Genomic DNA, 57,671 nt, shown 5'->3' with positions numbered 1-57,671 from the left:
TGGTAGAACTGAGCATCCATTTTAAACCCTTTGTAATCATTCCTGGAGCAGCCAAAGAAACGATATGGCTGGGAGTAATAATACCTGCATTAGTAAATGAAGCTCCTGATGAAAAATCTGATTTTTCAATAACAGTTACTTTGTGTCCTTCTTTTTGAAGGTAATATGCGGAACTTAAACCTATAATTCCACCACCGATAATGATAATTTCTTTATTCATAAAAGAATCTCCCGACTATGCTCGAGATGGCATGTTGTTGATTATATAATATTAAATAACTTGAAAGCCATGGGCATAAGGATCATCTTCATCATCGATAAAAATAGTATTGTGTCCGTATACTTTTGCCCATCCTTGAATACTTGGAATAATGGCTAGTTTACCATCTAAAGTAGTTTCTTTTTCTACTCGACCAATAAATTTACTTCCAATAAAACTTTCATGAATAAATTCTTTTCCAAGTTGTAGTTTTCCTTTAGCGTATAATTGTGCTAAACGAGCCGAGGTTCCAGTACCACATGGACTTCTATCTATCGCTTTGTCACCATAAAAAACGGCATTTCTTCCAGAAGAACTAGGATCAATAGGGTTGCCTGTCCATAACATATGAGTTACATCTCTAATAGTATCATTTTCTGGATGAATAAATTGATTAGGATATTTTTCATTGATTCGCTCTCTAACTACTTGTGAGTATTGAATAATTTTAGAAGCAGTAAAATCGTGAATTCCTGAAAAGTTTTTTTGAGGATCTACAATTGCATAATAATTTCCGCCGTAGGCAACATCAAAAGTAATTTCTCCTAATTCAGGACAATCTATTGTTAAACCTTCAGAAGCTAAATAGCTTTTTACATTAGTTAACCGAACCCAGTCTACCTTTTTACCAGTTTGCTGATATTCAATTTCAACCAATCCAGCTGGTGCTTCCATTTTAATTTTCCCAGGAACTTTAGGAGTTACTAAACCTTCTTCAATAGCAATAGTAATGGTTCCAATAGTTCCATGTCCACACATAGGCAAACACCCAGAGGTTTCAATAAATAAAATAGCAAAATCATTTTCTGGATTATGAGGAGGAAATAAGATGCTACCACTCATCATATCATGACCACGAGGTTCAAACATCAGCCCTTTTCGAATCCAATCGTATTCTTTTAGAAAGTGTTGACGTTTTTCACTCATGTTGGCACCTACTAAGTTTGGACCGCCACCAGTAACTACCCTAACAGGGTTTCCACAAGTATGTGCATCAACGCAAAAAAAAGTTTTTTTCATCTTAAATTGAATGGCCAGCTTGTATTCTGTAGTAGAAAAAACCCTTCAAATTTTTCTATTTTGGAAAGACGAAGCTGGCTTTATTTCAATTTCTTTAGATGCACCAAAAGTAAGACTTTGTACTCAGAGATTTTCTAAAGAAATTATTAAATTTTGTTATATTATTTCTTCTTTTGTTAGTGTACCGTTAACAGAACGTAAAATATGCAAAGGGTTTTCATTTTTCAGTTCCTCAGGTAATATATGGTTAGGCCAATCTTGATAACTGAAAGGGCGTACCCAACGTTTAATTGAATTAACTCCTACTGCTGTAAATCGACTATCTGTTGATGCAGGATAAGGACCTCCATGAACCATTGAAGGACAAACTTCTACTCCAGTAGGCACACCGTTAAAAATAATTCTTCCAACTCTGTTTTGTATGGCAGCAATTACAGTTGGATAGTTTGCGACTTCATTAGTATCAGAAATTACTGTTCCAGTAAGTTGTCCTTCTAAGGTTGAAATAATTTCTTCTAATTGCTCTTCGTTTTCACATTGAACAATTATAGAGTACGGTCCAAAAACTTCTTGATGTAAGGTTGGATTATTTAAAAATGTTTTTCCTTCAACAGTTGTAACTACTTGCGAAGCATAGTTAGTTTGCGTTTTTTCTTCATATTTAGCCACTATAGTTAAACCTTCTTGAGTTAGAGCTTTGGTTTTATTGCTCTCATAAGCTCCAACAATATTTGGATGTAGCATACAAGTAGGGTTGATTTCTACAATTTTATGTGCTAGTGAATTGATGAAGCTTGTTAAGTTTTCTCCTTTTAAACCTAAAATTAAACCAGGATTTGTACAAAATTGCCCTGTACCTAATGTAATAGAACTAGCATAAGTAGTGGCTAAGCTTTCTGCTCTGTTTTTTAATGCTTGAGGGAGCATAATTACCGGATTAATACTTCCCATTTCAGCAAACACTGGAATTGGTTCTTCGCGTTTTGCAGCCAAGTCTAACAAAGCTCTACCACCGCGAATACTTCCTGTAAATCCAACTGCCTTCACCTTTGGATGCACAACTAACTGTTGTCCTACTTCAATACCACTGGAATTTAAGTTAGAAAAAACACCATTAGGCATTCCTGTTTTCTCAGCGGCTTTACTAATTACTGAAGCTATAAGTTCACCTGTACCTGCATGCATTGGATGCGACTTTACTATTACAGGGCAACCAGCAGCTAATGCAGAAGCAGTGTCTCCGCCAGCTGTAGAATAGGCAAGAGGAAAATTACTAGCACCAAAAACAACTACAGGGCCTAATGGAATATTCATTTTACGCAGGTCAGATTTTGGATTTGGTTCTCTATCTGGAATAGCGGTGTCAATAGTAGCTTCTACCCATGAGCCCTCTTCTACTAAATCGGCAAAAGAGCGCAATTGAAATATGGTTCTTCCTCGTTCTCCTTTTGCACGTCCTTCTGGTAATCCGGATTCTAAACAATACGTTTGTATTAACTCTTCGTCTAAGGCTAAAATTTCATCAGCAATAGCGTTTAAAAATTCAGATTTTCTCTTGCCAGAAATTGTTCTATACTCTTTAAATGCTTTTGAAGCTAAATTGACAGCTTTATTTATTTCTTCTTGAGTTGCTTCAGTAAAAACGTGTTTATTTTCCTGATTCAATTCAGGGTTGAATGTTTTATACGTTTTATTTCCTGATGCGATTAATTGACGTCCTATATAATTTTTTCCTGTAATCATATTCAATGAATTAATGAGTAAATGATGAAATTTTAAATAGCTAACAATTTATAATCAGGTAGTGTTGGTCTGTTTTTTAAACCAGTTTCTATTACGTTTAAAACATGTTTACGCTCTTCACCAATTAAAGGTAATCTAGGAGCTCGTACGTTTTCAGTACCAATACCTGTAGCTACTTCTGCTAGTTTAATATTTTGTACTAATTTAGGGTTTATATCTAACTCTAACAACGGTAAAAACCAACGGTAAATCTCTAAAGCTTCTTGTATGCGACCTGCTTTTTGTAACTCGTAAATAGCAACTGTTTCTTTAGGAAAAGCACAAACTAAACCAGCAATCCACCCATCAGCTCCCATTAATAAGCTTTCTAAAGCTAACGTATCAACACCAGTCATTATTTTTAATCGGTCACCAAAACGGTTTTTAATTCTTGTAACGTTAGAGATATTTCTAGTAGATTCTTTAACTGCTTCAATATTGTCACATTTTAATAATTCGTTAAACATGTCTAGCGTAACCTCAATTTTATAATCAACAGGATTATTATAGACCATAATTGGAAGTGAAGTATTGTTTGCAACTGCTTTGAAGTATTCAACGGTTTCTCTATCTCCAGATTTATAACGCATAGGTGGCAGCATCATTAATCCTTTTGCTCCATCCTCTTCAGCTTTTTGAGCTGCTTCAATAGCTCCTTTAGTGGTTTGTTCTGCTATATTTATTAGAACAGGAACCTGATTATTTACAAGATTGACAGTAGTTTTTGTCAATGTTCTTTTTTCTTCATCACATAGTGTACTGGCTTCTCCTAAAGTACCACCTAATACTATTCCATGAACGCCAGCATCAAGCTGTGCTTTTATATTTACTTCAAACATGTTTAAGTCTAAAGTATCATCGTTTGTAAACTTTGTAGTTACTGCAGGCATTACACCTTTCCAATTTATACTCATTGTAATACTATTTTTTGTTGCAAAGTTATAGGGAAGAGAGCGTGGGCTTTAACTTCAAATTATCATATAACAATACTATATTACCATATATAATCTTTTTATGGCTTTATATTAATAGTATTTGCATATTTTTGAATTAGAATAGTAGTTTTACCAATGAAAGTTTTACCTTTTAAAATACCAAAAACTCAAAATATTGGATTGATTTATCAGGAAGATAAAGAGCAATATTTTTATGATAAACTTCATCAGCACGAAGAAATACAGTTATGCGTGATAGTTAAAGGTGAGGGAACATTAGTTGTGGGTGATACTATTAATAAATATTCGTCTGGAGATGTTTTAGTTATAGGAAGTAACCTGCCACATGTTTTTAAAAGTGACGCTTCTGTTATTAAAAAGTCTTTTATGATTTCATTATTTTTTACAAGAGGTTCTTTCGGAAAGGACTTTTTTTTACTGGATGATTTTAAAGAGTTAATTCCTTTTTTTGAAAAATCAACATCAGGATTTAAACTCATTGAAAATAAAGATAAAGTGATGAAGATTTTTTTAGATTTACAAAAATCAAACAATCTTAATCGCTTTATCGGACTACTTCAAGTTTTAAAAATAGTAGTAAACTCAAAAACAGTTGAGCTGGCGAATTTTGTTTATCCGAAGAGGTATACAGATAACGAAGGAAAGAGGATGCGTAATGTAATGGATTTTACAATGAATAACTTTGAGAAGAGTATAGATTTATATAAAATAGCAGAAAAAGCGAACATGACACCTAATGCTTTTTGTAGGTATTTTAAACAGCGAACTAATAAGACGTACTTTACCTTTTTAAATGAACTACGTATTGAAAATGCGTGTAAGTTATTAAACTCAGGAAATACATTATCGATAAGTGAGATAGCTTACCAATGCGGTTTTAATAACCTATCTAATTTTAATCGAAAATTTAAAGAAATTAAAGCAATTAGTCCATCAAAATATAGAAAAAATTCGGGTTTTAAGTAGTTAGCTTGTTGTATTATAGTAAGAAAACATATATATTCTTAAAATATATAAAAACTGTTGATTATATTTGGTGGGGCTATTTATTTACTTAAACTTAATGGGAAAAAAAATTACGTATTTATTATTTTTAGTATTATCAATCATTACTGAACTATCTGCACAAGAAACATTACCAATTTATGCAGATTATCTGTCAGACAATGTATATTTATTACATCCAGCTGCTGCAGGTATAGGCGATTGTGGAAAAATACGATTGACAGCACGCCAACAATGGCTAGGGGTGGATGATGCTCCAGCTTTACAAACAGCGAGTTTTCATACAAAACTAGGAGAGTATTCTAATACAGGATTAGGGGTAATTCTTTTTAATGATAAAAACGGGTATCATTCTCAAAAAGGTGTTCAAGGTACCTATGCATATCACATCGATATGGGAAATGAAAATCTTTTTAATCAATTATCTTTTGGATTGTCTTTTTCTGTGGTTCAGAATGAAAGAGACCAACGAAATTTTGTGAATGATCCTACTGTTAGCCAAATAATAGAAAGTGATTTTTATTTTAATGCTGATTTTGGTATGGCATATCATAAAAATGGATTATCGTCTTATTTTACAGTAAAAAACATCTTTTTATCAGCAAAGAACAATTTAAACCCTGATTTTGAATCATATAATCTTAGAAATTATATTTTAGGAGGAGGGTATTTTTTTGGAGATAAAGAAAAACTACAGTTTGAACCATCTTTCATGTTTCAATATAAAGAACAAACTGAAGAAAAAATAGCAGATATAAACTTTAAAGTCTACAAGACATTAAATGAAACTCAATTTTGGGCGGCGTTATCTTACAGAAGAAGTTTTGGAGGTAATGTTTTTGGAGATTCTCAATATATAACGCCTATAGTAGGGGTTAACTATAAAAAATGGATGTTTGCTTACACTTATACACAACAAACGGGTGATGTAGTTTTTTCAAATGGAGGATTTCATCAATTATCTTTAGGAGTAAACTTGTTTTGTAGAAAAAGAAGAGCAGCTGCTTGCCCTAATATAAATGGTAGTTTTACGTATTAAAAATTTAAGAAGCTAATTTTACTGTTTTCATAGTCTTTAAGCATAGTTTCTAAAACACTTGTATCTTTATTGATGTAAAACGTATTATTAGTCAGCTCATACTTATCAGTATTAAGAAGATTTTGTTGTAATAAAATGCTTTTAACTTGTTTAGCAACAGCTTCACCAGAATCTATGATTTTTACTTTGTCTCCAGTTATTTTTTGTATTTGAGGGAGTAGGTAAGGATAATGTGTGCATCCTAAAACAATATAATCACACTTTTGTTCTAGCATAGGGTTTATATATTTTTCTAATAAAAAAGTCATTTCTTCAGAGTGAATCTTACCATTTTCTATTAATTCAACTAAACCTTCTCCAATTTGTTCTATGATGTTAATTTCATCGTTTAAACTAGAAGTAGTTTTTTCAAACAAAATACTATTTAAGGTACCTTTTGTTGCAAGTATGCCAATTGTACCCGTTTTGGTATTTAACGATGCTGGTTTAATAGCAGGTTCTATTCCAATAAAAGGAATATTATAATTACGTCTTAAATATTGGATTGCATTAGTCGTAGCTGTATTACAAGCAACAACGATAATTTTAGCTCTATTATTAATTAAAAACTCGGTGTTTTTAATCGATAAATCAACTATTTCTTGTGTTGATTTTTGACCATATGGAGCATTTTTACTATCGGATAAGTAAATAGTATTTTCTTTTGGTAATAATTGATGAATTTCTTTCCAAATAGAAGTACCACCAATACCAGAATCAAATATACCAATAGGTTGTTGTGCAATAGTTTTCATACGTTATAGCAAAAATAAAAATCCTGCTGTTTAAACAGCAGGATTTTTATATAAAATATATGTATTCTTTTTTTAGAATCCTAATTTAGCTTTTACAGCATTGTAAATGTCTTCTCCTTTGTCATAAACGATTAAACCTTTACCTGGAGCAGCATCAAAAACATAAATAATTCCTTTTTCAGCGGCAACGGCTTTAATAGCATCTTCAGCTTTCTTTAAAATAGGAATAGTTTTTTCTTGATATTTTTTCTGCATATCTTTACCAGCAGCTTGTTCAGCTTGAGCTATTCTTTGTCTTTCTTGTTGAACTTCAATAGCTCTTTTTTGATTTACTTCTTGTGTTTGACTTTTACCTTCAGCTTCATATTTTTTCATTTTAGCCTCTAGCTTTTTATACATTGTCTCAATGTCGTCACGGTATGTTTTGTTTAGTTTTTCTAATTCTGATTTCATAGCTTTTGTAGCAGGCATTTCAGCTAATAATTTATCAGTGTTAATATGTGCAGTTTTTTGTGCATTTGCCACACCACCTAATCCAATCGTAAAAATTGCAACTAATAATAACGTTTTTAAATGTTTCATCTTTGTTTAATTTAATTAATCTATTTTATTCTTGATTTATTTGTTCTCTTTTGTTTCTTCTCCTTTTTTCTTTCTAGCCTCTTCTTGAGCTTTTATTAAGGCCTTTCTTTTTTCTTGTAAAAGCTTTTTTTTATCAGCTCTTTCTTTTAAACGCTGTTTTCTTTTTTCTTCAATTTGTTTAATCTTAGCAAGCCTATCAGCTTCCTTTTTCTTTTTTAATTCAGCTCTTTTAGCTATTTTTTCTTTTTGTTCATCACTTAAATTATCATTTTTAAGTAATGACTTTTTAGCTTCAATTTTATCTTTTTTTGCTTGTCTTCTTTGGTCGATATTAATCATTTGTACAACAAGGTCGCTAATATCGTGTTTTTTGTTTGAATATAACATAACTAAATCGCCAGATTTGTCGAAAACAAAATCGTACTTTTTTCTAGATGCAATTGTTTGTACAGCGTTGTATACTTGGTCTTGTACAGGTTTTACTAATCGTTTTCTTAAGTTATACATATCACCATTTGGTCCAAAATATAAAGACTCTAACCTTCGTAAAGATTCTTGTTTTATACTAATATCTTCTTCACGTTCTTCGATTAAATCCTTAGTCAAAATGGCTTTTTCGTTAGTCAAATCTGTTTTTAAAACTTCAATAGCACGAGCTTCTTTGTCTAATTTAGTTTTCCATTTTTCAACTTTGGCATCTAAAGAGTTTTGTGCTTCTAAGTATGCAGGGATACTTTGAAGAATGTACTCCATATCAATATAAGCGATACGTTGATTTTTTTGTGCAACGGTTATACTTGTTATAAGTAAAAGAACGATTAATAAAATATTTTTTTTCATCTTGTATAATGTGTTTAGAAAAAACCGTGCCAAAACCTAGACGCATTATAAATGCATGATTTTAGAACTGTCTTCCAATTATAAAATGCGTTTGCCAACCTGATTTTTCAGTTAAACCTGGTAATGAATCGAAACCATGTGCGAAATCGATACCTAATAATCCAAATGCAGGCATAAATATACGAACACCTACTCCAGCTGAACGTTTTAATTTAAACGGATTAAACTCGCTAAAATTGTCATAAGAATTACCTGCCTCTAAAAACCCTACTGTGTAAATAGATGCAGACGGTTTATCTGTAATAGAGTAACGTAGTTCTAATTGAAATTTGTTGTAAATAGCTCCACCATCAAGAGAAGAAATACGATTATTCTCATAGCCTCTCAAACCTATTGTTTCACGTCCATCTAATTGTCCTTGAGCAATACCATCTCCTCCAACAAAATACCTTTCAACAGGAGTTAACCCTAATTCATCATTATAAGAACCTAAGTAACCCATCTCAAAATTAGACATTAATACTAATTTGTTAGCTAGAGATGTGTACCATTTACCTTTTGCAGAGATTTTGTAATATTCTAACCATTTGTACTTATCAGCTAAGTAGGCTTGACGCTCATCGGGTGTTGGATTTGTAGGCTCTGTATAATCTTTTCCGTTAACTAGTGAATAAGGGAAAGTAGCTTTAGCTTTTATTGTAAACTCAGAACCGTACGTAGGGAAAATTAAACTAGGACCAGCAGAGTTACGACTTAACGCAAATGTATAAGCTAAGTTGTTTAAATCTCCTTGACTAAGAATATTATTAGAAGAACCTACTCGGTATCCATAATCTTGTAGTTCAATTCTTTGGTAACTTATGTTTTGAGAAAGCGTAAAATAGTCATCAGGCCACTTTAAACGTTTTCCTAGTCCAATAGAGGCACCAATAATACTTAAGCTCTCATCCTTGTTTACGTCATAAGTTGTGTAATCAAAACGATACTGATTTGATAAGTATACAGAGAAAGATAGTGATTGTGGTGTTTTACCTCCTAACCACGGTTCTGTAAAAGAGAAACTATAAGTGTTATATGTTCTACTGGCTTGTAAACGCAGAGATAGCTTTTGTCCGTCTCCCATAGGAAGTGGTTTGTAAGCTTCTTTGTTGAAAATATTTCTAAAAGAGAAATTATTAAAAGATAAACCTAGAGTACCAATGAAAGAACCTCCACCATAACCACCTTGTAGTTCAATTTGACTTCCTCCTTTTTCAACAACAGAAAAATCAATATCTGCTGTTTTATTTTGATAATTAGGCTTAACATCAGGAGTTACATTGGTATCAAAGAAACCTAATTGTCCTATTTCACGAATAGATCGAATAATGTTTTGACGACTAAATAAATCTCCAGGCTTAACACGTAATTCTCTATAGATTACATGGTCGTTTGTTTTGTCGTTTCCACTAACTGTAACTTTCTTTATAGTTGCAGGTTCATCTTCTCTTATACGAACTTCAACAGTAATAGAGTCATTTTTTACTTTCGTTTCTACAGCATTTATTTGAGAAAATAAGAAACCATTATTATGATATAATGTTTGAATGTCTTGAGAGTTAGGAGTACCATCACCAGAAATTCTTTCTTTTAAAACTTTTCCGTTATAAATATCTCCTTTATCAATTCGTAAGATGTTACTTAAGAATTCATCTGTATATTCTTTGTTTCCAATAAAAACTATTTCATCAAAACGGTATTGACGCCCTTCTTCAACCTCTATTTCAAGGTTTATAGTGTTGTCATCATTCCAAACAACATTATCCGATAAAATTCTAGCATCACGGTACCCGTTTTCGCTATATTTTTCAAGAATACTTTTTAAATCATCTTTATAATCATCTAGAATATACTTTGAAGCCTTCCAGAAACGACCAAAAATTTTACGTTTGGTATTTTTCATTGCCCCTCGTAAAGAAGCATCAGACATAGCTTTGTTACCAGTAAAGTTAATGTCTTTAATTTTTATACGACTACCTCTGTCAATAAAAATAGCCATACTAACGGTGTTAACATCAGTAGTGTCTTTTTTTGTGTCTAATGTTACTTTTGTTTTTAAGAAACCTTTATCAGTATACTTCTTCTTAATAAAGTTACGTGTGGTTACAATGAGGTTGTCTGTAACCATGGCCCCTTTTTTTAATTCAGTTTCTTTTTTTATCTCTTTAATTTGTGATTTTTTTACTCCAGAAATAGTAACATTAGTTAATTGAGGTAACTCAGTTACATCAAATTGTAGGTATACAGTTTCTCCATCACGTTTAGATAAATATACATCTACTTCACTAAACTGTTTACTTTCGTATAGTTTTTTAATAGCACTTGTAAGTTTATCTCCAGGTAATTTAATTGGTTGTCCATCAACTAAACCAGTATATATTCTTACCGTTTGTTCGCTAAATTTTTGTAAGCCAGTTACAGTTATACCTCCAAGAAAGTATTCTTTTCCTTTTTCGTAGGAAATAATATTTGTGACAGTACTGTCTTTAGGAGTTGTGTCTTGTGCTTGAGTACTCACCGTAAATAAGGTGATAAAAAATACTAGTAAATACGAATATTTATTCATTGGTTTCAATCTGTTCGCTGGTTTTTCCAAATCTTCTTTCTCTGTTTTGATAATCAATTATTGCATCGTAAAGATGTTCTTTTCTGTAGTCAGGCCATAATACATCTGTAAAATACAACTCAGCATATGCCATTTGCCAAAGTAAATAATTGCTTATTCTTTGTTCTCCACTTGTACGTATCATTAAATCAACGTCGGGCAAATTAAACGTATATAAATGATTATTTATAATTTTCTCGTTAATTTTTTCAATTTCTATCTCGTTATTAACAACTTTTTTTGAAATGTTTTTGATTGCATTAACAATTTCTTCTCTTGAACCGTAGCTTAAAGCAAAGGTTAAAGTGATTTTAGTGTTGTTTTTAGTTGCATCAATAACTTTGTTCAACACTTTTTGGGCATTGCTTGGTAAATTTGCTAAGTTACCAATAGCATTGACCTTTACATTTTTACGTTGAAATTCGGGGAGTTCTTTTTTAAGGGTGGTTACTAGTAAGCTCATTAAAGCATCTACTTCTAACTTTGGACGGTTCCAGTTTTCGGTAGAAAAAGCATATAAGGTTAAAAATTTCACGCCTAGTTCAGAAGCTGTGTCTGCTGTTTCTCTTATGGCTGTTAGAGCATTTCTATGCCCAAAAACACGCTGCATTCCTTTACCTTTTGCCCATCTACCATTACCATCCATAATAATAGCAATGTGGTTTGGTACGTTTTGTAAATCAATGCGCTGTAGTTTTTCTTCCATAGTTTATTCTGCTATTCCACCAAAACAAGGTGGTCTTCCAAAGGTATACACAATGGAAACCCCTGAGAATACATACCAGTCGTTTCCGTTACCTCCAAAGTCTAATGAGTTTATTTTGTCTGTTGTAAAATCTATATCGTCCACAAATGTAAATCGCACACCTGTTTCAAATGCAATGGCTAAATTATCTGCTAATCTTCCTTTAAGCCCTATGCCTACGGGTATGGTATAAGAAAATTTGTTTTTTAAAAGTATTGTATTACTAGAGGAGGTTGGTTCAGGGCTTTTGTAATTAAAAGCGGCAACTTCAGCTAAAATATAAGGCGTAAATGTAGTGCTGTAATTATTAATATTATAGTCAAAGAAATTAAATTCTACCCCAGCAGCAAATTCATGTATGGTGTTAGAAAAGCTCGTTCCTCTGTTTTGACGAAAAGTATTATCAGCATCTTTGTCATTACCAGATACAGGTATATATGTGTAAGTTCCTCTTAAAGCAATTCTAGGATTTAGATTGTATTTATATACAAGCCCACCTGAAAACTCGTTAGGATGTATGTAGTTTGTACTACCTATGTCACCAACATAGTTAGAGCCACCGGCAAAGAAACCAATTTCGTGTGTTTGTGATTGTGATGGTGTTACTACACAAGCCAATAATATTAATAAAATAAGTCCTCTCATTGTAAAATAGCGTGCAAATATAGGGAATTGAATTTGCTTTAAAAAGTTAATAATCCGTCTTTTTGATTAACTTTTTTTTTACGGTTTTATTGTAATTACTATCGTTATAACGATTCATTTCGTATATCTTCTCCCCATAAAAGTTTTCCTCGCAAGGTATTTAAATAAGATTGATTTTTGGGTAAAATACTTTTTATGGTAAATGGCGCTTTCTGTATTTTGATCTCAGTTCCTAAGGGAACAGTGGTGATACGTGAGTCTAGAGAGATTAAAAAATCTTTTTCTCTAGCACTAACTTCCAAAAGAATATTTGTGTCATCAGGAATTACCATTGGCCGTGCATTTAAATTGTGTGGCGCAATAGGAGTAATAACAAAACTTTTTGAATCTGGTAAAATTACGGGGCCGTCACAACTAAGTGAATATCCTGTAGATCCCGTTGGTGTTGCTATAATTAGCCCATCAGCCCAATAATTAGTCAAATATTCGGTATTTAATGAGGTTTTAATGCCAATCATAGACGTTGTATTCCTTCGGGCAATGGTAACTTCATTAAGTGCAAAGTTAAGTTCAGAAAAATCTTCTGTAGCAGGAGATGTTTTTATTTGTAATAAAGATCGCTCTTGAAGTGTATATTCTTTTTTTAACATTAAATTAATTGCCTCTTCAATTTGATCTTTTTGAATTGTAGCTAAAAAACCTAAGCGTCCAGTGTTTATTCCCATAATAGGAATATCTAAATTTCGAATATAGGTTACAGCTCTTAAAATAGTGCCATCTCCACCTATGGTAAACATCACATCAAAGGTGTCTGATAAATCATTAAAATGTGCGTAGGTAGGGTATTTTTTATTTAATGAATTATTTTCAACAAATAAATTATAGAATTGTTGTTCAAAAAAAACAACAATATTTTTTTTTTCTAAAACAGTTAAAAGAATTTTTACTTCTCTTTCTGCTAGTGTAGTATAAGCTTGTCCGTAAATAGCGACTTTTTTCACTTTTGAAATGTTTGTTTGGTTATTGAGAAAATTACATATCTAAGTATTTCCTTAAATAGGCGGCTCTATCTTTAAGTTCTTCTAAATAAAAATCATCTTCATGTTGCGTAATAACGTTGTAACCGTATCTACGAAATGTTTGAATGATTTCATTTATCTCTTCAGAAACAATTTTTAGTGTAACCTCAATGCTATTTATGTTTTCAGAAGAAATATATGCGCCTAGTAATTTGCCATTACTAGCCTCAACTATTTGCGCTACTTGCCCCATAGAATAATCTGTTTTATTCTTGTCAATAATTAAAGTATCACTTTCATTATGTAAAAAAGGACTATTAGCAAAAGCATCTAAAATATCACTCAATTCATAATAGCCTACATAGTGTAGATTTTTATCAATAACAGGAATTAAATTTGAGTCGTTATCGGCAAACAAAGCAATTAAATCGAGTAGTGTAGCATTTTCATTTGTGTAAAAATGATCTAATAAGTAAGAGTACTCTCTAAGTATACGATTTTTATTTTCAATAGTTTGAATATCACTTTCAGGCAAGCAACCTACTAACCTGTTGTTTTCTACAACAGGAATATGAGTTATAGGCAAATCATTACATAGCTTTTGGGCACTTTTTACGGTGCTGTTTAGCGTGAGTGCTTTAATTTCTTTTAATATAAAATCGTTGATTTTCATTACTACGAATATAGTTTAAAATGTTGGAATGCGTTACCTTTGTAATCTAATTTTACAACATGACAAAGTTAAGTGTTAATATTAATAAAATAGCTACACTCCGTAATTCTAGAGGTGGAAATGTACCTAATTTACTAAAAGTAGCAACCGATATACAAGATTTTGGAGCGGAAGGAATTACCATCCACCCAAGACCAGATGAACGTCATATTCGTTACCAAGATGCTTATGATTTAAAATCTATTGTAACGACTGAATACAATATTGAAGGTAACCCAATTGATAAGTTTAAACAAATGGTGTTAGAAATTAAGCCAACGCAAGTAACATTGGTTCCTGATAGTGTAGATCAACTTACTTCAAATGCAGGTTGGGATACCATAACACACCAATCGTATTTACAAGAAGTAATAGCAGAGTTTAAAAATGCAGGAATAAGAACGTCAATTTTTATTGATACTGATTTAAAACTGATAGAAGCTGCTGCAAGAACAGGAGCTGACCGAGTTGAGTTGTATACAGAGGAGTTTGCTACGCAGTACGAAAAAGGAAACAAAGAAGCGGTAAAACCATATACGGAAGCTGCAATTTTAGCAAATGAAGTAGGTTTGGGAGTTAATGCAGGTCATGATTTAAGTTTAGATAATATTCAATTTTTTAAACAAAACATTCCTCATTTGGCTGAAGTGTCAATAGGGCATGCGTTAATATCAGAAAGTTTGTATTTAGGCTTAGAAAATGTTGTGAATATGTATTTACATCGTTTGCAATAATTATGGAAGTATTACATTCAAAAATCATTGGAGAAGGAATTCCGTTACTTATTTTGCATGGATATTTTGGTATGGGTGATAACTGGAAATCACATGCTAATAAATTTGCAAAAGATGGTTTTGAAGTACATTTAATAGACCAACGTAATCATGGACGAAGTTTTCATTCGGACGCTTTTGATTATGAGTTAATGGTTGGTGATTTGTACAATTATATTCAGCATCATACCCTTGAAAAGGTTGATTTGTTAGGGCATTCCATGGGAGGGAAAACAGCAATGTTGTTTGCAACCGAATATCCTGAACTGGTGAATAAGTTAATTATAGCCGATATTTCTCCAAGAATGTATCCACCCCATCATCACGAAATTTTAGCAGCGTTGAATTCCGTAGACTTTTCGGTGCAAACGTCACGTAAGTTAGTCGATGAAAAACTGGCTGAGTTAATTCCAGAAAAAGGAATCCGTCAATTTTTGGCAAAAAATGTATACAGAAAAACGAAAGACGAATTAGCATTTCGTTTTAATTTAAAATCGTTAACAGAAAATAATAGTGAAGTAGGGGTAGCGTTACCTTCTTTTACAGTTTTTGAAGGTGAAACGTTGTTTTTACGTGGAGCAAATTCAGGATATATTTCAAAAGAAGATGAACCATTAATCCAAGCACACTTTCCAAAATCAGTGGTAAAAACTGTAGCCAATGCTGGGCATTGGCTACATGCTGAAAACCCAAAGGATTTCTATGAAGAAGCTATAGTTTTTCTACAATAAATAAGTTAAAAAGCGAGGAGGAATTTGTCAATTCCTGATTTCCTCGCTTACAATACTCGCCCCCCGGCGAAAAACAAAAAAAATTAAGGGAAATCTCTGTTTATTTTATTTATCAAATTAGTAATATTACTGTCAGTTGTTTGTTGGTCTTTTAAGTGGTTGTAAAAAACAGCTACAATAGCTTCTTCAATAGTTAAATTTTTTCTCTTACCTGAATATACTTTTTGTATGGTTTCTAAAGAGAAATCATAACCATTTTTGCTCAGGTAGTTTTTTACCTTTTCGCGGTATTTAGGCGGTTTAATTTTTTCTAATTCTTTTCGTTGTGTAGCAGTTATCATAAAAACTCAAGTTGTTTTTTAGAAGTTGATAGCACTTTTTAATTTATATTTGTACGTATTGTGTACTTATTACGAAGTAAAAATACAAACAAAATTCTAAACATGAAAACAAAATTAAATAAATTTTAGAAAAAAGTTATTTTTAATGAGCGACTTTGTAGATGAAACATATAAAAGGGTAGAGGAAGTGATTAACTATAAAAGGCTTAATATTAGGTCTTTTGAGGAGATTGTTGATGTGTCTAACAATTCAGTTGGTACAGCGATAAGAAGAAAGTCGTCATTTAAAAGTAATGTGTTAAACAAAATTCTACATTCTTTTCCTGAAATAAACCCAACTTGGTTATTAACAGGTAAAGGAAAAATGCTTTTAACAAACAATAGTGTAACAAATGCTAACGAGCCAGCTTCTAAATACAATTTATTAGACATAAAAGGCAAGGTAAAAGATAACTTAATACACTTGTTGTTAGAAGATGAAGAAGTAAAAGAGGTAATAGCAACGCAAGTATCAGAAGTTTTGAAAAAATAAATACAAAATATTTTACCCTAAAACTAACCTGCATTTCCGGTTAAACTCTCTAAAGCATAGTACAGCCTATTTTGTGCGTTGTCTTGAGAACCAAAAATAGTTCGAAACACTTCACCTTTAGGAGTTAATAATACCCACTGTGGTGTTCCTTCTGAATTAAAAAAATCATACATTTTGTGGTCGTTATCTATATAAATAGGGAATGGAAGCTCGTTAACGGTAAAAATACTAAGAATGTCTTCCTTAGAAACATTGTTACTGCTAAAATTACTATGAATACCAATAACTTCAATATCTTCATGGGTTTGCTTGAATTTATAGGCAAGTGGAATAGCTCTACCAGTACAGCCTAAACAAGCATTGTTGTAAAATAAAAGTAATAGAATTTTGTTAGCATACTTTTCAAGTAAATCAACTTTGTTTTGATCAAAATCGGTGACTTTTACAGATGTTATAATATTGCTAGTGTCCATTTAGGTTTTTAATAGAAGTTTCAGCAAAGTTATTTAAAAACAAGAAGTCTTTGAGCCTCTACAAGCTAAAAACATTCTTTAGCTTGTAGAGTAGAGTTTGTTATTGTAGGTTCTTGCCTAATGTGTATACTTTATTTAGCCACAAATTTCTTTGTTTAAGGGTTGAGTCTTTTATTGCTGATAAGAACGTAGTTTTTACAGGTTTAATACCACAAAACTCCAATGTTCCTTTTTTAAACTGCCTAATAGCAGGTCTTTTCATAAAAAGATAATCATACCAACCAGGGGTGTCAGAAGTTATAATGAGTCGAGAGGTTTTACCTTTTAAAAGCTTTTCAGGAAATGGTTTGCCTTCAATAGGTTGGAAAGTGATGCCAGGTAAAAAAGCTCTGTCGATAAAGCCTTTCATCATTGCAGGGTAACCTGCCCACCAAACAGGAAAGAGCCATACAATATGATCTGCTTTTTTAATTTTAGTTAAAGACGCTACTAAATCAGGTTCAAGCTCGGTTCTTTTTCGGTAACCAAATTTTAGATTCGGGTTAAAGTTTAAGTCAGTTATGGTTATTTCTTCAATAACAGCGTCAGTTTCCAAAGTACCTTTTTTGTAGGAAGCTGCTAGTGCATGGTTAAAGCTTTCTTTATCAGGATGTCCGTTTATTAATAAAATATGCTTCATAATATAGTTAAGATTATGAAGCAAAGTACGGGCGGTTTTACAAGCCTAAAAAGGACAATTGTCTAATAAAAAACTGATTTTCTAATTCGGCTTAAATGTCGTTGTGTAATTCCTAAATAAGAAGCTAAGTACTGTAATGGGATAGTTTTTAAGTAGTTTGGATGCGTTTCTAACAGTTTTTTGTAACGGTTTTCAGCGCTTTCATTTTGCAAAACAAAAATCCTGTTTTCAAGATTTATATATTCTTGTTCTGCAAATATTTTAAAAAGACGTAACCAATTGGTGCTTGAGTTTTCTAGTGATACAAATTGTTCTTTGGTGATGCTATATAGTTCAATATCGGTTAACGCTTGAATGTTCTCGTTGGTTTTTGTTTGAGAAATAAAAGACGAGTAAGCGGTAACAAATGAGTTTTCGGATAAAAAACAATAGGTAGCTTCTTTTTCATTTGAAGAATGATAAAACGACCTAAAAATACCCGAAGCTATAAAAGCAACTTCTTTACAAGTGTTTCCTTCTTGAATAAAAAAATCACCTTTGTTAAGTTTTTTATACCTGACTAACTTTACAAAGTTGTCTATTTCTTCTTCGGTAAGAATATTATAGGAGGCTAAGTATTTTTTGAGCATTTTATTGTTTTGATAAAGATGATTTAGGGTGTGACATGTTTAAAAGAAAGTAAGGGGATGAAGGATAATAATTATATTTAATTGTGTTTTTTATTAAGAAAGTCTAATTCTGTCAAATACTTTTTTGTTGAGTGTTTATTGATTATGAATTGCGACCATTTATCAAGTAAAATAAGTTTGTTAGTTTCTTTTATGTTCTCAAGTAAGGGTCTAGTATCAATAACTTTAATGTCTTTAGGGATTTTGTATTCTATAAATTCGTCTTTTGTATTGTTGAATTCTGAATTTATTAACGTTAATTGTTGTATTTCTTTTGTTGTTGTTAATGGGTTTAAAATATATTCCCAACCTTCAAACTCAGCAATTACCTCGTAGAGTTCTTCATTTTGATATTGACGAATAACTTTGATACCTCCATTGGCATGAGAATTTCCTAGAATTAAACCACCTAAAGTACCGTCAACTATTCCTCCACCTTCTGTTATAGGTTTTAAATCGTTTAAAGTGAACATTAATTTTCCGTCTTTTTTTACAGGCATCTTATCATTTTATGAATTAAAGTATATCAAACGAATTTAAAGTAAATCCCTTAAAAACTAAAACAAAGTTTTAAACCTGCCAAAACAGCAGACTTCTGTTTTTGGTATGGTTGTGGTAAGTTGTAATTCGTGTTACGAATTACTAGTTTCAGTGAAAAAAAGAGTAAATTTATAATTCATAACCAATTAAATAAAAAAGAAAAATGAAAATATTTTTAAAAGTATTATTAACGGCATTGGCAGTAATTATTTTGGCAAATATTTTACCAGGAGTAACAGTAGCTAGTTATACAACCGCAATAATTGTAGCAGTAGTAATTGCGTTGTTAAACCTGTTTGTACGTCCGTTGTTAGTGTTTTTTACACTACCAGCAACCATTGTCACGCTAGGGTTGTTCTTGTTTGTAATTAATGCGGTTATTATATTATTGGCAGATAAATTAGTGTCAGGATTTGCAGTTAGCGGATTTTTTACAGCACTCTTGTTCAGTGTATTGCTGTCAATTTTCAGATCAATAATGTTTTCACTATTAAAAGAAGGAGACGAATAAGTAACCTAAAACATTAAAAACTAGAAAATAAGGGAAGTAAAAAAGATAATATTCTTATAGCTAAAAGTCTTGGTTATCAATAAATAAAGTAGTAATTTTGCACCCGATTTTTTTAAGAAACAGATTTTTAAGATGAATATAACAAAAGAAAACGTAGATGCATTAAATGCAGTTGTAAAAGTTGATATTGTTGCAGAAGATTATCAAGATAAAGTAACAAAAGTATTAAACGATTACCGTAAAACAGCTAACATTCCTGGTTTTAGAAAAGGTAATGTACCAATGGGAATGGTAAAGAAGCAGTACGGAAAATCAGTAATGATTGATGAGGTAAACAAGCTTTTACAAGAGTCGTTAAACAAATTCTTAGTTGAAGAGAAGTTAGATATCTTAGGTAACCCATTACCAAGAGTTCAAGAAGATTTCAATTGGGATGCAGATAAATTCTCTTTTGAATTCGAATTAGGATTAGCGCCTGAGTTCGATGTAAACTTAAAGCCAAAAAATAAAGTAACTCAATATAACATTGTTGCTACTGACGAGTTAATCGAGAAAGAAATTGAAAACATTCAATCTCGTTATGGTAAAATGTCTGCTAAAGACGAAGCTACAGAAGAAACTAATGTTACTGGTACTTTCGTAAACGAAGAGAAAGAAATCAACAAAAAATCTACAATTTCTGTAAAAGATATTAAAGGAAAAACAAACTTAAAAAAGTTTGTAGGTGCTAAAGTAGGAGATGTTTTAGAATTAAAAACTAAAAACTTATTCGAAGATGAGCACAAGTTACAAGGAGCTATAGGAGTATCTCACGATGAGGTTCACGATTTAGACATTTCAGTAACATTTACTATTGAAGAAATTACCGAAATAGAACCAGCAGAATTAGATCAAGAGTTATTTGATAAATTATTTTCTGACGGAAGTGTAAAAACTGTAACTGAATTAAAAGAAAAAATTAAAGAAGACGCAGAAAAGCAATTCCAACAACAAGCAGATCAACAATTGTTAAACGCAATTACTGAGAGCTTAGTTGATAACACAAAATTTGATTTACCTGCTGAATTCTTACAAAAGTGGTTACAAACTGCTGGAGAAAAAGAATTAACTTCTGAAGAAGCTGTTGAAGAATATAATAAGTCTGAGAAAGGATTACGTTACCAATTAATCGAAGGAAAGGTTATGAAGGATAACGATATCAAATTAGATTATGCAGAGTTAGTAGACTATGCAAAAGGATTTATTAGAACTCAAATGGCTCAGTTCGGAAACATGAACCCAGAGGAAAAAGAGTTAGATGATATCGCTGGAAGAATCTTACAAAACCAAGACGAAGCTCAAAAATTACAATCTCAATTAATAAGCCAAAAATTATTAGCTTTTTATAAAGAAAACATGAGCTTTGATACTAAAGAAGTTTCTTACGAAGATTTTATTAAAGAAGTATACAAATAACAGTTAATTACTGATGATATAAATAAAACCTGAATGTACATTCAGGTTTTTTTAGCCATTAACTGTAACAAAATAGTTCTTATATTTACATCTTTATAACCCAAAAACATTTTAAAAATGGATTACGGAAAAGAGTTCGAAAAATACGCAACAAAGCACCACGGAATAAATAGCAATTACTTAGGAAAAATAACAAGTAGTTTAACTCCATATATTATGGAAGAACGCCAAATGAATATTACTCAAATGGACGTTTTTTCTCGTTTAATGATGGATAGAATTATCTTTTTAGGTACAGGAATTAATGACCAAGTAGCTAATGTAATTCAAGCACAATTATTATTCTTAGAAAGTGTAGACGCTAATAAAGATATTTCAATTTATATCAATTCACCAGGAGGTGGAGTATATGCTGGTTTAGGTATTTATGACACCATGCAGTTTATAAAACCTGATGTAGCAACCATTTGTACAGGTATGGCAGCATCTATGGGAGCTGTGTTAATGTGTGCGGGAGAAAAAGGAAAACGCTCAGCGTTGCCACATTCTCGTATTATGATTCACCAACCATTAGGTGGAGCACAAGGACAAGCTTCTGATATTGAAATTACAGCTCGTGAAATTTTAAAATTAAAAGATGAGTTGTACGAAATCATCGCTAAGCACTCAGGTCAAACAGTAGAAAAAGTAAACAAAGATTCTGATAGAGATTATTGGATGAAGGCTGACGAAGCGAAAGCTTACGGAATGGTAGATGAAATTTTAACTAGAAAATAATAAACAGCTAATAGCAGTGAGCTGTTGGCAATAAGCTGATAAGATGTCGAAAGAAGAAAATTTACAATGTTCCTTTTGTGGGCGTAAAAAACCAGAAACCGATTTATTAATCGCAGGTTTAGATGCACATATATGTGATAAATGTATTGAGCAAGCCCATGGAATTGTAGAAGAGGAAATAGCTGAAGCAAAAACAAGTGATTTATCAAAAGACCTTACCTTAAAAAAGCCAAGAGAAATTAAAGCTTTTTTAGATGAATATATCATAGGGCAAGATCAAACCAAAAGAGCTATGTCTGTAGCAGTCTATAATCACTATAAAAGATTGTTACAAACTAGGGATGATGAAGATGAAGTTGAGATTGAAAAATCAAACATCGTTTTAGTAGGAGAAACAGGAACAGGAAAAACCTTAGTAGCTCGTACAATTGCTAGAATGTTAAACGTGCCATTTTCTATTGTAGATGCCACCGTGTTAACGCAAGCTGGTTATGTAGGAGAAGATGTAGAAAGTATTTTAAGTCGTTTGTTACAAGCTGCTGATTACGATGTTGAAAAAGCAGAAAGAGGTATTGTATTTATTGATGAAATAGATAAAATTGCTCGTAAAGGTGATAATCCGTCAATTACACGTGATGTTTCTGGAGAAGGAGTGCAACAAGCTTTGTTGAAGTTATTAGAAGGATCAGTTGTAAATGTGGCTCCTAAAGGAGGAAGAAAACATCCAGAGCAAAAGTTTATTGAAGTAAATACCAAAGATATTTTATTTATTGCCGGAGGAGCTTTTTCTGGAATAGATAGAATTATTAGTAAGCGTTTAAATATGCAAGCGGTAGGTTATAGTGCTTCTGTAGAAGAAGATAAAATAGATCATGATAACTTATTACAATACATTACACCTTTAGATTTAAAGTCGTTTGGTTTAATACCAGAAATTATTGGTCGTTTACCAGTATTAAGTTATATGAATCCGTTAGATGAAAAAACGCTTAGAGCTATTTTAACAGAGCCTAAAAACTCAATTATAAAACAGTATACTAAGTTGTTTGCAATGGACGATGTAACGTTTGAAATGACTGAGGAAGCATTACAGTTTATTGTTAGCAAAGCGGTAGAGTACAAATTAGGTGCTCGTGGGTTACGTTCGTTATGCGAAGCTATTTTAACCGATGCAATGTTCGATATGCCAAGTTCTGATGAAAAAGAGTTTAAGGTAACAAAAGAATATGCTGAATCGAAATTAACAAAATCGGCATTAAAAAAATTAAGAGCAGCTTCTTAAAAACAGTTACTGAGAGAAATAAAAAAACCGCTAAATTTAGCGGTTTTTTTATGCTTTAACTAAGTTGTTATTCTGTTTTATGAAGCTTACTATATTGCTCTATCCATTTAGTAATCTCTTCGTCTTTTATATCATATTTGTGCATAAGATCTTCTCTTATTTGCTTTAAATATGTTTCGTTTAATACACTTTTTTCATATTCAGAAACAACTAACTGTATAAAGCTTTCAGCATACTTTTGTACAGGTTTTTTAACTTCTTTAGGTTTGTCTTCAGTAGTTTCTACTTTCTTTTCTTCCTGTTTTACAACAATCTCTTCAGTAACTTTGTTGTCAGCAATAACACCATTACTTGTTGCATACGTGGTTTTTTCGTCTTTATACCATCCTTGTGGAATGTTAGCTAATTGTTTTTCACTAACGATGATAGTTTTTATCTTATTTCCTGTAACATCCATACTTTCTAAATTAGGACAGTTTGAAACATCTAACGTAGTAAGTTGATTGTAACTAGCATATAAACTTTGAATGTTAGGGTTTTCACCAAGTATTAATGAGGTTAATTTGTTATAATCACAACTTATATAGGTTAAGTTATGGTTTTTACTTACATCTAAACGCTCAATTTTATTTTCGCTACAGTTTAAGAAACTTATAGAGGAACTTTGCGATAAGTCAATTTTTTTAATTTCATTACCAAAGCAATCCAAACGTTTTAAATTAGGAAAACTCTCTAAACCAGTTAAATCTTTAATTTTTGAGTATACATTAGGTAAATCTTTGTTTGTAACAGGATCGTTAACATTTAAGTTGGTAACATATTCTGCATCACTAATTGTTATACTACCGTTTAAACCGTTAGAATCAATTTTTAAATTAATCAAGCATTCTTCTAAGCCAATATCAGGAATACGAATGGTTTCTTGAGAATAAACATTAAATGCAAAAAATGTTGCAAAACAAAAAGGGATAATTGTTTTCATTATAAGGGGAAATTTTTGCCAAAATTATGTAATTATATGTTTTTAGCAAATTAATTTTGCCTAGAGTTTTGTTATAGTAAGATAACTTTTAAAACTAGTAGTATATTTGTTTGCTGTATTTGTATAGTATATGATAACCCAACAAACCATAGATAGAGTTTTTGAGAGCGCTCGAGTAGAGGAAGTGATAGGAGAATTCGTTCAGTTAAAAAAATCAGGGAGTAACTTTAAAGGGTTAAGTCCGTTTACTGATGAACGCACCCCTTCGTTTATGGTATCGCCGGTAAAACAAATCTGGAAAGATTTTAGTACAGGGAAAGGAGGGAATGCGATTTCTTTCTTAATGGAACACGAGCATTACACTTACCCTGAAGCAATACGTTGGTTAGCAAAAAAATACAATATTGAAATAGAAGAAACCGAGCAGTCTGATGAGGAAAAGCAACAGATGAATGAGCGTGAAAGCATGTTTTTGGTTTCTAAATTTGCCAAAGATTACTTTCACGATGTGTTGTTAAATACTCAAAATGGAAGAGCAATTGGGTTGTCTTATTTTAAAGAAAGAGGATTTAGAGAAGATACTATTGAAAAGTTTGATTTAGGATACTGTAAAGACGAATGGGACAACTTTACCAAAGCAGCACTGGCTAAAGGTTATGATTTAAAATATCTAAAATCTACTGGTTTAACCATTGTAAAAGAAGGAGGAGCAGAAGATAGAAAGTTCGACCGCTTTAAAGGGCGTGTGATGTTTCCTATCCATAGTATGTCGGGGCGTATTTTAGGTTTTGGAGGAAGAATACTTACCAACGATAAAAAAGCTGCAAAATACCTGAATTCTCCTGAGAGTGACATCTATCATAAAAGTAAAATTCTTTACGGTTTATACCAAGCTAAAAAAGAAATAGCTAAGGAAGACAACTGTTTTTTAGTAGAAGGATATACTGATGTGATTTCGTTTCACCAATCTGGTATTGAAAATGTGGTAGCATCTTCAGGTACTGCATTAACACCAGACCAAATTCGTTTGGTGAATAGATTAACACAAAACATAACCGTGCTTTTTGATGGTGATGCAGCAGGTGTTAGAGCTTCACTTCGTGGAATTGATTTAATTCTTGAACAAGGAATGAATGTTAGGGTAGTAGCCTTTCCTGAAGGAGAAGACCCTGATAGTTTTGCCAAAGCACACTCTAATGCTGAATTAAAACAATATTTAGAAGAAAAATCGCAAGATTTTATTGAATTCAAAGTTTCTTTATTAATGAAAGAAGCGGCGAATGATCCTGTAAAAAAAGCAGGATTAATTAGAGATATTGTTACAAGTATATCCAAAATCCCTGATGGTATTCAGCGAGAAGTATATGTGCAAGAATGTGCTCGTGTTATGGATATTTCAGAGAGAGTGTTATTCAGTGAACTTGCTCAATTGCTAAAAAAAGGAGCAATAGCAACGAGAAAGAGTGGTGTAGGACAAGACTCTAATCAACCACCTCCAGATTATTTCCAAGAACAAACTTCTATGGAAGCTATAAAAGGAGGGAAGGGAAAGTTACAGCAAAGTATTAATCAAATAAATATTCTAGAAAAAGAAGTGATTAGAATATTGTTATTGTATGGTAACGAAATTGTTGACTTTGTGAACTGGGTAGATGCAGTTGACGAAAGAGGTCGTCCTTTTTTAGAAAAAGAAGAATACCAAAATACGGTTTCAAACGAGCTGTACTTAAACTTACAAGAAGACGAAATAGAGTTTACCAATGAAATATTTCGATTGACCTATTATGAATTAATTCATCAATTAAATCAAGAAGAAAAAATTAAAGTAGATCATTTGGTAATGCATGAAAACCCTCAAATATCTAGTTTAGTAACTAATATTTTGATGGATGAAGAAAAATATAATTTGAGTGATTGGGAGCGTAAGGAAGTTTTTGTAACAGAAACAGTTAAAATTCTTCCAAAGTTGGTAACAGATGCTATTTTAAACTTGCGTAGAGTTTTAATTGAAGAAAAAATCAAAGAAATTATGCAAGAAAGTCAAGAACAAAAAACAATACCTAATCTAGAAGAAATAGGGAACTATACAGGGTTGAAAAAGCGTCTTTTCGAAAAACTGAACCGCGTAATTTAAGGCTGACAAATTGCTGAATGTTTAGGATTTTAAGAGTCTTAACATTTTTTTTGTAACTTTACTCGTGAAAAGAACAAGAAACCAAAGAAAAAATGAGAAGGTTGCTGCAAATTCTAGAGCTGCTTAGATTACTAGTTATATTACCTTTTAATATATCTAACGGGTAAAAAAAGAGTGCTTACCAAAGGATTAAACGACAAATGATGTCGGTTAACTTACTTTAATTCTTTAGGTATTTCACAAATAGGAATAGGAATCATTTTATGCTGATTAATTCGGTTAAGACGCGTATATATTTTATATACCTCTAACTCTCTGTCAGAAAAATCATTTACAGTTTTTCCTGTGTCTTGCATTTGCATAGCCCATTCTAATTCATCGTATGAAGCTCCAATTTGGTCTTCATCTGTTCTGCTATCACCAAATAAACCATCAGTAGGTTGTGCTTTTTGAATAGAAGAAGGAACATCTAAATATGCGGCCAATTCATAAACTTCAGACTTTACTAAATCGGCAATTGGACTTAGGTCTACACCACCATCACCATATTTAGTATAAAAACCTACACCAAAATCTTCTATTTTATTTCCTGTTCCGGCAACTAGTAAACCATGTAATCCAGCAAAATAATATAAAGTTGTCATACGTAAACGAGCACGAGTGTTTGCTAGGGCCAAATCTACTTTAGGAGAAGGCTCTACTGGAGGAACCACCGTTTTAAAATCTTCAAAAGTAGAGGTTAAGTCTGCTTCCACTTCACTCACATTACTAAAACGCTCTTTTAATAGTTTAATGTGTTCGTTCGCTCTACTTACGTGACTTTTTGCTTGATGAATTGGTAACTCAACACACAACGTAGGTAAACCAGTTTTAGCACATAATGTTGAGGTAACTGCACTATCAATTCCACCAGAAATCCCTACAACAAAACCATTTACTTTAGCATTAGTAGCATAATCTTTTAACCAGTTTATAATGTGTTCAGCAACCTTAGGAGTGTTCATTTTTGTGATATTTTAATAGTTTACAGTTAAGTTGTAAAAACTAATTTAGTAATTTCGACGTTGTAATTTAGAATGTAAATATACTAAAGTTCATGAGAAAAATTTTAGCACTAGTTAGTTTAGCTCTTATAAGTCTTTCATGTAAAAATGATGAAAGTAATAAGTTAAATGTTGATGTGTCAAATATTAATGTAACTATTAATTTAGAACGTTTTGATATTGATTTTTATACAACAAAACCAAATGAATTAAATAAGACAAAAGAAAAGTACCTTATGCTCTTTCCGTCACAACCAGATAGTGTTTGGATAAATAAGATTAATAATAAAGATGAGCAGGAGTTATTTACTGAGACACAAAAAGTCTTCTCTGATGTTGTAGAAGAAAAGGAGCAATTAACATCACTGTTTAAGCATGTAAAATATTACAATCCAAGATTTGTAAGCCCTAAAGTGATTACCATGCTAACAAATATTGATTACAACAATCGAATAGTTTATAATGATAGCTTATTGTTGATTTCTTTAGATTCCTATTTAGGAGAAGAACATGAATTTTATAATGACTACCCAGCCTATGTAAAACAAAATAATACCAAAGAACACATTGTTGTAGATGTTGCTAAAGCCATTATTAGTAAACAAATGTTACCTAGTATGGCAAGGAGTTTCATAGATAAAATGATTTACAGAGGAAAAAAAATGTATTTGTTAGATGCTTACTTACCTAACGTACCTGATGCTGTAAAAATAGGATATTCACAAAAAAAATTTGATTGGGCAAAAAGTAACGAAGAACAAATATGGATGTATTTTATAGAAAAAGATTTGTTGTACAGTACAAGTAAAGATGTTGACAAACGTTTTCTAGATTTAGCTCCATTTTCTAAGTTTTATATGGAACAAGATAGTCAATCACCTGGTAGAATAGGAGAGTGGATTGGTTGGCAAATCGTACGTTCGTACATGCAAAAGAATGATGTATCTTTGCATCAATTATTACAAACAAGTGAAGAGGAAATCTTCAAAAACTCAAGATATAAACCAAAAAGATAATGGCGATAGAGCACACATCAAAAATAACATTTAAAGTAGGATTAGATGAAAACAAAGTTCCTGAAGAAATTACTTGGAATGCGGAAGACGGAGGTATAAAAGATGAAGCATCAAAAGCAATTATGCTATCTGTTTGGGATCACAAACAAAAAGATACTTTACGTATGGATTTATGGACTAAGGATATGCCTGTAGATGAAATGAAGCAGTTTTTTCATCAAACCTTGGTGTCTATGGCAAATTCTTTTGAAAGAGCAACAAACGACGAAAAAATGAGCGCAACCATGCGTGATTTTTGTGATTACTTTGCTGAAAAGCTAGAGTTAATTCAAAAATAAAAAAAGCAGCTTTTAAAGCTGCTTTTTTTATGCTTTGTAGTTTTTTATCTTATTAATGATAGTTTCATAATCATCAGGGTTGTTTACAAAATCTAAATCCGAAACATCAACAATTAGAATGTTTAAATCAGGTTGTGTTTTGATAAAATTGCTATAACCATCGTGAATTTTTTGTAAGTAACTCGCTTCTATATTTTGCTCGTAATCGCGTCCACGTTTTTTAATGTTATCTAACAAACGTTCTGTATTTTGATACAAGTACACATATAAATCAGGCTTTGTGATTTCTTTGTACATTAAATCAAACATTTTTCGGTATAACTTATACTCATCACTGTGCAACGTAATTTGTGCAAAAATGAGCGATTTAAAAATGTAGTAATCAGAAACAATAAAGTTTTTAAATAAATCGAATTGTGCTAAATCATCAGAAAGTTGTTGATAACGGTCAGCTAAAAAACTCATTTCTAAAGGAAAAGCATAACGATCATTGTCATTATAAAACTTCGGTAAAAACGGATTATCAGCAAAACGTTCTAATACTATTTTCGCATTAAACTCGTCAGACATCATATTGGCTAACGAAGTTTTTCCAGCACCAATATTACCTTCAATAGCGATATAATTATACTTTTCAGTAATAGGGATAGGTCGCTCTAGTTTTTTATTAAGCTTTGTGATTTCTGAAGTATCAGTACAATTCTCTAGACAGATATACAAATGTTTTTTCTCTATAGGGTGGATAACATTACGTGCAATTTCAACCAAAGGAACCAGTGCAAACTTACGCTCTAACATTCGTGGATGTGGTACTATTAAGGTTTTAGAGAAGATAATTTCATCATCAAATAATAAAATATCTAAATCAATTAACCTGTCAGAATATCCTTCGGTGTTTTTTCGAGTTCTTCCAAGTTCTTTTTCTATAGAAAGTAGTCTAAGTATTAATCGTTCAGGAGGTAAATGTGTTGAAACTTTAATACAAGTATTAAAAAAGTTATTGCTATCAAATCCCCATGAAGCAGTTTCATATACAGATGCTACTTTTAATACAGCGCCTACCTTATCAGCAATTGAGTTGATTGCTAGCTGAATGTTTACAAGCTTATCTCCTTGATTGGTTCCTATAGAAATATATGTTATTCGTTGTATTTTCATGAATGGGATGCAAAGAAAACTAAAACTAAAAAAAGAAAAGCTAAAAAAAGATTTTTTATTTAAATATATTTTTGAAAATAGGGTAGGGTATTTTATTTTTCAACTGTTATAGTGTTGGATTTCTTTATAGAGTAAGATTTTCATATGATTATTGGGGAATGATCTGAAACAACTCTAAGTAAAAGACTGCTAATTTTAGTAGTCTTTTTTTTATTAAAAAGTATATAAAACAAAAAAGCAACCAAATTTGGTTGCTTTTTATATATTTAAAAAGAATAATTTTATGATTCTTTTTTCTCTTGTCTAGGTTTTCTATCGTCACGACGATTGTCGCGGTTACGATTATCACGTCCTCTATTGTCTCTATTATTATCTCTAGGTGGTCTAGCTACATAACCTTCAGGTTTAGGTAATAAAGCCTTACGAGATACTTTCTCTTTACGAGTTTTAGGGTCAGTTCCGAAATATTTTACATCTAAAATATCTCCTAAATTAACAACATCAGTAACATTGTTAGTACGTTCCCAAGCTAACTCGCTAACGTGTAATAAAACTTCATTTCCTGGAGCCTCAGTATATTCTACAACAGCACCAAAATCTAATAACTTCACTACTTTTACTTCGTAAACAGAACCTTTTTCAGGTTTAAACATCATAGACTCGATACGAGCGATAACTTTATCAATTCCTTCAGGACTTGTTCCTAATATCTCAACGATTCCCTCTTCAGTAACAGGGTCTTCGTTGATAACAATAGTAGTTTCTGTTTCTTTTTGTAACTCTTGAATGTGTTTTCCACCAGGTCCAATAAATGCTCCAATCATATCGTTAGGAATCACTCTAGTAACCATTTTAGGTGCATGAGTTTTTACTTCTGTATTAGGAGTAGCAATGGTGTCTGTTAGTTTTTCTAAGATGTGTAAACGACCATCACGAGCTTGTTTTAATGCACTTACTAAAATTTCGTAACTTAATCCTTTTACTTTAATATCCATTTGACAAGCTGTAATACCGTCAGCGGTTCCTGTTACTTTAAAGTCCATATCTCCTAAGTGATCTTCATCACCTAAAATATCAGATAAAACTGCATAACGATCACCATCAGAAATTAATCCCATTGCTATACCAGAAACAGGTTTCTTTAATTGCACACCAGCATCCATTAATGCCATAGTACCAGAACAAACGGTTGCCATAGAAGAAGAACCGTTAGACTCCAACACTTCAGATACAACTCTCACGGTATATGGGCAATCAGCAGGAATCATTCCTTTTAATGCTCTTTGCGCTAAGTTACCATGACCAACTTCTCTACGTGAAGTTCCTCTTAAAGGGCGTGCTTCTCCAGTACAAAAAGGAGGGAAATTATAATGTAAATAAAAAGTTTCTTCACCTTCGTAAGACGGCATGTCTATTTGGTTAGCCTCTCTAGAAGTCCCCAAGGTTACAGTTGCTAACGCTTGTGTTTCTCCACGTGTAAAGATAGAAGAACCGTGTGTAGATGGTAAGTAATCAACCTCACACCAAATAGGTCTAATATCTGTAGTTGTACGCCCGTCTAAACGCAATCCTTCAGCTAATGTTAACTCTCTAACAGCGTTTTTTTGTGCTTTGTTAAAGTATTTTCCAATTAAATTACCGTAGTCTTCAATTTCTTCTTCAGAAAAAGTAGCTATAATTTCTTCTTTTACTTCAGAAAAAGCTAAACCTCTTTCGGCTTTTGACGTTCCTTTTTTAGCAATGTCATAACATTTAGCATAGGCTAAATCGTTAATCTTTTTAGCTAACTCTTCATCTTCTCTTTCTGCCTCGTATTCACGAGTTTCTTTTTTACCAAAAGCTTCTGCTAAACGAACTTGAGCTGCACATTGTACTTTAATTGCTTCGTGTGCGAATTTAATAGCATCTGCCATTTCTTCTTCAGAAATCTCATCCATTTCACCTTCAACCATCATTACAGAATCTGCTGAAGCTCCAATCATCATGTCGATATCAGATTCGGCTAATTGTGCTCTGTTTGGATTGATTACAAATTCTCCATTTACTCTAGCAACACGTGCTTCAGAAATTGGGGTTTCGAAAGGAATATCTGATAATTGAATTGCAGCGGAAGCAGCTAAACCAGCTAAAGCATCTGGCATTACCTCTTCGTCATGAGACATTAATTGAACCATTACTTGTGTTTCAGCGTGATAGTCTTTTGGAAATAAAGGACGTAAAACACGGTCTACTAAACGCATTGTTAATACTTCTCCATCACTTGGTCTTGCTTCTCTTTTAAAGAAGCCTCCAGGGTAACGTCCTGCAGCTGCAAACTTTTCTCTGTAATCTACTGTTAATGGTAAAAAGTCAACATCAGATTGCTTGTAGTTAGATACTACAGTACATAATAACATTGCTTTTCCCATCTGAACAACAACTGAACCGTGTGCTTGTTTTGCTAATTTACCGGTTTCTAACGAGATGGTTCTTCCATCTCCAAGGTCTATGACCTCTCTAAATACTTTTGGAATCATAAATTTTAATTCTAATGTTTTTGTTTTGTTTGTTGTTGTGTTGTTGTTGCTCCAATGGAAAATCAAAATTGTTGTTAGTAATTTTGAGCTTTTTATATATAAATTTCTGTTTGTTAGTCAGAAATAAATTTCATGTAAAAATAAAAAAGAGGCACGTTTATAGAGCCTCTTTTTTTGTAGAATTATTTTCTAATTCCTAATTCTTTAATAATCGCACGATATCTGTTAATCTCTTTTTTCTTTAGATAATCTAACAAGCTTCTACGCTTACCTACCATACGTACTAATGAGCGCTCTGTGTTAAAATCTTTACGATTTTTCTTTAAGTGCTCAGTTAAGTGGTTAATTCTGTGCGTAAATAACGCGATTTGACCTTCTGCAGTACCAGTATCATTTGCTCCTTTACCGTGTTTTGCGAAGATTTGTTCTTTAACTTCTTTTGTTAAATACATGCCAATATTATTTAAATGATTATTATGTACTCAATGCATTCACATTGAAGTTGCAAATGTACGATTATTTTTTGGAAAGGAAATGGAAAAAGTTAGAAAGCAAAAAAGCTAGCAAACGCCAGCTTTTTTGTTATGCTCTTACAGGTTGATTCTGTGTTAAATCTATATATAAGTTGATTTGTTTTTTTAAGTCTTTTCGCTCAAAAATTGCATCTAAGAAGCCATGCTCTAATAAAAACTCTGAACGTTGAAACCCTTCAGGTAAATCTTTACCAGTAGTATCTTTTACAATACGAGGGCCAGCAAAACCTATTAACGCATTTGGTTCTGCAATGTTAATGTCTCCCAACATAGCAAAAGAAGCTGTCGTTCCTCCTGTTGTAGGATCGGTACATAAAGATATGTATGGAATTTTGGCATCTGCTAATTGTGCAAGTTTAGCAGAAGTTTTAGCTAACTGCATTAAAGAAAGCGAAGCTTCCTGCATACGAGCTCCTCCTGATTTAGAAATCATTAAAAAAGGAATGTTGTTTTTGATTGAGTAATCAATAGCTCGTGCTATTTTTTCTCCAACGACACTACCCATAGAACCTCCGATGAAAGCAAAATCCATAGAAGCAACTACTAAATCTTTTCCCATTGATTTACCTACGGCAGTACGTACAGCATCTTTTAATCCTGTTTTTTTCTGAGCTGCTTTTAATTTTTCAGGGTACTTTTTAGTGTCTTCAAACTTTAAAGGATCTTTAGCTGATAACTTAGGATCTAATTCTTTGAATTTATTATCATCAAAAAAAATTTCAAAATATTCTTTACTACCTATACGCACGTGGTATCCATCTTCTGGACTTACGTATAAATTCTTTTTTAACTCGTCGGTATCAATTATTTTTCCACTTGGGGTTTTATACCACAAGCCTTTAGGTGTGTCTTTTTTTTCTTCTGTTGGGGTTTGAATCCCTTTGTCTTTACGTTTAAACCAAGCCATAATTTAGTTTTTTATTCTTTAGTTGTTTGGTTTTCCTTTTTCAAAGAATATTATAATGTGTTTACATTATTTAAATCTTCAAAAGCTTTCTTTAATCGAGCCTTGAAGGTTTGTTCTCCTTCACGTAACCATTTACGAGGGTCATAATACTTCTTATTAGGAACATCACCTCCTTCAGGGTTACCAATTTGAGATTGCAAATATGCAGATTTTTCTTTCATATAATCACGAACACCTTCGGTAAATGCATATTGTAAATCAGTATCGATATTCATTTTAATAACTCCGTAGCTAATTGCTTCGCGAATTTCTTCTAAAGTAGAACCTGATCCTCCGTGAAATACAAAGTCAATTGTATTGTAGGGAACGTTATATTTTTCTGAAATATACTCTTGAGAATTCTTTAAAATTTTTGGAGTTAATTTTACATTTCCAGGTTTGTATACTCCGTGGACATTTCCAAAAGCAGCAGCGATTGTAAATTGTGGGCTAACTTTCATTAACTCTTCATAGGCATAAGCTACTTCTTCTGGTTGTGTATATAACTTAGATACATCTACATCAGAATTATCAACACCATCTTCTTCACCACCAGTAATTCCTAATTCAATTTCTAAAGTCATTCCCATTTTACTCATACGAGCAAGGTATTCTTTACAAATTTCAATATTTTCTTCTATTGGTTCTTCACTTAAATCAATCATGTGAGAACTGTATAAAGGTTTTCCTGTTTCTCTATAAAATTGCTCACTAGCATCTAATAAACCATCAATCCAAGGTAATAGTTTTTTAGCTGCATGATCGGTATGTAAAATAACAGGAACTCCATAAGCTTCTGCTAATAAATGTATATGTTTAGCACCTGCTACTGCACCAGCAATAGCAGCCTTTTCGTTGTCGTTTGTTAAGCCTTTACCTGCATTGAATTGAGCACCTCCATTAGAAAATTGGATTATTACAGGCGAGTTAAGTTCTTTAGCTGTTTCTAAAACACCGTTAATAGTGTTTGATCCAACAACATTAACAGCAGGTAAAGCAAAGCCTTTTTGTTTTGCTAATTCAAAAATTTCTTGAACTTCTTTTCCGGTGGCAACTCCAGGTTTAATCATTTTTTATTTGTTTAGTAGTGTGTTACATAAATTATGGAACAAATCTACACTTTTTTATACAAGTTGCGATAAATTTTTAATAGAAAGTACTTTGTTAGAAGGGGTAGTTTATACCGATATTTAGTACAGAGTTAGAGAAATTGAAGTTTTGAAACCACTTATTTTTAGTTAGATACGGTTCGTGCGCTTTGAATCCTAAATCTAGTCTAGCAATTAAAAATTTAAAGTCATAACGAAGCCCAAAACCAGCTCCTACAGCCATATTTTTTAACGATTTAAAACCATTAAATTTAGCGGGATCATCAACAAAATCCGTGTTAGTTATGTCCCAAATATTTCCAGCGTCTACAAATAAAGCAGATTTTAAAGAACCAAAAACGTTAAAACGGTATTCAAAGCTAGTTAAAAACTTCAAACTACCGATGTTGTATTCAAGAACTGGAGCTCGTGTACCAGGACCTAAATCATAGGTTCTCCATGCACGTATATCGTTAGAACCTCCTGCAAAATAACTGCGAGAAAAAGGAACTCCAGAATTATCGTAAGTAAAAATAGCTCCAAGAAAAGTTCTGTGTGCTAAAACATTGTTGTCACCTAAGTCCCAATATTTTTTATACTCAATATCTGTTTTAAAATATTGAGCAATAGGAATTTTAAAAACAGTTTTTTGCCCAGAACTATTGGTCTTATTTGATAAAAGTCCCATAATGTTCCCAGAGTTAGCAATTCTAAACTTAAAAAAAGAAAAGCTAGCATCTTTAATGCTTTCTTGATTATTATAGGTATAACTGTAGGCTATTTCTGGAATTAAAAAGTCGGAGGTTACAATATTATATCTGTTAGCAAGGTTTAAGACATTTTGAAACTCAGTTGGGTTTGATGCTGCAAAATTAGCATCAGTAAGAACGCCTGAAATGAAGTTAATTATTTCACCAGAGTTACTAGGTGTATTGTCTGGAAATGTATATGAAGGGTCATAAATCTCAGCAACTTCAGACAATTTTCGATATTCAGAATTATATATGGAAAAATAATTATCAACATTCAGGTTTCTAATATATTGAGTATTTAATAACTCTAATTGAATAGACTTTCTTTTGTTATAGTCCCATTTATAATCTATACCAACAGATATGTTTTGTTTATCTAATCCTATATTTTTTTGAATACCTATACCTGAGTAGAACTTAGTTCTAGGAAACATTCTTTTTGGAACCAATTTATGTAATCCGAAAGGAGCCATAAATCGAGGAACTTCTAGTGAAATATCTGAACCTATTTCCCAACCAGGTCCATTATTAGAGTTAAAATAAGAACCAAAAGCAGAGAGTTTAAAAAGCTCAGCACCTTTAAATGTATTTCTATTGGTTAATGAAAATTTTAAAGAAACATCAAAGTTACGAATATTGGAACGTGATAACTCGGATTCAAAACCTAAAGTGTATTTCTCTATAGGGGTTAAATATACATTTGCTTCTAGCTCGTTTTCACTTAATTCATTATATCGAATAGAGGTTGCTTTGAAGTTTTTTAATCCTCTTAAGTGGGTACGAGTTAAATTTCTAAGAGAATCACTATAAACAGTATTGGGTTTTATAAATAGCGACTGTGATAAGTACTTAGGGTTGTATTTTAATTTTCGAAGAGCGTAAAAGTTAATTCCTTTATAAGAGGTGGTGTCCTTGTGTTTAGAGTTTCTAGTACTATAAGTATAGTCGGTAAAAACATTTACTTTCTTTAGCTTTTGAATTTGAAAAGGAACGGTTTTGTCAGAAATATTAATATCTACGTCAGTTTTTTCATAGTTTTTTAAAGTATCATTTTCAAATGAAATATAATTTTCATTAAAATGATAGACTCCTTTGTTTCTAAAAAGTTTTACAAGTCGATTTGCTTCTTTTATGAAGTTGTCATTTTTATAATGATCTCCAGATTTTAAATAGCTTTTGTCTTTTGTTAGTTGGTATAAAGAATCTAAAACAGGTGATGTAATAAAGGTTTTTATGGTGTCTAAATAAGAAGGATTTCCTTTTGTAATATGATAACTAACTTTTCCTTTCTTTTTACTGATAGTATCCTTTTTAGAAGAAACGTTGGCTCTAAAATATCCTTCAGTTTGATAGTAAGCTTTTAAATTATTTACAGTCCTACTAGTTTTTTTGTCATCAATTATAATTGGAGCTTGTCCACTTGTTAAAAACCAATTATTAAACCCAATAAATGTTTTAGCTACAGCAATACTTTGTTTTTCAGAGAAAATATCTTTGTAAAAATTGTAGGTTTTTGGATGTTTTTTTGCCCATTCACTTGGGGTTTTAGGAGCTTCTGGATTTCCTAAATTATAAAAATGCAAAGATAAAGGCATCCCTAGAGCCTTAGCGTTAGGACGTTGCATTAGTAGTTCAGTAATGTTATCACTAGAGTTTTTTACACTGTCAATATATACCGTGTTTTTGGCTAGCAATAACTCGTTTTCTTTAACATATTTAATCGTGCTACATGAGCTGAATAAGACTACTAATAAAAAGAAGAAAGAAAGTTTTTTCATTAACTTTACACCTCGTATTAAGAATCAAAAATACTATTTTTTAGTGGTTTTAGAGTGTTAAAAACAATTTAATGAGTTTATCTAAAAACAATATAAAGTTAATAACTAGTTTACAACAAAAAAAGTATAGACAGAAGCATCAATTATTTGTAGCAGAAGGAGTGAAGGTGGTTAGTGAATTACTTGCATCTTCTTTAAAAGTAGAACAATTATATACTACTGATGAGTCATTTATGACTTTAAAAGAAGTAGAGGTTGTTTTGATTTCTGAAAATGAGTTGAAAAAAGTAAGTACTCTAAAAAAACCAAATAAGGTATTAGGTCTGTTTAAGATTCCGAAAGATGAAGAAATTAATAAAAACAGTTTTATTGTTGCTTTAGATGGAGTTAACGACCCAGGGAATTTAGGAACAATTATCCGTCTATGCGATTGGTTTGGGATTTCTGAGTTGGTATGTTCTAAAAATACGGTTGATTGTTATAATCAAAAGGTGGTACAATCTACTATGGGATCGTTAACAAGAGTTCAGGTTTCATATGTTGACCTACCTGAATTTTTAAAGAGTACTTCATTGCCTATTTATACAGCAGATATGGATGGTGAAAATGTATACACTACATCATTACCTAAACAAGCAGTTTTAGTAATGGGAAATGAGGCAAATGGAATTTCTCCTGAAATTGCTGATATTGTAAAAAACACTGTAACCATCCCAAGGTTTGGTGAGTTACAACAAACTGAAAGTTTAAATGTAGCAACAGCAACAGCTATATTACTAAGTGAGTTTAAAAGAGAATTAACTTAACTGATAAAACTAAATCGCTATTGCTTGATTTTTTCAGAAAAAGCTTCTAATTCTTCTTTATAAAGAGCGTCAGTGTTTTGGTGAAAATTGAAAGATAGGTTAGTTAGTTCTTGTTATTTTAAGAGAGAGTTAAAAAGAGAAACCCTTTGTTCTTTACTAAAGAACAAAGGGTTTGTTATTATAGTTTTTAAGCTCTTTAAAACTTAAAATAATCCATTTATTTGAGCATCTATTCTGTCAATAATAGAACCTAAGTCTTCCTGATTATCAACAAAATCTAAATTATCTACATCAATAATTAATAACTTTCCTTTAGTATACTGGCTAATCCAAGCTTCATAGCGTTCATTTAATCGACTTAAATAATCGATACTAATAGAGTTTTCATACTCCCTGCCTCGTTTATGAATTTGACCTACTAATGTAGAAATATCTGCACGTAAATAAATTAATAAATCAGGTGGAGTTACCAAGTTTTCCATTAATTCAAATAGAGAAGAATAGTTGCTATAATCTCTATTTGTCATTAATCCCATTGCATGTAAGTTGGGTGCGAAAATATGAGCGTCTTCGTAAATAGTTCGATCTTGAATTATTTTTTTACCAGATTTACGTAGCTCTAGTACCTGACGAAAACGACTATTTAAAAAGTAAACTTGTAAATTAAAAGACCAACGTTCCATTTCGGCATAAAAGTCATCTAAATACGGGTTTTCATCAACTGATTCAAAATGAGCTTCCCAATTGTAGTGCTTTGCTAATAATTTTGTTAAAGTGGTTTTACCCGCGCCAATGTTCCCGGCAATTGCTACGTGCATAATTATTTGTTGTAAAGTGTTTTTTTATATTGCTGGCACTGCCAGATTAGGGGACGGTAAAATTACATAAAAAAAGGAACTCATAAACAATTTAACAGATCAATTTATAACCATAGCCTCTTATGTTTATAATTTGAATATTCTCATCGTGTTTTAGCTTCTTTCTCAGCTTAGAAATAAAAACATCCATACTTCGAGCATTAAAAAAATCGTCATCTCCCCATAATTTTTTTAAAATAAAAGACCTGTCTAAAACTTCATTTTTCTTTTGTGATAGGTGGAATAGTAATTCAGATTCTCGATGTGTTAATTTTTTACAATCATTATTAAAAGACAAAACTTGCTTGGTGTAGTTAAAAGTATAATTACCAATGTTAATTGCGTCGTAGTTCTTTTTTAACTCAACTCTGTTTAACAATGAGTGAATACGAACAATTAATTCTTCCATTGAAAAAGGTTTTTTAAGATAGTCATTTCCACCGTGCTCAAAACCTTCAACAACATCTTTAGCTTGCGATTTTGCAGTTAAAAAAATAATAGGAAGATGTTTGTTCTCTTGTCGAATCTCTTTAGCTAGTGTAAAACCATCTTTTTTAGGCATCATTACGTCTAAAACTAAAATATCAGGAGGATTTACTTGATAAATTTCATAAGCTTCTTCTCCATTAAGAGCATGAAACACTTTAAAATTTCTAGTTTCTAAACTTTCTTTTACAATTTGGCCTAAACTAGGTTCGTCTTCTGCCAACAACACTTTAATAGTTTTACTCATTATTTAAAACAATTTTAAAAAGGGTATTATTCGGTTTTGAAATTAAGGATATAACACCTTTATGTTTTTCAATAATCTTTTTAGTATAATATAAGCCTATCCCAAAACCTTTTACATCATGGGTGTTTCCTTTTGGAATACGGTAAAACTGATCGAATATTTTTTCTTGTTGATTTTTGTCAATTCCCTTACCGTTGTCTGCTACAGTTATTTCAATAGCGTTTAATACTTGGTTAATATGTACCTCTATTTTGTTTCCACCATATTTGATCGCATTATCTAATAAGTTTGAAATGGCATTCTCAAAATGAAATACATCAATATCTGTCACTATTTCATGTTTGTTTGATGAGAATTGAATTGTCTTTTCAGAGTTGGTAAACTGATGTTTTTTAGTGTTGTTTTCTATTAACTCAACTAAATTGACAGGTTCTTTCTTTAAAAGTAATTTTTCGCTATCAAGGGTAGCAGTTTCTAATAACTTTTCAACCATTAAATGTAGTTTTTCTATTTGTACAGATGAAATAGAAATGTATTTTTTAGTTTTTTCTTTGTCATCTATAGCATTAAAATTATTAATAGCTTCTAGCGCAGTTGAAACAGTAGTTATAGGGGTTTTAAATTCGTGAGTAATGTTGCTTATTAAATCATTTTTAATTTCAGCCAGTTCTTTTTGTTGATTGATAATTTTTAACAGGTAAAAAAGACTCATTACAACAGCTAATGAAAGGAGAAGAGATAGAATAATTCCTGTCGAACTTCTTTTAAGAATCTCACTTGACGGATTCTCATATAATAGGGTTAGCTTTTCATCACTTTTAACATAAGTAGACTTAGCATCACTTTGTAGGAATTGTATAGATACTCCTTCCTTTTTTGATGAGTAAAATAGGGTGTCATGTTTAAAGTGATTTAAGTAAAAAGGAGTTGAAATACCTTTAGTTGTTAATTGTTTTTTTATAATTGAATCTAGTTTTCCATGATTTAAAGCATCATTTTGAACAGAAATAAAAATGGTTTGTAATCCTTTTATTAGCTTTAAGCTATCGGTAGCTTTCTTTCCTTTAAAAACTTTTACCTCTTTAATTCCAGAAGAGTCTATATGAATGCCAGATGTATGGGGTTTATTAAATTGAGTAACCTGAGTGATTTTAGAATATTTTTCAGGGGTTGAATCTTTAATTTTATTTTCTATATCAAGTAAAAGTGAGTCAACAAAATAAGAATTCATCTTTTTAAACTCTTTTGGATCATCTGTTTTAATGTCAAAAGAAGAAATTTTAAATTCTATACTGTCCTTCTTTTTATCAACTTGTGAAGAGAAGACTTTCTTCCAAATATTTTTATTGCTGAGATTGCTTTTTGAAGTTGTTTTACCAGATTCTACGATGGCAAAAAAGTTTTGTTTGGTTAAAGCAGCGTAATACTCTTCAACAGCATTATCTAAACTTAATTGAATTTCATTTATAACACGTTGCTTGTTTTGTTGATAGTTTTTATAGTTCCAATAAAACTGAATCAAAATTGTGGTAATAATTGTAAGGCTAATTAAATATAGTACCCAGCGATGTTTTTTTGTGTTCATGTTTCAAAGATAGAATGTTAAAACGAATAAAAACACCGGTTAACACTCGTTAACACTCATTAACTCAAAAAGATAATATCACTAAGCATATTTGTAGTGTTTAATATAAATACTAAAAAAATGAAAAATGTTACATTATTCATATTGTTGTTAAGTGCATCAATGTTTTCGCAAAATTTTCAAGGAAAAGCTACTTATAAGACTCATAGAAAAATCGATTTTAAAATAGATAATGATAAAAATGGCAAGGGAGCGGCAAACTCTGAAATGCAAAAAAAAATACAAGCGCAATTAATGAAGCAGTTTCAGCAAACCTACACGTTAAATTTTGATCAATCAGCATCTACCTACAAACAAAATAAAAAACTTTCTTCACCTCAAGTTCAAACAGGAGGAGTGCAAATTCAAATAATGGGTAGTGGAGGAGGAACTGATGTGTTGTATAAAAACATAAAAGATAAAAGGTATGTGAACAAAACTGAGATAAGCGGTAAACGTTTTTTAATAAAAGACAAGTTAGAAAACTTTGATTGGAAAATGACGGGAGAAACTAAGAATATTGGAAACTATACTTGTTATAAGGCTACTAAAAAAAGAAAAGAAACCAGAACTTCAATGTCTATGACCGATGGGGAAACAGAAGAAAAAAAAGAAGAAGTAACTATTGAAACTGTGGCTTGGTATACTCCTGAAATTCCTATTAGTAATGGTCCAGGACAGTTTTGGGGTTTGCCAGGATTGATTTTAGAAGTACAAGATGGAAACCTTACTATTGTTTGTTCAGAAATCGTTTTAAATCCGTCAGAAAAAATAGAAATAAAAGAACCTACCAAAGGTAAAAAGGTTATTCAAAAGGAGTTCGATACTATAATGGATGAACATACTAAAGATATAAAGGAACGTTTTAGAAACAAACGAAAAAGTAAGGATGGAAATTCTTTTCAAATAGAAATACAAGGATAGTTAGACTGTGTTAAACCTTTTATGTTTTTGAAAGTCTAACTCTTAACTACAAAAAGTTATAAGTATCATTTAAAAACGAAAGTAATGAAAGGTTTAGTTACAGTTCTTCTCTTATGTGTTTCCAGCACTGTTTTTTCACAAACTAATTTTCAAGGAAAAGCAATTTATCAATCAAAGACAACTATAGACCCTAATTTTGGAGGTCGACAATTATCTGAAGAACGAAAGAAACAAGTTTTACAACGTATGAAAAGCATGTTAGAGAAAACATATGTTTTAAATTTTAATAGAAGTAAATCTATCTATAAGGAGGAAGAAAAGCTAGAAGCTCCTGGTACAAATAAAGGGTTTCGGTTTGGAGGTTTTACTGGTGGAGGAACAATTTACAAGGACTTTAAGGAGAGGAAGTTGCTAGAGTCTACAGAGTTTTTTGGAAAGAAATTTTTGATTTCAGAAAATAGAGAACAGCCAACATGGGAACTTGGAGAGGAAACAAAACAAATAGGCGATTATACATGTTTTAAAGCAACCATGGTAAAGAAAGCGACAGATTTTGATTGGGGGAACTTACGAAGAAGAGGTAGAGCTACTAAGGTAAAACGAGATACTTCTACCGTTAAAAAAGTAACTAAAAACCTTGAAGTTCCTAAAGAAGTTTTAGTCACAGCTTGGTATACACCAGAAATACCCGTAAGTAGCGGGCCTGGAAATTATTGGGGGTTACCAGGACTTATATTAGAAATTAATGAGGGTAGAACCACAATACTTTGTTCGGAAATAATAATGAACTCTTCTGAGAAAGCAGAAATAAAAGAACCTATTAAAGGGAAAAAAATAACAAGAGAAAAATATAATAAGGTTGTAAAAGAAAAGATGGAAGAAATGAGAGAGCGATTTAGAAATAGGCGTGGAGATAGAGGAGGAAGAAACTTCCGTTAAACTACAATAACCTACTTAATAAGAAAATAATATAATGAAAAAATTATTACTGATAGCTGTTTGCTTAGCTACTTGGGCTTCTAGTGCTCAAATTACACTGAAAGGGGTTGTAAAAGATAGTATTGGAACCCCGCTAGAAATGGCAAATGTAATTGCCATAAACAAAACAACTAAAAAACTAGATTCTTATGGTTTCACGGATGCAGAAGGGAATTATAAATTAAATCTAGTTAAAAATACTACTTATAGTATAAAGGTAAGTTATATAGGTTTGAAAACGGAAGAAGTTGATGTAGAAACAAAAGACAGTAACTTGCTTAAAGACCTTGTTTTAGAAGGAGATGATAGTCTAGATGAAGTAAATATAACTTATAAAATGCCTGTAACTGTTAAAGGTGATACAATAGTGTATGATGCGGATAGTTTTAAAAGCGGAACTGAAAAAAAGTTAGGAGATGTACTTCAAAAACTACCAGGAGTTGAAGTAAATGATGATGGAGAAATTGAAGTAGAAGGAAAAACAGTTAAAAAGGTGATGGTTGAAGGAAAAGATTTTTTTGATGGAGATTCTAAATTAGCGACTAAAAATATCCCTGCAAATGCTATTGATAAAGTTCAGGTACTCAAAAATCATAGTGAAGTAGGGCAAATGAGTAGTGTTACTGATAATGAGGATAATGTTGTTATAAATATTAAATTAAAAGAAGGGAAAAAGAATTTTTGGTTTGGAGAAGTTGCTGCTGGTTTAGGGTTAGGTATGGAAGATAGTCGATACATAGCACATCCAAAACTATTTTATTACAGTCCAAAATATAGCTTAAATATTATTACAGATATGAATAATATAGGAGAAGTGCCTTTTACTATGAGAGACTATTTTAAATTCACAGGAGGCTTTAGACAGTTTGGAGATAATAATGGAACAAATTTTAATGTAGGGTCTAACGATATTGCTTTTTTAACTTTAAAAAATAATAGAGCGAAAGAAATTGAATTGAAATTTGGTGCTTTAAACTTTAGTTATTCTCCAAAGAAAACTTGGGATATTAGTGGGTTTGCTATCTATTCAGGAAATGAAACAGATATGGAAGAAACTACGCAACGTGTGTATTCAAATGCAGGAGTTGATGCAAATAGTTTACCTCCGTATGATGAGAATAATCCGTCTTCAATAAAGTATATTGATACCGAGCAAACACAAGATGTAACAAATCAAAAAAGTGATTTAGGTTTGTTTAAATTAAGCTCAAGTTACAAGCCAAATGCAAATAATCAATTTGATTATGATATTTTTGCAAAGGTTTCAAAACAGCAGCAATTACAAACAACATTCTCGTCAAGAACTTATTTGAATGCAGATAATGAGGTTGTGCCAATTAATCAAGTATTAGAGCAAAGTCCGTTTTCCATCAATCAAAATTTAAACTATTATTATACACTAAACGACAAAAATATTTTTGCTTTTGAGGCACAACATTTATGGCAGAATGAAGATCCGTTTTACAATGCTGAACTAGAAAAGTTATCTTTTTATAACTTATTATCGTTAACAAATGTTAATCCAAATCCGGGAGACCATAATTTATTTAATGTAAGTCAGAATAAAAGAATAAAAACAAACAAGTTAGATGCGAAATTAGATTACTATTATGTACTTAACTCTAAAAGTAATTTAAATATAACTTTGGGTGCTACCTTAAGTAATCAAGAATTTAACTCAACTATTTTTGAAGTTTTAGAAGGAAATAAAAATGAAATTACTGAACCCAATACAGTTAACGATGTAGGTTTTTCTTTTGATGATTTGTATATGGGTTTACATTATAAATTCATAACAGGTATTTTTACTTTTAATCAAGGTTTCACATTACATAACTACGTGTCAAAAAATACACAGTTAGAATCAGTCTATGAAAATAGTTTTACTAAACTTTTACCAGATGCTTCGGTGAAAATTAACTTGAAAAAATCAGAGACATTACGTTTAAACTATGCCATGCAAACTAGTTTTACTGATGTAAATCAATTAGCAGAAGGTTATGTTTTTAATAATTACAATAGTTTATATTCAGGAAATAGAACTCTTGAAAACTCATTATATCATAATATAAACTTGAATTATTTTAGTTTTAATATGTTTAATTACACCAATGTTTTTGGATCAATTAATTATAGCAAGCGTATTAAAGAAATTAAGAGCAATACAGCGTTTATTGATGTTAACCAAGTGAGAACCTCAGTAAACTCTGCTTTTCCTGATGAGTCTATTTCAGTAAGAGCAAACTTTCAAAAGAGTTTTAGAAAGTTTAAACTACGATTAGGAGGTAATGTGTCTTATGGAAAATCGAATAGTTTAATAACTGATCGACAAACGAATGAAACAAGAAATAGGTTAGCGAAAACATTTTCACAAACATATACTTCAAAATTCAGTACAAACTTTAAAGAAGCTCCGAATTTTGATGTAGGTTATAACGTGTCTATAAACAATTCAGATATTGGAGGAGTTGAAAACACTTTTACAACCCATAGTCCGTATATAAATTTTGATGCTTTTTTCTTAAAGGAATTTATTTTTACATCAAAGTATACCTATAATAGCGTATTTAATAATGGTAAAACAATTGATAGTTATGGTTTTTTAAGAGCAGATATTACGTATCAGAAAAAAGACAGTAAATGGGAGTATAAAGTAGGGGTTACAAATCTATTAAATTCAACAGGATTGAATCAGAATAGTAGTAATGATATTTATGTGAGTAATTCTTCGTATGTAATTCAGCCTAGAATAGCCATGTTTACAGTAAAATATAATTTGTAAAACACAAAGCAACCCAATTTTGGGTTGCTTTGTGTTTTTTAGATTTAAAAATAGTTATTTAATAGCTATTTTTCTTGTTACTTGTTTGCCAGCATTTTCAATTTGTAAAAGGTAAAGTCCGCTAGCAGCTTTAGTTAATTGTACTTTTTCATTAAATTGACTAGAAACAGTTGAGAACTTTTGTGTTTCAAGTAATCTTCCTCTAAAATCAAAAAGCCTTATAATTGTTAAGTTTTTATCCTTTACAGTGAATTTAAATTTTTCAAAAGCTTTTCCAGAATCTATTGGGATTGGACCTATTTCTAAGTCATCAAACAACGTATTGTCTGTAGCAAAGCTTTCTTGAATAGTAATAGTATAATCTTCGACCTCACCATTAAAGTTTAACCCACAAGAATTTGGATTACTATCTTGTCTTGTAGAAATTCTCATAGTTGTAGAGCCTAATAGAGCATCTTCAGGAACGATAACAGAAAGAGTATTAGAAGTTAAGTCATAAGTTTCATTAGCATCAAATGCACAGTTTTGGTTCCAGTCTATCCAAGCAAAAGTATTTATGTCGCTGTTCTCAGTTGTGTTGATAGTAGTTGTTAAATCGTAGCTTTCACCCCTAACTACTTGCGTCGTTGTTGATTTAAAATCTGAATACCCATTTGTTTTATTTGAATCATTATTAATACTATTAAAAGTAACATTCGTAATACTTAATTGTGACTCAGTATTACCAGAAGAATTACATAGGTTATCATTTACGTTTAAAAGTATATCTACTGACTTAGTCATTGAACCTGATGCTGCAGTAACTGTAATTGTGTAATCTCCTGTATCTACTTCTTTGGCGGTTAAATTACTTACTGTTAAGGTAAACTTGCCACTAGCATTCATACTAGTAGGACTCAAAGTTACAGTGTCAGTTGGAACTCCTGAATAAGAAAGATTGACAGTTTCATTAAACCCATACAAAGCTGTATAATCAAAATCAAAGGTTACTTCATTAGTCGCTTGTTTACATACAGACATATCTCCAGTACTGTTTGAAATAGAGAAAGTAGGTTCTAAAACTGTAATAGTATAGTCTTCTATTTCACCATTAAAATTTAATCCACAAGAATTAGGATCGTTGTTTAATCTTGTTGAAACCCTCATAATTGTTGGTCCTGTTGGAATACCTTCAGGAACAGCAACAGAAATAGTATTAGATGAGGTTAAGTCATAGGTTTCATTAGCATCAAAAACACAATTTTGGTTCCAATCAATCCAAGCAAATGTTTTTATGTTACTATTTCCATCAGTATTGATAGAAGTAGTTAAATTATAGTTTTCACCTCTAACAACGTCTGTGCTTTGGCTAGTAAAGTCTGAATAACCAGTTGTTTTGGTAGAGTTATTATTAATACTATTAAAAGTAACATTAGTAATACCTAATTGAGATACAATATTACCAGAAGAGTTACAAAGACTATCGTTTACGTTTAATAGTATGTCTACAGATTTGGTTATTGAGCCTGATGTAGCAGTAACTGTAATTGTGTGATTTCCTTTAGTAACCTTTGTAAGGTCTGTTACAGTTAAGGTAAACTTTCCGCTAGTATTAATTGTAGAGTTGCTTAATGTAACTATAGAATTAGCAGGGGCTCCAGAGTAAGATAAATTAACTGTTTCATTAAAACCGTACAAAGCATTATAGTCAAAATCAAAAACTAGCTCATTTGTAGCTACTTTACATACAGAGATGTCTCCAGTATTATTAACTATTGAATAAGTAGGCGCTGTTGGGAAAATTGTTAAGTTGGTGTTATTAATATTGTAAAAAATGTTATCTGCTGCTTCAACTAATATTCGAGCATTAGCTGTGGGAGTATCAGGTATAACAATGTCTTCTGAACCGTCATTAGGTGTATTGCTTTTTAAAGTAATAGGAAAAGTAAGCCCTCCATCTGTTGAAAGTTTTATATTTACATTAGCACAATTAATAGGAGCTTGGTCTGTAGCTCCTTTACTCCAAGTAATAGTTTGAGTAGAACTAACTCCCCAAGATACAGCAGAACTAGGGCTAGTAACGGTAAAAGCCTCAGCATTTGTAACAGTCACTTTTATATCATCTCTAGCAGAGTTACCTCCTCCAGCATGATTATCTCTTACTGTAAAAGCAAAGTCTAATTCTCTAGCAACTGATGGTAAAACCTCCCATTCTGTAGAAGTGTTTCCGCTTAGAACGGTTGAAAGAGCGGGAAAGTATCTGTTTGGAGATTTAGAAGGAGATAATGATCTAAACATAGGTCCGCCAGTGTTTGTGGGTAATGGAGACATTGTTGCGGTTTCATTATCAATTTGCTCCCAGGTATATGTCAAAGAAGATGTTCCGTCAGCATCAGTGGCTTGTCCTTTTAAAATAAATGGAGTAGATTTAGGTATACTTACATTATTTCCTGCGTTAGCAGTAGGAGCATTATTACCTGTACTTGTTGAGGTAGCACAACTTCCTGTTCCTTGTACATGGCTCCACATTTGAGCTATACTAACAGCGTGAAAATAATCGTCACTTACATTTTGTACATTTGGTGAACAGATACCAGCATACCCCATAATTGTAGAACCACTTCCAGGTTCAACAGCTGTACTAGTACTTCTGTTCCCATCACAAGAATTATTAAATGTATGAGTAGCTCCGAATTGATGTCCAACTTCATGAGCAACATAATCTATATCGTAAGTATCTCCTATAGGTCGACTTCTTCCTGTAACTCCTTGAGCCTTATAGTTTGTAGCACAAACAGAGTTTAGCTGAGCTAGTCCTCCTGCTCCAGTACTAAACGTATGTCCAATATCATAATTAGCATCACCAATAATTTCATCACATTTTTCTTGACTTTCATCAATCAAGGTTCTGGCACTATCATTTGTTAAGCCATCTGTATCAGCATCTAAAAAGATTAAAGCATCATTATTGTCTACGATAACCATTCTTACAGCTAAATCTCTTTCATAAACCTCATTAACACGAGTAATTGTAGTATTCATAGCAGATAGTACAGCTGCTTTTTTTTCTGTATCACTAGCTGTTAATGGTACTCCTTGATTATTTATATGGAATTGAGCATATTCACCAGTACAAGCTATAGCCATTCTATAAGTTCGTAAGTTACCATCATTAGCATTTCTTCTTTGGCGTGGCGATATATTTTCGTCTTGTATAGCGTCTTCAACTTCACACAAAAATTCATCTTTAGAAGGAGATAAGCTGCTCTTTTTATATATTATATACTCTTTATAGTCCTTAGTATAAGGGTTTATGTATGAAGTACCTTCATTTGCTGAAAAAATGATTGCGTGAACTCCATCTTTTCCAATACTTATTTTGGCTGAAGAGGAAGGGTTGTCAATTCCCTGTGCTGAAAAAGATTTAATCATAGGGAACTTCTCGGCTAAACCTGATGCTAAATAAGGGGTTTCCTTTATTGAAAAACTCTCTAGTTTTCCATTAGCATTAGGAAGTTGTATAATTTTTGAATTAGGTGCACTTTTAGACTTTAAGTTTGGTAATGTGTTTTTAAATACATCTAAATCCAAACTCATTAAAACGTATTGTTTTGGTGAAGAGTTTGTACTGAAAGTTTGTTTTTTTTGTTGAGCAATAGCACCTTTATGAACTCTTGTCCATAGTTGTTGTGAATACAAGCTAACTATTGAAAAGTAGAAAGCAACTAAAAAAGGAAGGGTACTTTTTTTAAACATGATTTTTGTAATTGATATACGTTTAGTTTATAACAGTAAAACTCTAAATTTCCCTACCTTTGTAAGGTAGTTTAGCGGCACAATTTATGAATAAAAAAATAAGAATTAGTGATCTAGGAAGAAAAGATTACAAGGAAACATGGGATTACCAAACAAACCTTTTAGATGAAATAGTATCATTAAAAAGAGAGAGAAGGAATGGAGATAGTGAAATAAAAACTCCTAATTACTTTTTATTTGTAGAACATCCGCACGTGTATACTTTAGGGAAATCAGGAGATATGAATAATCTTTTGTTGAACGAAGAAAAGTTAAAAGAGAAAGAAGCAACTTTTTATAAGATCAATAGAGGAGGAGATATAACTTATCATGGGCCAGGACAAATTGTAGGTTATCCAATTTTAGATTTAGAAAACTTTTTTACAGACATTCATAAATATTTACGTTTGTTAGAGGAGTCAATTATTTTAACAATAGCTGAATATGGATTGGAAGGAGAAAGAAGTGATGGAGAAACAGGTGTTTGGTTAGGTGTAGGTACACCGTTTGCTAGAAAAATTTGTGCTATGGGGATTAGAGCCAGTAGGTGGGTTACCATGCATGGATTTGCCTTGAATGTGAATGCTAATTTAGGGTACTTTGACAATATTATACCATGTGGAATACGTGGAAAAGCCGTTACTTCGATGGAAGTTGAACTAGGTAGAAAGGTCTCGGAAGAAGAAGTAAAAGAGAAAATTATAAAACATTTTAAAGAACTGTTTGAAGTAGAAGAATTTATAAAAGCATAAAAAAAAGGTTGACAATTGTCAACCTTTTTTTTAAATCTTAAAAACTAAAATTATTTTTTAGCTTTAATTTCAAAAGAAACTTCCATTAAATCATTAATGAATTTGTCTTTTAAAGCAGCGTCAATTTTTTTAGACTTGTAAGTAACACCAAAATCAGTTCTGTCGATACTAAAAGTTTCACTTTTAAAAGTTACCATATCATCAGCTTCTGTAATAGTAGCTGGTATAGTAATGCTTTTAGTAACGTCTCTAAGAGTTAAGTTCCCTGTAACGTGTACTTTTCCACCTTTTACTTCAGAGCTAGCTACTTGAAATTTAGCAGTAGGGAATTTTTCAACATCAAAGAAATCAGCATTTTTCAAGTGTTTTTCTAAATCTTCTTTACCATCTCCAGCTTTTAAATCTTCACAAACGATAGTAGTCATATCAATAATGAATTCACCAGATTTTACGTTTCCGCTTTCGATTTCTAAAGTTCCTTTACTTAAGCTTACTACACCATTGTGAGAACCAGTAGGTTTGCTACCTTTCCAAGCTACAGAAGACTCAGCGATGTTAGCTTTATAAGTATTAATAACATTCTCTGTTTTTGCTACTTCTTTTTTTTCGCCAACAGTAGTTTTGTTTTTATCTGTTTTACAAGAAACAGCTCCAATTGCAACAAATGCAATAGCTAAAATTGTTTTTTTCATTTTTGTGTTTTTAATAATGATTATTAATCAGGTACAAATATAATAAAAAATAATTTCCATGGAAATTATTTTTTATCTTTGGAATCAATAATAATAGTTACAGGTCCGTCATTTAGTAATTCTACTTTCATATCAGCTCCAAATTGACCCGTTTGTATTTTTTTACCTAGGTCAACCTCAATTTGTTGAACAAATTTTTCATATAAAGGAATAGCAACATCAGGTTTTGCTGCTTTAATATAGCTAGGTCGATTCCCTTTTTTAGTGGAAGCATGCAGAGTGAACTGACTTACAGTAATTATATCACCGTTAATATCTTTAACCGACCTATTCATAACACCTCTATCATCATTAAAAATACGAAGGTTTGTTATTTTATTTGATAACCAGTTAATGTCTTCCTGAGTATCTTCATTAATAATTCCGAGTAAAATTAAGAGGCCATTTTGTATTTCAGCTACTTTTTTATTTTCAATAGTAACGCTAGCTTTTGAAACGCGTTGAAGTACAATTTTCATTTTATATGGATTGTTATTTGTTGAGCTATTTAAATCTTTTAGTCAAAAAAAGAAAGAACTAACTATTCCCAAATATCAGTTCTATAGTGTTCTTCTTCTCCTTCTAAGATTTGTAGATAACTTTTGTAACGAGACCAAGCAATTTCTTCATTTTCTAATGCGTCTTTTACAGCGCATTGTGGCTCATTTATATGAATGCAATTATTGAATTTACAGTTTTGCTTTAAAGCAAAGAATTCTGGAAAATAATCACCTAGTTCATCTTTATCTATATCAACTACACCAAAGCCTTTAATTCCAGGGGTGTCAATAATACGAGCATCAAAACTTAAATCGAACATTTCTGCAAAAGTAGTGGTGTGTTGTCCTTGTTTATGTTGTTCAGAAATTTCTTTTGTTTTTAAGTCTAGAGAAGGTTCAATAGCATTTACTAAAGTAGTTTTTCCAACACCTGAATGTCCTGCAAACATACTTACTTTTCCGGTCATTAGTGTTTTGATTTTGTCAACATTGGTGTTTTCTGTAGCAGAAACTTCAATGCACTCGTAACCAATGGCATCATAAACATCTTTTAAATACATAATTTCGGCACGTTGCTCAATTTCGTAAGAATCAATTTTATTGAAAACTAATATGGTTTTGATTGAATAGGCTTCAGCTGTAACTAAAAAACGATCAATAAATGTGGTAAAAGTAGGAGGGTTGTCAATGGTGATTAATAAAAATACTTGATCAATATTGGAGGCAATTACATGAGTTTGTTTCGATAGATTAACAGATTTACGAACGATATAGTTTTTTCGTTCGTGAATATTAGTAATTAAACCTGTTTCTTCATCATTTTTAGTTTCTAATGAAAAATCAACAATATCACCTACCGAAATAGGATTGGTACTTTTAATTCCTTTTAGACGGAATTTACCTTTTATACGGCATTTATATAATTCGCCTTCAGATTTTACCCAATACCAACTTCCTGTAGATTTATAAACCGTTCCTGTCATAGAACAAAGATGAGAATAAAAATTGAATGTTTTAGTATTGATTAATCTGTTAAATCGTTAATTTTCTGAGCAACAGTTCCTCTTTCTGAAATTCTAATAATCATGAAAATTAATTGAGGGATAAAACCTGGGGAAATAACTAAATCAGCTTTTTCAGTTATTTTAATGTCTCTATTTTGTACAGCGTTTTCAAACTCACTAGCAGGCGTGTTGGCTAATTCAACAGCAAAATCCCAAGCACCATTTCTTGCTAATTCCATACTGAAGTCAACTAAAAAATCATCAACATTTTTAGTCCAGACAAGAATTTTCTTTAAAAAAGGATATACTTTAGATAAATCATCTTGAACATCATTAACTAAAGAGGATAAAATTTCATTTATCTTATTAAAATCATCATGTAAGTTTTGAATGTTTTGACCTTTAGAAACTTCTGCTGCTGCTATTCCTAAATCTAAATTAATATGTGCGTTCATGCCAACTAATAAATGTTGTAAAACTATATACCAATACTTATTAGTTATGTTAAAAGCTTTTTCCCAAGAAGAAGTAATAGGTGTATTGTTTTTGTAATTGTAATAAGCATCTATATATCTTTTAGCAAAAATTATATCGAGTTTTTCCATTCGTTGGTTGTTATCAAAAATAATCGTTTTGTATGCCCTCTTTTACTTTGATAGTAACTTTTTGGTATAAAGTAGCAAAATATCCTAATGGACTTTTGTTTTCTATAGATTCGTTAATGATATCTTGTAATATATTTATTACATACATCTATTGTATGTATAGGTTTCATTTTTTAAAGTTTGGCAGGATGAAAATACAATAAATAGAATAAAAAAGACCGCTAGTTTGTTAGCGGTCTTTTTAGGTATTTAGTTGTTAATTATTTTTTCTTGATGATTTATACTTTCTTGGTGTATTGCTTTGAACATTTTAAGCACAAACTCTTCACTTAAACCACGTTCATCACCTTCTAAAATCATTTTACCTAGAATTTCATTCCAACGTTTAGTTTGTAAAATAGCGACGTTTTTCTCTTTTTTCAACTCACCAATAGAGTCTGCTATCTTCATACGCTTTCCTAGCATTTCAATTAGTTGATGGTCAACAACATCAATTTGAGTACGTAGTGTATTTAATGCATTTCGATATTCAGCTTCTGTATCAGTAGCTTTTCTAACTTTTAAGTCAATCATCATTTGAACTAATGATTTAGGAGTAATTTGTTGTGCAGCATCACTCCAAGCATTGTCAGGGTCATAATGAGTTTCAATCATTAAACCATCAAAGTTTAAATCTAACGCAGTTTGACAAATATCAAAAATAATATCACGACGACCAGCAATGTGAGATGGGTCACAAATTAATGGTAAATCAGGAAAACGATTTTGTAACTCAATAGGAATTTGCCATTCAGGATTGTTACGGTATCTTGTTTTTTCGTAAGTAGAGAAACCTCTATGGATAACCCCTAATTTTTTAATGTTTTTAGCATACAAACGTTCTATAGCACCTAACCACAAAGGTAAGTCGGGGTTTACAGGGTTTTTTACTAGTACAATTTTATCTGTTCCCTCTAAAGCATCAGCAATTTCTTGAATAATAAAAGGGCTCACAGTAGTACGAGCACCAATCCATAAAATATCTACATCGTGTTCTAAAGCTAACTTTACATGGTCTTTGTTAGCCACTTCTGTAGCAATTAACATTCCGGTTTCTTTTTTAGCTTTCTGTAACCATTTTAATCCTAGGGCACCCACACCTTCAAAGTTGCCAGGTCTGGTACGAGGTTTCCAGATTCCAGCTCTTAAAACGGTAGCGTCGGTGTCTTTTAATTCGTGTGCAATTTGTAGCACTTGTTCTTCAGTTTCAGCGCTGCAAGGTCCTGCAATTACTAATGGATGCCCTAACCCGAAGGCATCTAACCATGTTTTTAATTCTTTCGTATTCTCCATTTTTAGTTTTTATTACTGAGGTGTTACCTCTTGAATTCCGTTTAAAATCTGTTTTATATAATTTGTATTTTCCATTTCGGTATAAATTTCTGGAAAATCATTGCGCTCTAGTAATGTTTTGAATTTCTGTAAGTTATGGATGTATTCGCTTAAAGATTCAATAACGTTTTCTTTGTTTTGCTCAAAAATAGGTGTCCACATTGCAGGTGAGCTTTTTGCCAAACGCACAGTAGAAGCAAATCCACTACCTGCCATATCAAAAATATCTCGTTCATTTTTTTCTTTTTCTAGGACTGTTTTTCCTAACATAAAAGAACTGATATGCGATAAATGTGATACATAGGCTATATGCTTATCGTGTGACTTTGGATCCATGTATCGAATACGCATTCCTAATTTTGAGAATATGTCTAATGCTTTTTCCTGTAATTTGAATGCTGTTTTTTCTACCTCACAAATAATATTAGTTTTATTTCTAAATAAATTTGTCAACGCTGCATTTGGTCCTGAAAACTCAGTTCCAGCAATGGGGTGTGTTGCTAAAAAATTTCTTCTTTTCGGATGGTTTTTAACAGCATCGCAAATTGTTTCTTTAGTCGAACCTACATCGAAAACCAAACAAGTATCTGAAATAGTATCCAATGTTTTAAAAATTATACCTTGAGAAACATCTACAGGTATGGCAATAACAACGATATCTGCATTATGTAGTTCTGAAAAAGTTGATTTTTGATGGATGATTCCTCTTTCTAAAGCGAGATTACCATGTTCTTCGTTGGAATCAATTCCATAGATAGTAGTATTTTTAAATCCTTGCTGAATATCTAAGGCAAAACTTCCGCCGATTAATCCTAGTCCTATGATAAATACGTTCATTATATTCTGTTAATTGCTTCGTTAATTTTTTCTTCAGGCACGCATAGTGAAAAACGAATATACCCTTCACCTTGGTTGCCAAAAATGATTCCTGGAGCAGCAAAAATGTGCTTGTCGTATAACAAATCATCAATCATTTCTTCAGCTGTTTTTCCTTTGGGAAGTTTACACCAAACAAACATTCCAGATGCGTTTTTGTCGTAGGTACATCCTAGCTTTTTTGCTAGTTCAAAGACTAATTCTTGTCTCTTCTTATAGGTATTGTTTAATTGTGTAAACCAATCCTTATCTAATTCTAAAGCTTTTGTAGCTCCTTTTTGGATTCCGTAAAACATTCCTGAATCCATTTGAGTTTTTACTTTTAAAATTTCAGTTAAGAACTCAGGTTTCCCAAGTAACATTCCAACACGCCATCCCGCCATGTTAAATGATTTACTAACAGAATTTAATTCAAGAGCAATGTCTTTTGCGCCTTCAATTTGTAAAATACTTTGAGGGTGTTCATTTAATATAAAGCTATACGGATTGTCATTTACAATAACTACGTTATGTTTTTTTCCAAAGTCAATTAACTTTTGAAAAGTTTCTTTAGTAGCATCAGCACCCGTTGGCATGTGCGGATAATTTATCCACATCAACTTTATTCTTGAAGTGTCTAGTTTTTCTAAAGCTTCAAAGTTAGGTTGCCAGTTAGTAGCTTCTTCCAAATCGTAAAAAACAGGTTCACCTCCTAACAAATTGGTAACAGAGCTATAGGTTGGATACCCTGGATTAGGAATTAACGCTTGATCTCCTTCATTTAGAAAAGCTAAAGAAATATGCATAATTCCTTCTTTGCTTCCCATTAAAGGAAGTACTTCGTTGGCAGGATTTATAGTAACGTTATAGTTGTTCTGATAAAAATTAGCAACCGCTTGTCTAAACTCTGGAAGTCCTTGATAACTCTGATAACTATGCGCACCAGTGTCTAATAAACTATCTTGAATAGCTTTTAGTACTGATGATGGTGGTTGTAAATCAGGACTACCAATACCAATATTTATAATTGGTTTTCCTTCTGTAGTTAATTGACGTACTTCTTGTAATTTTTTTGAGAAGTAGTACTCTTGTACGGTTTGTAATCGGTTAGCAAACTGTATCATAATCTTCCGTTTTTATATTCTCCTAGTATTTTAAAATCTTCTGCCATAATTTGAATTATAGCTTTTGCTTTTTCGTAATCTTTATATGCTTCAAAAGTTACATCCACAAAAAAGGCATATTTCCAAGGTGTTTCAATTTTAGGTAACGATTGTATTTTGGTTAAATTTAGTTTGCAGTCGCTCATTACATTTAACATGGCTGCTAAACTTCCTCTTTTATGATCTAACTCAAATTTTAATGAAGCTTTGTTTATTTCGCTTTTTCCGTTTTCAGGAAGGGTTGTTTGAAGAAAAACAAAGCGTGTAGCATTATTTTTAATGGTTTGAATTTCATCTTCAATAATTGACAAATCAAAAATTTCTGCAGCTATTTTGGGAGCAATTGCCGCAACACCTTTTAGTTGCTGTTCAGTTATTTTCTTAGCGACTGCAGAAGTGTCAACATCTTCAATCAGTTTAATGTGTTTATATTGCTTGAAAAACTCTTTACATTGTAATAAAGCCATTGGGTGTGAACAAACTTCAGTAATGTCTTCAATTGTTTGATTTGGCAATGCCATTAAATGATGATGTATCGGCAGGTAGTGTTCACCAGAAATATGTAAATTGTATTTATCAATTAGTGCATAATTAGGGATAATAGATCCTGCAATAGTGTTTTCTAATGCCATAACAGCTTGTTCACTTTCTGAGTTCAAGAGACTATCAACCAGTACGTCAAAAGACAAACATTCGTTTAATTTAATGTTTTTTCCGTAGTAATTATTCGCAACGATATGGTGGTTGCTTCCTTGTATTCCTTGAATGGCTATTTTCTTCATTTTACATCAAAAAAAAAGCCTCGATAAATTCGAGACTTTGATTGGGTTATATTATTTTCTGTCAGATTAACAATATTGTACAAAGTCTCGTCTCTTACTAAAAAAGTAAAAGTAAAAATAAAAACCTTGCCATACGTTTTGTAACATCATTGTATTTGTGTTCTTTGTATGGAGCAAATCTTAGAAATAATTTTAACTAAACCAAACTTTTTTTTGAAAAAATGTAGAAAAAGAAAAAAGCTCCTCAAAAATTGAGAAGCTTTTTGCGGTCTGGACGGGACTCGAACCCGCGACCCCATGCGTGACAGGCATGTATTCTAACCAGCTGAACTACCAGACCGT

55 protein-coding genes and 1 tRNA gene (1 of these 56 running past the window's edge) are annotated in these 57,671 nt (G+C 31.7%); 17 read left to right on the top strand and 39 right to left on the bottom strand.

Features of this window, described 5'->3' with window-relative positions; genetic code table 11:
* From MK851_RS13285 to MK851_RS13270, 4 genes are all read right to left on the bottom strand, one after another.
* Window positions 1–220, bottom strand: the beginning of a protein-coding gene (locus MK851_RS13285; RefSeq protein WP_320244338.1) for an NAD(P)/FAD-dependent oxidoreductase. 1,028 nt of this gene lie to the left of the window's left edge; the window shows 220 of its 1,248 coding nt (coding positions 1–220); its start codon is at window positions 218–220; the stop codon falls past the left edge of the window.
* 51 nt (window positions 221–271) lie between these two features.
* A complete protein-coding gene (locus tag MK851_RS13280; RefSeq protein ID WP_303509573.1) occupies window positions 272–1,279 on the bottom strand; it encodes a 4-hydroxyproline epimerase in 1,008 nt (335 codons plus the stop codon).
* Between the two features lie 156 nt (window positions 1,280–1,435).
* Window positions 1,436–3,022, bottom strand: coding sequence for an aldehyde dehydrogenase (NADP(+)) (locus tag MK851_RS13275; RefSeq protein WP_320244337.1), 1,587 nt, complete (start codon window positions 3,020–3,022; stop codon window positions 1,436–1,438).
* A 32-nt stretch (window positions 3,023–3,054) separates the two neighbouring features.
* Complete coding sequence (locus tag MK851_RS13270; protein WP_320244336.1) at window positions 3,055–3,975, bottom strand: dihydrodipicolinate synthase family protein; 921 nt, start codon at window positions 3,973–3,975, stop codon at window positions 3,055–3,057.
* A 156-nt stretch (window positions 3,976–4,131) separates the two neighbouring features.
* Here MK851_RS13270 and MK851_RS13265 point away from each other — a divergent pair, with 156 nt between their 5' ends.
* Both MK851_RS13265 and MK851_RS13260 read left to right on the top strand, forming a co-directional pair.
* A complete protein-coding gene (locus MK851_RS13265; protein ID WP_303509580.1) occupies window positions 4,132–4,983 on the top strand; it encodes an AraC family transcriptional regulator in 852 nt (283 codons plus the stop codon).
* Between the two features lie 97 nt (window positions 4,984–5,080).
* Entirely contained in the window at window positions 5,081–6,061 is a 981-nt protein-coding gene (locus MK851_RS13260) for a type IX secretion system membrane protein PorP/SprF (RefSeq protein WP_320244335.1), read from the top strand.
* Here MK851_RS13260 and murI read toward each other — a convergent pair.
* From murI to MK851_RS13220, 8 genes are all read right to left on the bottom strand, one after another.
* The gene (gene murI / locus MK851_RS13255; protein ID WP_320244334.1) at window positions 6,058–6,855 is read right to left on the bottom strand and encodes a glutamate racemase; all 798 of its coding nucleotides are present in this window, start codon (window positions 6,853–6,855) and stop codon (window positions 6,058–6,060) included. The genes MK851_RS13260 and murI overlap by 4 nt on opposite strands.
* Before the next feature lie 72 nt (window positions 6,856–6,927).
* Window positions 6,928–7,437 (bottom strand): OmpH family outer membrane protein, encoded by a 510-nt coding sequence (locus tag MK851_RS13250; protein WP_303509588.1) that lies wholly within the window; start codon window positions 7,435–7,437, stop codon window positions 6,928–6,930.
* A 36-nt stretch (window positions 7,438–7,473) separates the two neighbouring features.
* A complete protein-coding gene (locus MK851_RS13245) occupies window positions 7,474–8,277 on the bottom strand; it encodes an OmpH family outer membrane protein (RefSeq protein WP_303509591.1) in 804 nt (267 codons plus the stop codon).
* A 61-nt stretch (window positions 8,278–8,338) separates the two neighbouring features.
* A complete protein-coding gene (bamA, locus tag MK851_RS13240; RefSeq protein WP_320244333.1) occupies window positions 8,339–10,882 on the bottom strand; it encodes an outer membrane protein assembly factor BamA in 2,544 nt (847 codons plus the stop codon).
* Window positions 10,875–11,627: an isoprenyl transferase gene (locus MK851_RS13235; protein ID WP_303509596.1), complete on the bottom strand. Its 753-nt coding sequence runs from the start codon at window positions 11,625–11,627 to the stop codon at window positions 10,875–10,877. The genes bamA and MK851_RS13235 overlap by 8 nt, the downstream gene beginning before the upstream one ends.
* Before the next feature lie 3 nt (window positions 11,628–11,630).
* The gene (locus MK851_RS13230) at window positions 11,631–12,311 is read right to left on the bottom strand and encodes a DUF6089 family protein (protein WP_320244332.1); all 681 of its coding nucleotides are present in this window, start codon (window positions 12,309–12,311) and stop codon (window positions 11,631–11,633) included.
* 104 nt (window positions 12,312–12,415) lie between these two features.
* Window positions 12,416–13,312 (bottom strand): NAD kinase, encoded by an 897-nt coding sequence (locus tag MK851_RS13225; protein ID WP_320244331.1) that lies wholly within the window; start codon window positions 13,310–13,312, stop codon window positions 12,416–12,418.
* Between the two features lie 31 nt (window positions 13,313–13,343).
* The gene (locus MK851_RS13220) at window positions 13,344–14,003 is read right to left on the bottom strand and encodes a CBS domain-containing protein (protein WP_320244330.1); all 660 of its coding nucleotides are present in this window, start codon (window positions 14,001–14,003) and stop codon (window positions 13,344–13,346) included.
* A 59-nt stretch (window positions 14,004–14,062) separates the two neighbouring features.
* Between MK851_RS13220 and MK851_RS13215 the strand changes: the two genes are divergently transcribed.
* Together MK851_RS13215 and MK851_RS13210 are read left to right on the top strand one after the other, a co-directional pair.
* Window positions 14,063–14,776: a pyridoxine 5'-phosphate synthase gene (locus MK851_RS13215; RefSeq protein ID WP_320244329.1), complete on the top strand. Its 714-nt coding sequence runs from the start codon at window positions 14,063–14,065 to the stop codon at window positions 14,774–14,776.
* Between the two features lie 2 nt (window positions 14,777–14,778).
* Window positions 14,779–15,546, top strand: a complete 768-nt coding sequence (locus MK851_RS13210) for an alpha/beta fold hydrolase (RefSeq protein ID WP_320244328.1) — start codon at window positions 14,779–14,781, stop codon at window positions 15,544–15,546.
* A gap of 83 nt (window positions 15,547–15,629) precedes the next feature.
* Here the strand turns inward: MK851_RS13210 and MK851_RS13205 are convergent, their stop codons facing one another.
* Window positions 15,630–15,887 carry a hypothetical protein gene (locus tag MK851_RS13205; protein ID WP_303509608.1) on the bottom strand — a complete coding sequence of 86 codons (258 nt, stop codon included), beginning with the start codon at window positions 15,885–15,887 and terminating at the stop codon, window positions 15,630–15,632.
* A gap of 145 nt (window positions 15,888–16,032) precedes the next feature.
* Between MK851_RS13205 and MK851_RS13200 the strand changes: the two genes are divergently transcribed.
* Window positions 16,033–16,419, top strand: coding sequence for a hypothetical protein (locus MK851_RS13200; RefSeq protein ID WP_320244327.1), 387 nt, complete (start codon window positions 16,033–16,035; stop codon window positions 16,417–16,419).
* A gap of 23 nt (window positions 16,420–16,442) precedes the next feature.
* Here the strand turns inward: MK851_RS13200 and MK851_RS13195 are convergent, their stop codons facing one another.
* The 4 genes from MK851_RS13195 to MK851_RS13180 form a co-directional block, all read right to left on the bottom strand.
* Window positions 16,443–16,892, bottom strand: coding sequence for a TlpA family protein disulfide reductase (locus tag MK851_RS13195; RefSeq protein ID WP_320244326.1), 450 nt, complete (start codon window positions 16,890–16,892; stop codon window positions 16,443–16,445).
* A gap of 100 nt (window positions 16,893–16,992) precedes the next feature.
* Window positions 16,993–17,571 carry an NAD(P)H-dependent oxidoreductase gene (locus tag MK851_RS13190; RefSeq protein WP_320244325.1) on the bottom strand — a complete coding sequence of 193 codons (579 nt, stop codon included), beginning with the start codon at window positions 17,569–17,571 and terminating at the stop codon, window positions 16,993–16,995.
* Window positions 17,572–17,633: 62 nt separating this feature from the next.
* Window positions 17,634–18,200: a Crp/Fnr family transcriptional regulator gene (locus tag MK851_RS13185; RefSeq protein ID WP_303509618.1), complete on the bottom strand. Its 567-nt coding sequence runs from the start codon at window positions 18,198–18,200 to the stop codon at window positions 17,634–17,636.
* 77 nt (window positions 18,201–18,277) lie between these two features.
* The gene (locus tag MK851_RS13180) at window positions 18,278–18,739 is read right to left on the bottom strand and encodes a hypothetical protein (protein WP_320244324.1); all 462 of its coding nucleotides are present in this window, start codon (window positions 18,737–18,739) and stop codon (window positions 18,278–18,280) included.
* Between the two features lie 203 nt (window positions 18,740–18,942).
* Between MK851_RS13180 and MK851_RS13175 the strand changes: the two genes are divergently transcribed.
* From MK851_RS13175 to clpX, 4 genes are all read left to right on the top strand, one after another.
* Window positions 18,943–19,290 carry a phage holin family protein gene (locus tag MK851_RS13175; protein ID WP_303509624.1) on the top strand — a complete coding sequence of 116 codons (348 nt, stop codon included), beginning with the start codon at window positions 18,943–18,945 and terminating at the stop codon, window positions 19,288–19,290.
* Window positions 19,291–19,422: 132 nt separating this feature from the next.
* Window positions 19,423–20,745, top strand: a complete 1,323-nt coding sequence (tig, locus tag MK851_RS13170) for a trigger factor (protein ID WP_303509626.1) — start codon at window positions 19,423–19,425, stop codon at window positions 20,743–20,745.
* 117 nt (window positions 20,746–20,862) lie between these two features.
* Entirely contained in the window at window positions 20,863–21,522 is a 660-nt protein-coding gene (gene clpP, locus MK851_RS13165; protein ID WP_303509628.1) for an ATP-dependent Clp endopeptidase proteolytic subunit ClpP, read from the top strand.
* A gap of 43 nt (window positions 21,523–21,565) precedes the next feature.
* Window positions 21,566–22,804: an ATP-dependent Clp protease ATP-binding subunit ClpX gene (gene clpX, locus MK851_RS13160; RefSeq protein WP_320244323.1), complete on the top strand. Its 1,239-nt coding sequence runs from the start codon at window positions 21,566–21,568 to the stop codon at window positions 22,802–22,804.
* Window positions 22,805–22,871: 67 nt separating this feature from the next.
* Here clpX and MK851_RS13155 read toward each other — a convergent pair whose 3' ends face one another.
* Window positions 22,872–23,786 (bottom strand): hypothetical protein, encoded by a 915-nt coding sequence (locus MK851_RS13155; RefSeq protein WP_320244322.1) that lies wholly within the window; start codon window positions 23,784–23,786, stop codon window positions 22,872–22,874.
* A gap of 130 nt (window positions 23,787–23,916) precedes the next feature.
* Between MK851_RS13155 and dnaG the strand changes: the two genes are divergently transcribed.
* Entirely contained in the window at window positions 23,917–25,920 is a 2,004-nt protein-coding gene (dnaG, locus tag MK851_RS13150) for a DNA primase (RefSeq protein ID WP_320244321.1), read from the top strand.
* Between the two features lie 215 nt (window positions 25,921–26,135).
* Here the strand turns inward: dnaG and nadE are convergent, their stop codons facing one another.
* Window positions 26,136–26,924: an NAD(+) synthase gene (nadE, locus tag MK851_RS13145; RefSeq protein WP_303509636.1), complete on the bottom strand. Its 789-nt coding sequence runs from the start codon at window positions 26,922–26,924 to the stop codon at window positions 26,136–26,138.
* A gap of 92 nt (window positions 26,925–27,016) precedes the next feature.
* On the opposite strand from nadE, the gene gldB reads away from it, so the two are divergent.
* Together gldB and gldC are read left to right on the top strand one after the other, a co-directional pair.
* On the top strand, window positions 27,017–27,979 hold the full coding sequence (gene gldB / locus MK851_RS13140) for a gliding motility lipoprotein GldB (RefSeq protein ID WP_320244320.1): 963 nt from the start codon (window positions 27,017–27,019) through the stop codon (window positions 27,977–27,979).
* Window positions 27,979–28,317 (top strand): gliding motility protein GldC, encoded by a 339-nt coding sequence (gene gldC / locus MK851_RS13135; RefSeq protein WP_303509640.1) that lies wholly within the window; start codon window positions 27,979–27,981, stop codon window positions 28,315–28,317. The genes gldB and gldC overlap by 1 nt, the downstream gene beginning before the upstream one ends.
* 27 nt (window positions 28,318–28,344) lie before the next feature.
* Here the strand turns inward: gldC and folK are convergent, their stop codons facing one another.
* The 6 genes from folK to MK851_RS13105 all read right to left on the bottom strand — a co-directional run bounded on the left by folK (window position 28,345) and on the right by MK851_RS13105 (window position 37,088).
* Window positions 28,345–29,475, bottom strand: a complete 1,131-nt coding sequence (gene folK, locus MK851_RS13130; RefSeq protein ID WP_320244319.1) for a 2-amino-4-hydroxy-6-hydroxymethyldihydropteridine diphosphokinase — start codon at window positions 29,473–29,475, stop codon at window positions 28,345–28,347.
* 281 nt (window positions 29,476–29,756) lie between these two features.
* Window positions 29,757–31,991, bottom strand: coding sequence for a polyribonucleotide nucleotidyltransferase (locus tag MK851_RS13125; RefSeq protein WP_320244318.1), 2,235 nt, complete (start codon window positions 31,989–31,991; stop codon window positions 29,757–29,759).
* A 182-nt stretch (window positions 31,992–32,173) separates the two neighbouring features.
* Entirely contained in the window at window positions 32,174–32,443 is a 270-nt protein-coding gene (rpsO, locus tag MK851_RS13120) for a 30S ribosomal protein S15 (protein ID WP_047788611.1), read from the bottom strand.
* A gap of 130 nt (window positions 32,444–32,573) precedes the next feature.
* A complete protein-coding gene (accD, locus tag MK851_RS13115; RefSeq protein WP_303509661.1) occupies window positions 32,574–33,431 on the bottom strand; it encodes an acetyl-CoA carboxylase, carboxyltransferase subunit beta in 858 nt (285 codons plus the stop codon).
* A 50-nt stretch (window positions 33,432–33,481) separates the two neighbouring features.
* On the bottom strand, window positions 33,482–34,540 hold the full coding sequence (gene fbaA / locus MK851_RS13110; RefSeq protein WP_303509664.1) for a class II fructose-bisphosphate aldolase: 1,059 nt from the start codon (window positions 34,538–34,540) through the stop codon (window positions 33,482–33,484).
* Window positions 34,541–34,634: 94 nt separating this feature from the next.
* A complete protein-coding gene (locus MK851_RS13105; protein WP_320244317.1) occupies window positions 34,635–37,088 on the bottom strand; it encodes a BamA/TamA family outer membrane protein in 2,454 nt (817 codons plus the stop codon).
* Between the two features lie 71 nt (window positions 37,089–37,159).
* Here MK851_RS13105 and MK851_RS13100 point away from each other — a divergent pair, with 71 nt between their 5' ends.
* Window positions 37,160–37,894, top strand: coding sequence for an RNA methyltransferase (locus MK851_RS13100; RefSeq protein ID WP_320244316.1), 735 nt, complete (start codon window positions 37,160–37,162; stop codon window positions 37,892–37,894).
* A 203-nt stretch (window positions 37,895–38,097) separates the two neighbouring features.
* Here the strand turns inward: MK851_RS13100 and MK851_RS13095 are convergent, their stop codons facing one another.
* From MK851_RS13095 to MK851_RS13085, 3 genes are all read right to left on the bottom strand, one after another.
* The gene (locus MK851_RS13095) at window positions 38,098–38,712 is read right to left on the bottom strand and encodes a deoxynucleoside kinase (RefSeq protein ID WP_303509673.1); all 615 of its coding nucleotides are present in this window, start codon (window positions 38,710–38,712) and stop codon (window positions 38,098–38,100) included.
* Window positions 38,713–38,803: 91 nt separating this feature from the next.
* Window positions 38,804–39,484: a response regulator transcription factor gene (locus tag MK851_RS13090; protein ID WP_303509675.1), complete on the bottom strand. Its 681-nt coding sequence runs from the start codon at window positions 39,482–39,484 to the stop codon at window positions 38,804–38,806.
* Window positions 39,477–41,069, bottom strand: a complete 1,593-nt coding sequence (locus MK851_RS13085; RefSeq protein WP_320244315.1) for a HAMP domain-containing sensor histidine kinase — start codon at window positions 41,067–41,069, stop codon at window positions 39,477–39,479. Before MK851_RS13085 ends, MK851_RS13090 begins: the two co-directional genes overlap by 8 nt.
* Before the next feature lie 120 nt (window positions 41,070–41,189).
* On the opposite strand from MK851_RS13085, the gene MK851_RS13080 reads away from it, so the two are divergent.
* The 3 genes from MK851_RS13080 (at window position 41,190) to MK851_RS13070 (ending at window position 45,792) form a co-directional block, all read left to right on the top strand.
* A complete protein-coding gene (locus MK851_RS13080; protein WP_320244314.1) occupies window positions 41,190–42,032 on the top strand; it encodes a GLPGLI family protein in 843 nt (280 codons plus the stop codon).
* Window positions 42,033–42,116: 84 nt separating this feature from the next.
* Complete coding sequence (locus MK851_RS13075; protein WP_320244313.1) at window positions 42,117–42,971, top strand: GLPGLI family protein; 855 nt, start codon at window positions 42,117–42,119, stop codon at window positions 42,969–42,971.
* Between the two features lie 34 nt (window positions 42,972–43,005).
* Window positions 43,006–45,792, top strand: coding sequence for a carboxypeptidase regulatory-like domain-containing protein (locus MK851_RS13070; protein ID WP_320244312.1), 2,787 nt, complete (start codon window positions 43,006–43,008; stop codon window positions 45,790–45,792).
* Window positions 45,793–45,846: 54 nt separating this feature from the next.
* Here MK851_RS13070 and MK851_RS13065 read toward each other — a convergent pair whose 3' ends face one another.
* Entirely contained in the window at window positions 45,847–49,527 is a 3,681-nt protein-coding gene (locus tag MK851_RS13065; protein ID WP_320244311.1) for a reprolysin-like metallopeptidase, read from the bottom strand.
* A gap of 86 nt (window positions 49,528–49,613) precedes the next feature.
* Between MK851_RS13065 and lipB the strand changes: the two genes are divergently transcribed.
* Entirely contained in the window at window positions 49,614–50,318 is a 705-nt protein-coding gene (lipB, locus tag MK851_RS13060) for a lipoyl(octanoyl) transferase LipB (RefSeq protein ID WP_320244310.1), read from the top strand.
* 50 nt (window positions 50,319–50,368) lie between these two features.
* Here the strand turns inward: lipB and MK851_RS13055 are convergent, their stop codons facing one another.
* From MK851_RS13055 to MK851_RS13010, 10 genes are all read right to left on the bottom strand, one after another.
* Window positions 50,369–51,010, bottom strand: a complete 642-nt coding sequence (locus tag MK851_RS13055; RefSeq protein ID WP_320244309.1) for a YceI family protein — start codon at window positions 51,008–51,010, stop codon at window positions 50,369–50,371.
* Between the two features lie 65 nt (window positions 51,011–51,075).
* Window positions 51,076–51,528: a D-aminoacyl-tRNA deacylase gene (gene dtd, locus MK851_RS13050; RefSeq protein WP_303509697.1), complete on the bottom strand. Its 453-nt coding sequence runs from the start codon at window positions 51,526–51,528 to the stop codon at window positions 51,076–51,078.
* A 62-nt stretch (window positions 51,529–51,590) separates the two neighbouring features.
* The gene (rsgA, locus tag MK851_RS13045) at window positions 51,591–52,532 is read right to left on the bottom strand and encodes a ribosome small subunit-dependent GTPase A (RefSeq protein WP_303509699.1); all 942 of its coding nucleotides are present in this window, start codon (window positions 52,530–52,532) and stop codon (window positions 51,591–51,593) included.
* 41 nt (window positions 52,533–52,573) lie between these two features.
* Window positions 52,574–53,158 carry a DUF5995 family protein gene (locus MK851_RS13040; protein ID WP_303509700.1) on the bottom strand — a complete coding sequence of 195 codons (585 nt, stop codon included), beginning with the start codon at window positions 53,156–53,158 and terminating at the stop codon, window positions 52,574–52,576.
* 13 nt (window positions 53,159–53,171) lie between these two features.
* The gene (locus tag MK851_RS13035) at window positions 53,172–53,306 is read right to left on the bottom strand and encodes a DUF5995 family protein (protein WP_303509703.1); all 135 of its coding nucleotides are present in this window, start codon (window positions 53,304–53,306) and stop codon (window positions 53,172–53,174) included.
* 101 nt (window positions 53,307–53,407) lie between these two features.
* On the bottom strand, window positions 53,408–54,490 hold the full coding sequence (locus MK851_RS13030; protein WP_303509705.1) for a bifunctional 3-deoxy-7-phosphoheptulonate synthase/chorismate mutase type II: 1,083 nt from the start codon (window positions 54,488–54,490) through the stop codon (window positions 53,408–53,410).
* A 12-nt stretch (window positions 54,491–54,502) separates the two neighbouring features.
* Window positions 54,503–55,366, bottom strand: a complete 864-nt coding sequence (locus MK851_RS13025; RefSeq protein WP_303509707.1) for a prephenate dehydrogenase — start codon at window positions 55,364–55,366, stop codon at window positions 54,503–54,505.
* Window positions 55,366–56,508, bottom strand: coding sequence for a pyridoxal phosphate-dependent aminotransferase (locus tag MK851_RS13020; protein ID WP_320244308.1), 1,143 nt, complete (start codon window positions 56,506–56,508; stop codon window positions 55,366–55,368). The genes MK851_RS13025 and MK851_RS13020 overlap by 1 nt, the downstream gene beginning before the upstream one ends.
* A complete protein-coding gene (locus MK851_RS13015) occupies window positions 56,505–57,329 on the bottom strand; it encodes a prephenate dehydratase (RefSeq protein ID WP_320244307.1) in 825 nt (274 codons plus the stop codon). Before MK851_RS13015 ends, MK851_RS13020 begins: the two co-directional genes overlap by 4 nt.
* Before the next feature lie 266 nt (window positions 57,330–57,595).
* Window positions 57,596–57,669, bottom strand: a tRNA-Asp gene (locus MK851_RS13010).
* Between the last annotated feature and the right edge of the window lie 2 nt (window positions 57,670–57,671).

The sequence above is a fragment of the Tenacibaculum sp. 1B UA genome, assembly GCF_033978845.1.
Lineage (GTDB): Bacteria > Bacteroidota > Bacteroidia > Flavobacteriales > Flavobacteriaceae > Polaribacter.
Note: the sequence above shows the minus strand (reverse complement) of the source record. Positions and strands in the feature narration are given on the sequence as shown.

Bases quoted from the DNA above. Each gene is read 5' to 3' on its own strand.
- fbaA (WP_303509664.1), bottom strand. From the start codon at position 34,540: ATGATTAAACCTGGAGTTGCCACCGGAAAAGAAGTTCAAGAAATTTTT.
- gldB (WP_320244320.1), top strand. From the start codon at position 27,017: ATGAGAAAAATTTTAGCACTAGTTAGTTTAGCTCTTATAAGTCTTTCA.
- murI (WP_320244334.1), bottom strand. From the start codon at position 6,855: ATGAAAACTATTGCACAACAACCTATTGGTATATTTGATTCTGGTATT.
- MK851_RS13220 (WP_320244330.1), bottom strand. From the start codon at position 14,003: ATGAAAATCAACGATTTTATATTAAAAGAAATTAAAGCACTCACGCTA.
- MK851_RS13190 (WP_320244325.1), bottom strand. From the start codon at position 17,571: ATGAAGCATATTTTATTAATAAACGGACATCCTGATAAAGAAAGCTTT.
- MK851_RS13280 (WP_303509573.1), bottom strand. From the start codon at position 1,279: ATGAAAAAAACTTTTTTTTGCGTTGATGCACATACTTGTGGAAACCCT.
- MK851_RS13040 (WP_303509700.1), bottom strand. From the start codon at position 53,158: ATGGAAAAACTCGATATAATTTTTGCTAAAAGATATATAGATGCTTAT.
- lipB (WP_320244310.1), top strand. From the start codon at position 49,614: ATGAATAAAAAAATAAGAATTAGTGATCTAGGAAGAAAAGATTACAAG.
- rpsO (WP_047788611.1), bottom strand. From the start codon at position 32,443: ATGTATTTAACAAAAGAAGTTAAAGAACAAATCTTCGCAAAACACGGT.
- MK851_RS13245 (WP_303509591.1), bottom strand. From the start codon at position 8,277: ATGAAAAAAAATATTTTATTAATCGTTCTTTTACTTATAACAAGTATA.
- MK851_RS13230 (WP_320244332.1), bottom strand. From the start codon at position 12,311: ATGAGAGGACTTATTTTATTAATATTATTGGCTTGTGTAGTAACACCA.
- MK851_RS13055 (WP_320244309.1), bottom strand. From the start codon at position 51,010: ATGAAAAAAACAATTTTAGCTATTGCATTTGTTGCAATTGGAGCTGTT.
- gldC (WP_303509640.1), top strand. From the start codon at position 27,979: ATGGCGATAGAGCACACATCAAAAATAACATTTAAAGTAGGATTAGAT.
- MK851_RS13205 (WP_303509608.1), bottom strand. From the start codon at position 15,887: ATGATAACTGCTACACAACGAAAAGAATTAGAAAAAATTAAACCGCCT.
- MK851_RS13200 (WP_320244327.1), top strand. From the start codon at position 16,033: ATGAGCGACTTTGTAGATGAAACATATAAAAGGGTAGAGGAAGTGATT.
- MK851_RS13180 (WP_320244324.1), bottom strand. From the start codon at position 18,739: ATGCCTGTAAAAAAAGACGGAAAATTAATGTTCACTTTAAACGATTTA.
- MK851_RS13020 (WP_320244308.1), bottom strand. From the start codon at position 56,508: ATGATACAGTTTGCTAACCGATTACAAACCGTACAAGAGTACTACTTC.
- rsgA (WP_303509699.1), bottom strand. From the start codon at position 52,532: ATGACAGGAACGGTTTATAAATCTACAGGAAGTTGGTATTGGGTAAAA.
- dtd (WP_303509697.1), bottom strand. From the start codon at position 51,528: ATGAAAATTGTACTTCAACGCGTTTCAAAAGCTAGCGTTACTATTGAA.
- MK851_RS13085 (WP_320244315.1), bottom strand. From the start codon at position 41,069: ATGAACACAAAAAAACATCGCTGGGTACTATATTTAATTAGCCTTACA.
- accD (WP_303509661.1), bottom strand. From the start codon at position 33,431: ATGGCTTGGTTTAAACGTAAAGACAAAGGGATTCAAACCCCAACAGAA.
- MK851_RS13195 (WP_320244326.1), bottom strand. From the start codon at position 16,892: ATGGACACTAGCAATATTATAACATCTGTAAAAGTCACCGATTTTGAT.
- MK851_RS13125 (WP_320244318.1), bottom strand. From the start codon at position 31,991: ATGATTCCAAAAGTATTTAGAGAGGTCATAGACCTTGGAGATGGAAGA.
- MK851_RS13090 (WP_303509675.1), bottom strand. From the start codon at position 39,484: ATGAGTAAAACTATTAAAGTGTTGTTGGCAGAAGACGAACCTAGTTTA.
- MK851_RS13215 (WP_320244329.1), top strand. From the start codon at position 14,063: ATGACAAAGTTAAGTGTTAATATTAATAAAATAGCTACACTCCGTAAT.
- MK851_RS13265 (WP_303509580.1), top strand. From the start codon at position 4,132: ATGAAAGTTTTACCTTTTAAAATACCAAAAACTCAAAATATTGGATTG.
- MK851_RS13185 (WP_303509618.1), bottom strand. From the start codon at position 18,200: ATGCTCAAAAAATACTTAGCCTCCTATAATATTCTTACCGAAGAAGAA.
- MK851_RS13100 (WP_320244316.1), top strand. From the start codon at position 37,160: ATGAGTTTATCTAAAAACAATATAAAGTTAATAACTAGTTTACAACAA.
- MK851_RS13080 (WP_320244314.1), top strand. From the start codon at position 41,190: ATGAAAAATGTTACATTATTCATATTGTTGTTAAGTGCATCAATGTTT.
- MK851_RS13025 (WP_303509707.1), bottom strand. From the start codon at position 55,366: ATGAACGTATTTATCATAGGACTAGGATTAATCGGCGGAAGTTTTGCC.
- MK851_RS13070 (WP_320244312.1), top strand. From the start codon at position 43,006: ATGAAAAAATTATTACTGATAGCTGTTTGCTTAGCTACTTGGGCTTCT.
- MK851_RS13155 (WP_320244322.1), bottom strand. From the start codon at position 23,786: ATGAAAACAATTATCCCTTTTTGTTTTGCAACATTTTTTGCATTTAAT.
- MK851_RS13015 (WP_320244307.1), bottom strand. From the start codon at position 57,329: ATGAAGAAAATAGCCATTCAAGGAATACAAGGAAGCAACCACCATATC.
- MK851_RS13030 (WP_303509705.1), bottom strand. From the start codon at position 54,490: ATGGAGAATACGAAAGAATTAAAAACATGGTTAGATGCCTTCGGGTTA.
- MK851_RS13235 (WP_303509596.1), bottom strand. From the start codon at position 11,627: ATGGAAGAAAAACTACAGCGCATTGATTTACAAAACGTACCAAACCAC.
- dnaG (WP_320244321.1), top strand. From the start codon at position 23,917: ATGATAACCCAACAAACCATAGATAGAGTTTTTGAGAGCGCTCGAGTA.
- folK (WP_320244319.1), bottom strand. From the start codon at position 29,475: ATGAAAATACAACGAATAACATATATTTCTATAGGAACCAATCAAGGA.
- MK851_RS13275 (WP_320244337.1), bottom strand. From the start codon at position 3,022: ATGATTACAGGAAAAAATTATATAGGACGTCAATTAATCGCATCAGGA.
- MK851_RS13270 (WP_320244336.1), bottom strand. From the start codon at position 3,975: ATGAGTATAAATTGGAAAGGTGTAATGCCTGCAGTAACTACAAAGTTT.
- MK851_RS13260 (WP_320244335.1), top strand. From the start codon at position 5,081: ATGGGAAAAAAAATTACGTATTTATTATTTTTAGTATTATCAATCATT.
- nadE (WP_303509636.1), bottom strand. From the start codon at position 26,924: ATGAACACTCCTAAGGTTGCTGAACACATTATAAACTGGTTAAAAGAT.
- bamA (WP_320244333.1), bottom strand. From the start codon at position 10,882: ATGAATAAATATTCGTATTTACTAGTATTTTTTATCACCTTATTTACG.
- MK851_RS13175 (WP_303509624.1), top strand. From the start codon at position 18,943: ATGAAAATATTTTTAAAAGTATTATTAACGGCATTGGCAGTAATTATT.
- MK851_RS13210 (WP_320244328.1), top strand. From the start codon at position 14,779: ATGGAAGTATTACATTCAAAAATCATTGGAGAAGGAATTCCGTTACTT.
- MK851_RS13250 (WP_303509588.1), bottom strand. From the start codon at position 7,437: ATGAAACATTTAAAAACGTTATTATTAGTTGCAATTTTTACGATTGGA.
- MK851_RS13065 (WP_320244311.1), bottom strand. From the start codon at position 49,527: ATGTTTAAAAAAAGTACCCTTCCTTTTTTAGTTGCTTTCTACTTTTCA.
- MK851_RS13075 (WP_320244313.1), top strand. From the start codon at position 42,117: ATGAAAGGTTTAGTTACAGTTCTTCTCTTATGTGTTTCCAGCACTGTT.
- MK851_RS13095 (WP_303509673.1), bottom strand. From the start codon at position 38,712: ATGCACGTAGCAATTGCCGGGAACATTGGCGCGGGTAAAACCACTTTA.
- MK851_RS13035 (WP_303509703.1), bottom strand. From the start codon at position 53,306: ATGTATGTAATAAATATATTACAAGATATCATTAACGAATCTATAGAA.
- clpX (WP_320244323.1), top strand. From the start codon at position 21,566: ATGTCGAAAGAAGAAAATTTACAATGTTCCTTTTGTGGGCGTAAAAAA.
- MK851_RS13105 (WP_320244317.1), bottom strand. From the start codon at position 37,088: ATGAAAAAACTTTCTTTCTTCTTTTTATTAGTAGTCTTATTCAGCTCA.
- tig (WP_303509626.1), top strand. From the start codon at position 19,423: ATGAATATAACAAAAGAAAACGTAGATGCATTAAATGCAGTTGTAAAA.
- clpP (WP_303509628.1), top strand. From the start codon at position 20,863: ATGGATTACGGAAAAGAGTTCGAAAAATACGCAACAAAGCACCACGGA.